Genomic DNA, 57,671 nt, shown 5'->3' with positions numbered 1-57,671 from the left:
CCGTTTGATGGAGCCGGCGGCGTTCACGAACGGCCGCCTTTCCGCCGGCACGCCGGTTTCGAGGGTCTTCCAAAGTGTGTCCCGTATTTCATGGAACCAACCGTTTGCCCAACTGGCCGGAATGGAACGCCGAAACCTGCCTTTCCGACAGGGCCACTTTGGCGAATTCGGATGGGTACAATTTGCCTGCCGGCTGAGACACTTAGCTGCCGATTCCCCCAATCACGGTTCAAAACCAGTCACAGGAACCGTCTTCCCGGCGCAGATGGCTTGGTCGAATAGCGGCGGAGTGGTTCTTTCAAACCGTGCCGACAAGCCTACAGCTGTCCACACCATCAAGCGACCACATTATCAAGTGACCCACACTATCAAGTGACTGGAGGCCTGTCATGTACATCGCCGGCGAAGAGGAAATCGAAGCCATTGCCAGGGTGATCCGCTCGGGCGCGCTGTTTCGTTACGGCAGGGACAGCGAATGCGACCGTTTCGAGGCCCGCTATGCGCAGCATCTTGGCGTCGAGCATTTCGCGCTGGCCGCCAGCGGCACCTATGGGCTCGCCGCCGGCCTGATCGGCCTCGGCATCGGCCCGGGGGACGAAGTGCTGGTGCCCGCGCACACCTATATGGCGACCGCGACCGCGGTGCTGTCGGTCGGGGCCATTCCTGTCATCGTCGACATCGACGAGAGCCTGACCATCGATCCCATCGCCCTGCGCGATGCCATCGGGCCGCGCACCAGGGCGGTCATCCCGGTGCATATGTGGGGCGCGGCCTGCAACATGAATGCGATCATGGACATTGCTGCCAAGCGCGGCTTGCTGGTGCTGGAGGATGTCTGCCAAGGCATCGGCGGCGGCTATGAGGGCCGCAAGCTCGGCTCGATCGGCCATGCCGGCGCCTATTCCTTCAACTACTTCAAGAACATGACCTCGGGCGAGGGCGGCGGTATCGCCACCAGCGACCCGAAAGTGGCGGAACGGGCGCGCTGCGCAATCGACCCTTGCCATTTCTACTGGCAGGGCAGAAGCGACAGCATCAAACCCTTCGCCGGCATCGGCGCGCGTGCTTCCGAACTGATGGGGGCGATGCTCAACGTCCAACTCGACCGGCTGGACGGCATCATCGAGGCGATGCGAGCCGAGAAGAAGACGGTGCTGGCCGGTACCCACCACCTTAGCAATCTTGGGCTGACGCCGTCGCCGATGAACAGCGCGGACGACGATTGTGCCGCACAGGTGATGTACCTGCTGCCGAGCGAGCAGGCGGCGCAGACTTTTTCGAAGACCATTCCGAGCGTCCTTGCCGGCAAGACCGGCCGTCACAATTTCACCCAGTGGGACCAGGTGCTGATGCATGAAGGGGCGCATCACCCGGCGCTCAATCCTTACGCACTGCCCGAGAACCAGGGCCTGCGGCTGGATTATCCCGACGACCTCGGCAAGCGCTCGCTCGACATCCTCAACCGCACCGTGATGGTCGCCATGAACCCGGCGCACAGCGATACCGACATTCAGGACATTATCCACAACATCGACGCGGCGGCGCGGGTGGCGCTGGAGAATGCTTCGCTCGATGATATCGAATTGCGCAAGGCGGCACCGGTTGATCTGCAGAAGTTCGACAGTGTGAACTAGACCAGATCCGGCGCGGTTTGCTACCCTGCGGTCGAGTTCCTTGTCCGGTGGCCGGCCGAGGATTCCGGCCGGCATAACCGGCCGCCAAAAAATCCGCGGGCCCGTGTCGGATAGGCCGGGCTCCGCTCGTCCTAGGGGGCATCGATCACCAACACGGAGGATTAACGATATGCCCGGCACCGTACGGCTGCACCGCGTTCTGACAACCAGCCCGGAGAAAGTCTACCGCGCGTTCCTTGAAGCGGATGCACTTGCGAAATGGCTTCCGCCGAACGGCTTCACCTGCACGGTTCATCACTTCGAGGCGAAAGTCGGCGGTGCGTTCAAAATGTCCTTCCGCAACTTCACCACCGGCGACAGCCACTCGTTCGGCGGCGAATATGTCGAGCTCGTGCCCAATGAGCGACTGCGTTACACCGACCGGTTCGACGACCCCAACCTGGCCGGCGAGATCGAGGTGACCGTGACATTGAAGAAAGTGTCGGTCGGCACCGAAGTGAATATCACGCAGGCAGGTATCCCAGACGCCATCCCGGTTGAGGCCTGCTATCTCGGCTGGCAGGAGTCGCTGCGAAATCTGGCGAAGCTCGTTGAACCCGAGATCAACCAGTAAGGTAAAGCGCTGCGCTGGCGGGTTGGCGTCGCTAACCGGAAACCCAGGGATGACGCCGTTCTTCCCACCCAACATGCGCCGGGGCCGGAAAGGCGGGATCGGCGAAGCAGCCGACCGCGACGGCGATCCATTCAGGCTTTCGCTCGGGCTCCCAGAAGACGCTCGAGCCGCAGCCCGGGCAGAAATGGAAAGTGACGTGGTGGCCGCTCCGAGCTGACCGCCTGTAGGTCCTGGCGTCGCCTCTGGCTTCTACCTTGTCGCGCGCAAAGAAGGAGGCGACGCCGTATGTGCTGCCGGTCCGTTTCTGGCAGTCGAGGCAGTGGCACTGTGCGACCAGCTGTGGCTCTCCGTTACAGGAGATCCTCAGTTGCCCGCAGGCACAGGATGCGGTTCTCATGGCAATCCTCATGGTTCAGATGAATGCGCCGCCAGCCCATACCGGCGGTGGGCATGCTTCTGGTTTTCGGGGAGGTTCGGCCTTGGGAAGCGCGCTTTGCGCGAACGCCGAAAAACAAGGACCGGCGTCCCATATTCCTAATCACTGCGGACGACCGATTCAACCCGCGGTGAACGAGATGGAGAGCCGGCTCTAGCTTCTATCCAATCTTAGGAACGCGGCGCGCAGCGCCAGCACGGCGCGCAGGATCTGACGTTCGTCCATTGCCGCGTAGCCGAGCAGCAGGCCGTGCTCGGGTTCAGTAGAGTGGTAGTTGATGGAGATGCCCTGAACGTCGAGCCCCTCCTTGAGGGCGGCGGCGACCACGTCGCTGTCCTTATAGGGCCTGACGAAGCTCGCCAGCAGCTGCATGCCGGAATCGTTTTCCGCCACGGTCAGCCATTCGGCCAGATGCTCCTGGCACAGCTTGACGAAGTTCGCCTGCCGGCGCGCATAGAGCCGGCGCATGCGCTTGAGATGCGTGGCGAAATAGCCCTGCATGATGAAGTCGTTGACCGTTGCCTGCAGGATCAGCGGCGCGAACTGGCCGGTGATGCTCACCGCCCGGTCGAACGGAACCGACAATTCGCGCGGCACGATCAGATAACCGATGCGCAGCGCCGGAATCAGCGTCTTGCCGAAGCTGCCGATATAGACGACGCGGTCGGCATGGTCGAGCCCGCGCAGGGCCGGCACCGGCCGGCCGCGGAACCGGTATTCACCGTCATAGTCATCCTCGATAATCCAGGCGCCGTTGCGTTCGGCGATGTCGAGCAGTTGCAGGCGCTCCTCGATGCGCATGATGGTGCCGAACGGCCATTGGCAGGATGGCGTCACATAGATCAGCCGCGGCGGCGGCAGCTCCGGATCGGCAAGATGCCAACCGCGCCGGTCGACCTTCAACGGTGCCAGCTTGGCGCCGCTGGCGAGAAAGGCGCTTTTGGCGCCGAGATAGCCGGGTTCCTCCATCCAGACATGGTCGCCTTCGTCCATCAGCACGCGCGAAACGAGATCAAGCGCTGCTTGCGCACCGGTGACGATGATCACCTGGTCGGCGGTGCAGCTGATGCCGCGCGACAGGCCGATGGTCGAGGCAATGGCCTGACGCAGGCCGGGGTGGCCGGCAAAGGAGAGATAACCAAGCAGGCTCTCGTCGCGGCTGCGTGCATTGCGCACCAGAAGGCTTGACCAGATGGTGAACGGAAACGATGCCGTTTCAGGCACGCCGGGATGGAAATTGATGACGCCGGCATTGCGCGGCGGTTGCGGGCCGTTGACGATGGTCTGGCCGCGCCGCGACAGTTTTTGCGGCGCTGCCAGTCCGGCGCGCAGGGATGCCAAGGGGCGGTTCTGCTGGATCGGCGCCACCCAGGTGCCCGATCCGGCACGCGCCTCGATAAAACCTTCGGCAAGGAGCTGGTCATAGGCGGCGATGACCGTGTTGCGCCCGACCTTCAGATCTTCGGCCAGCGAGCGCGTCGACGGCAGCAGCGTGTTCTGCGGGATCTGGCCGTCAAGAATGAAGCGTCGCAAGGCGCCGTAGATCTGACGATGCATCGGTTCTTCCGAGGCGCGGTCGACCGACATGATGTCGAGGGAAAGGCGCATGTGGTCGGCCACGGCACTATCCCCCGACGAACCGGGCGGCGCGGGCGATCTTTTCCTCGTTGAGCCGGCAGACGGTGTCGAGCACCAGTCGCCTGGTTTCGGGGCGGATCTCGCGGCTGTTCTTCAGCGCGCGATGCACGGTGGCGGCGCCAAGTTCCGCCTTCTCGGCAATCTCGCGGATGGTGCAAAGCCGTTCCATGCCAAGCGCAGCTTCGAAAGCCATGTCGCTCCTCCTCGGTTGCATCAAGGCACGGCTTCCGGCCGGCCTCAAGCTTGAAAGTCGGGGTTTGCAATCCAGAGCCGGGATTCTGCGATCCGCGCCGCGCTGGGCGCAAGGCGGCGCGGATCGCCGGGCGCTTTCGCGTCGCTAACCCCATCGAGGCGCGCGCCCATCGTGTTCCCCCGGCTCGCAAATGCGGGCCGGTCAGTTTGCCTGCCGCGTCGCCACTTCGAAGCCGGCCTCGCGGGCGGTGGCGAGCAGCGAGAAATAGCCCTTGCTGGCATAGGTCAGCGGATGCGCCTTGGCCGGATCCTGCTCGGCTTCGACAACGAGCCAGCCTTCATAGCCGCGCGCGGCGAGGGTTTTCAGCAATGACAGGAAATCGATCGAGCCGTCGCCGGGCACGGTAAAAATGCCGTCCATTACCGCCGCCATGAAGCTCATGTCCTCGCGGCGTGCCCGTTCCAACACCGCTCTGCGAACGTCCTTGCAATGGAAATGCACGATACGGTCGAGATGCCGTTGCAGCAGCGATTGCGGGTCGCCGCCCGAAAACAGGCAGTGGCCGGTATCGAACAACAGGCCGACGCTTCGGCCCGTCGCCGCCATCAGCCCGTCGACTTCATCGTCCGTTTCGACGATGGTGCCCATGTGGTGGTGGAAGGCCATGCCGACCCCGAATGCGGCCATGCGGTCGGCGAGGGCGGTCAGTTTCACGCCATAGGACGGCCAGTCGCTGTCGGCGAGGCGCGGACGCTCGGAGATCGGTGCGAAAATGCCGTCATGGCGACCGCGCGAGGTGTCGGCGTAGACGACGATCCTGGCGCCAAGGTCGCGCAACAGCTGAAGATGTGGGGTGATCGCCGCGAACTCCTCGTCGACCGTGCGGTCGAGAATGCGGCCATCATACCAGCCGGAGACGAGTTCTAGGCCATAGGAAGACAGGAGCGGCCCAAGCACTTCGGCCTGGCGCGGAAATTTGCCGCCGAGTTCGGTGCCGCGGTAGCCGGCCAGCGCCGTTTCCGACAGGCAGGTCTCCAAGGACGTATCCCCGCCAAGCGCCGGAACGTCGTCATTGCTCCAGGTGATGGGATTGATGCCGATCTTGACCGTCATGACGCCAGGCTTTTGCGGGCTTGGGAATACAAGCCGAGCCTGCAGACTGGCGACAAAGAGGCCCTGTCACTAGGTCCAGTTCAGCCGAATTTGGCAGAACCAATTAATGGAGACTGACCCTAATCTTCCTTTGGGCGGCCAAAAAGGGCGCGCAGCTCGTCTTTGGCGTCCTCCAGCACTTTCTTCTGCGCCGCCGGCAGGTTCTTGCCGGCGCGGTTGATGTAGAAATTCAGCATCGACATGGCGGATTGAAACGGCCCTGCCTTGCGTCGGTCGCTGTGCTCGGCCGATCGCTTCAAAGAGGCGGCGATCTTCTTGGGATCGTGGGATTCGAAGATGTGTTCCTCGAGGTCCAGCGCGTCGCTGTGCTCGGTGACGTCGGCGGACCATTTCCGTTGCGCGGTCATGGCAAACTCCTTCCACTAGGTCGTTGCCAGAAAACGCCTTATGGCGCACCCCTGTTCCACTTCGGCCCGAATCCCTGGAGCCACGGATTTGCCTATCGTGGCGCTGCTCGGCGATGCGAATGCGCCGATAGTGGTCAGAACCGCCGATTCACGAACTGCGGACAGGAAACGCTCTTGACCCCAATCGTCTCAAGCCAGGCAGGAAGTTCCGGCATCGACAGTGCCTATGCCTGGATACGGCTGGGCATCTCGATGCTGCTGGCAACGATCGGCGGGGTCGGCATGTGGGCGGTGGTCGTGGTGCTGCCTGCCGTGCAGGCAGAATTCGGCGTCGACCGCGCCGCTGCCTCGATGCCCTACACCGCGACCATGGTCGGCTTTGCCGCCGGTAATGTGCTGTTCGGCCGCGCCATCGACCGCATGGGGTATTGGATCCCGGCGCTGATTGCCGCGATTACACTTGGCGCCGGCTTCCTGCTGGCGTCGCTGACCAGTTCGATCCTGCAGTTCACCCTCGTCCAGGGCCTGTTGATCGGCGTTGGCTCGTCGGCGATCTTCGGGCCGCTGATCGCCGACATCTCGCACTGGTTCAACCGGCGCCGCGGCGTCGCGGTGACTGCTGCCGCATCCGGCAACTATCTCGCCGGAGCGATCTGGCCGACGGCGATGCCCTATGTCATGCAGGCGCAAGGCTGGCGCTTCACCTATGCCGCGATCGGCGCCGTCTGCCTGGTCACCATGGTGCCCTTGATCCTGCTGCTCCGGCGCGGCGCACCGCCCCAGGCGGCTCCGGGATCGCCGGGCAGCCGCGTGGTCCAGCCGATCTCCCTGTCGCCGGCGGCCTTGCAGGCGCTGCTCATCGTGGCCGGGCTCGGCTGCTGCGTGGCGATGTCGATGCCGCAAGTCCATATCGTCGCCTACTGCATGGATCTCGGCTACGGCGTGGCGCATGGCGCCGATATGCTGTCGATCATGCTGGCGGCGGGCGTCGTCAGCCGGCTAGGCTCGGGCTTCCTTGCCGATCGCATCGGCGGCGTGAAAACCCTGCTGATCGGTTCGGTGCTGCAATGCCTGTCGCTGTTGTTCTATATCCCGTTCGACGGGCTTGCCTCGCTCTATGTCGTCTCGCTGGTCTTCGGCCTGTCGCAGGGCGGCATCGTGCCCTGTTATGCGATCATCGTGCGCGAATATATGCCAGCCAAGGAGGCTGGCCAGCGCGTCGGCATCGTCATGATGGCGACCATCTTCGGCATGGCGATCGGCGGCTGGATGTCGGGCTGGATCTACGATCTGACCGGCTCCTATGCCGCCGCGTTCCTCAACGGCATTGCCTGGAACCTGCTGAATATTTTGGCCATGGTGCTGCTGCTGTGGAAGGCCCGGCGCAGCGCTGCTGTGGCGGCCTGAAGCACAGCGGTACGGATACAGTCTCTCCGGCCGTCGCTTGACAACAGCCGAAGGCTGCGCGACGCCAGACAAGGTGTGGCAACGGGCCAGTTTGGCATGGCAGCAGTTTCAAAAACGCTGAACATCGTTTCACGGTCGCGTGTGGGCGGTTGCCCGGCGTCCGGACGAGTACGGTGATCAAGCCGCGCTCACGCCGCGGCGGCGGCCGCCCGACCATCGCCGACGTCGCCCGCAAGGCCGGCGTCGGCGCCATTACCGTATCGCGCGCCCTGCGTGAGCCGGGGCGTGTCTCGGAAGATCTGCGCCGCCAGATCGAGTCGGCCGTGAACGAGCTCGGCTATGTGCCCGACCCGAATGCGCGGGCGCTGGCTTCGGCGCGCGCCGAGGTCTTTGGCGTTCTGGTGCCGTCGCTTACCAACAACGTCTTTGCCGAAGTGGTGCGCGGCATCTACGACAGCCTGTCGGACGGCCCTTTCCGGATTCAGCTCGGCAACACCCACTATTCCGGCCTCGAGGAAGAGCGGCTGCTGCAGGTGTTTGGCCCGCAACGCCCGGCGGCGCTGATCGTGGCCGGCATCGACCAGACGCCGGCCTCGCGAAAACTGCTGGAAACGGCAGGCTGTCCGGTGGTGCAGGTGATGGAGACCGGGCCCGATCCGGTCGACATGATGGTCGGTTTCTCACATTTCGAGGGCGGCAAGGCGGCTGCGGAACATCTGATCGAGGCAGGCTATCGCCGGATCGGCTTCATCGGTGCGCGCATGGATCCGCGTTCGCAGCGGCGGCTTGCCGGCTATCGCGCGGCGATGGAGGCGGCCGGCCTGTTCGATCCGAGGCTCACCACCACCACGCCGGTGCCCTCCAGCGTCACCCTCGGCCGCGAATTGTTCCGCGACGCGCTGGCCAAGGTGCCGAGCCTCGACGGCGTGTTCTGCAACAATGACGATATAGCACTCGGGGTGCTGTTCGAATGCCACCGCGCTTCGATCGCCGTACCGAAGACGATCGGCATCGTCGGCTTCAACGATCTCGACATGATGGAGGTGGCTTTTCCGTCGGTCACCAGCGTTCGGACGTATCGCTACGAGATCGGCCGGCGGGCGGTCGCCATGGCGCTTGCGGCGATCGAAGGCAACAGGCCGGAACAGCGGGTCGTCGACCTCGGCTTCGAACTCAAGCGGCGTGAAAGCACGGCGCGCTGAAGCGCGCTTCAACGCAATGGCGCTTTACACTACGTCATGGTAGCGCTACCAGTTATCGCCGGGCAGTACTTCGCTCAGAGGATGGGGGCTGTTTATTATACATAAGCGACAGCTCATGCTTGTTTATTATGTATAATATGATAGTTTTTGCGGGACTAGCCGGGCAGCAAAGGAGGGGATCGGGTCGGCATTCGGCCACCTGAACGCGCGACGGGTACGGCGGCAGGTGCCGGGCCGGAAAAGCGCAAATTCATCGGCGTAACAACAAACAAAACTGCAACTGGGAGGAATATCGATGATCAAGTCACTCGTTGGCGGTATCGTTGCCGCCACTGCTTTCGTCATGCTGAGCTCGTCGGCGATCGCCGATCCTGAAATCGTCAAGGGGCCATCGGCCGAGCCTGACTGCTTCGCGCCCTGGTCGGCCGATACGCAGTTCTTCAAGTTCCCCAAGAAAGACGGCCCGTACCGCATCGCTCTGGCCAACGGCTATATCGCCAACACATGGCGCATCCAGATGGTGCAGACGGCAAAGGCCTATGCAGCGCAGCCGGACGTCGCGGCCAAGCTCAAGGAATTCAAGGTGGTCTCGACCGGCGAAGACGTGCCGGCGCAGATTTCGGCGATCAACAATTTCATCGATTCCGGCTATGACGCGATTGTCGTCAACGCCCAGAACCCGACCTCATTCGGTCCTGTCATCAAACGGGCCAAGGAAGCCGGCGTGGTGCTGGTCGCCTTCGACAACATCCTCGACACCAAGGATGCCATCAACGTCAATGTCGACCAGAAAGGCCTTGGCGAATTGTGGGGCAACTGGCTGGTCAAGCACGTGCCGAACGGCGGCAAGGTGCTGGAAGTGCGCGGCGTCGCCGGCACATCCGTCGATACCGACCGCCATAACGGCATCCACGAGGTTCTCGACGCTTCCGGCAAGAAATGGGATGTCACCGAGGTCGTCGGCAAGTGGGATGACGGCGTTGCGCAAAAGGCTACGGCCGATGCCATTGCCACCAACGGCCCCTTCGACGGCATTACCGGACAGGGCGGCGATACCGGCATCGTGCAGGCGATGATCGATGCCAAGCATCCGTTCGTGCCCTTCGGCGGCGAGACGGAGAACGGCTTCCGCAAATTCTGCGCCAAGTTCGCCGCTGACGGCCTGAAATGCTCGTCGGCCGGCACCGGCCCGGCGCAGGTCGCGGTTGCCATCAAGACGGCGATTGCAGCACTTGAAGGCCAGGTCGTGCCGCAAGCGGTCAAGCTGCCGCTGGCGATCGTCGAGGATCCGAACTTCAAGGCAGGCCAGGACTACTTCCCCGACCAATCCGACAATTTCTTCGTCGGCAATTCCTTCCCGACCTGCGGCATCAATTTCACGGCGCAGGAAATCATGGGCCAGAGCAAGGAAAACCAGTAAACTCCGACAGCCCGACGCCGCGGGAGATCCCGCGGCGTCGGCGCTCGACATCCTGATTGCCAAGCGCCTGGGGAGGGCCGATGGACGGTGCGGTTCCGCTCTTCCGCATGGAAGGCATATCCAAGCGCTATGGCGGCGTGCGGGCGCTGGAGAAGGCCGAACTGTCGGTCACTCCAGGCAGCATCCACGCCATTCTCGGCGAGAACGGCGCCGGCAAATCGACGCTGATCAAGGTCATGGCGGGGGTTGTTGCGCCCGACGAGGGCCGCATGATGCTGGACGGAAGCGAAGTTACCTTCGCTTCGCCGGCCGCCGCCAACCAGGCCGGCATCGTCTGCATCTTCCAGGAGCTGTCGCTCGTCCCCGAACTCAGCGTTGCCGACAACATCGTCATTTCCGATCCGCCGAAGCGTTTCGGCATGATCGACCGCAAGGCGCAGCGCCGCATCGCCGAAGAAGCCCTTGCTCGCGCCGGCGCCTCCGATATCCATCCGCTGGCGCTGGTCAAGGATCTTCCTCTTTCAAGAAGGCAGATGGTCGAGATCGCCAAGGCACTGGCGCGCAAGCCACGCATCCTGATCCTCGACGAGGCGACCTCGGCGCTGACCGCGGCCGACGTCGCCAGAGTTTTCGCCGTGTTGAAGCGGCTGCGTTCGGAAGGGCTGGCGCTGCTCTATATATCGCACCGCATGAACGAGATCGCCGAGTTGGCCGACCAGTGCACGGTGTTCCGCAACGGCCGCAATGTCGCCAGCTACGCGGCCGGTACAAAAAGCGACAACGAGGTCGTCGAACTGATGATCGGGCGCGAATACAGCCACATCTTTCCGCCCAAGCCCGCGCGGGCGGCTGCCGCAGCCACGCCGGTTCTGGAGGCGCGCAGCCTGTCCTGGACGGATCGGCTGCACGATGTCTCGCTATCGGTCGGGGCGGGCGAGGTGGTCGGGCTTGGCGGCCTCGACGGCCAGGGCCAGCGCGAATTGCTGCTCGCCTTCTTCGGTGTGCTGCGTGGCCTGTCGGGCCAGATCCTGATCGACGGCAGGCCGGTGGCGATCGCCAGCCCGGCCGCGGCGCGCGATGACCGGATCGGCATGGCGCTGATCCCGGAGGACCGCAAGACCGAGGGGCTGATGCTGCCGATGACGGTGCGCGAAAACCTCTCCTTTGCCGCCCTCGATCGGCTGTCCAGGGCCGGCATCATCGATCGCGCCGCCGAGCAGCGGCTGATCGACGACATGGTCGGTCTTCTGGCGATCAAAACCGCCGGCCTCGACATTTCGGTCGGCGCGCTGTCCGGCGGCAACCAGCAGAAGGTCGTCATCGCCAAATGGCTGATGCGGCAGCCGCGCATCATCCTGCTCAACGATCCGACGCGCGGCATCGATGTCGGCACCAAGCAGGAGCTTTACCAGTTGATGCGCAAGCTTGCCGACCAGGGTGCGGCGATCCTCTTCTATTCGACCGACTATGACGAGCTGATCGGCTGCTGCGACCGCGTGCTGGTGCTCTATGACGGCGCGGTCAAGCGCGAACTGGTCGGCGCCGAAATCACCGAGCGGGTGCTGATCGCCAGCGCGCTCAACATTCACGAAGAGATGCCAAAGCAAGGAGCGGACGCGTGAAGGATTGGCGCTACTGGCTTGCCGAACAGCGCGGAACGTTGCTGGCGTTCGGCATCTTCATTGTCATGTTCGTCATCTACACCTCGAACCATCCGGCGGGCTTCACCGCCAATGTCGTACAGACGGCCTCGAACAAGGGCGTGCTGCTCGCCTTCGTCGCGATGGCGCAGACGCTGGTGGTCATCACCGCCGGCATCGATCTCTCGGTCGGGATGATCTTCACGCTGACCAACTGCCTGGCGTCGTGGCTGGTCGTCGGCACCGGCATCGAGACCGCCTTCGGCGTCCTCGCCGTGCTCGGCACCGGGCTGCTGTGCGGGGCAATCAACGGTGCGATCGTTATCTATGGACGCCTGCAGCCGATCGTCGCCACCATCGCCACCGGCGCGGTCTATTTCGGCATCGCGCTGCTGCTTCGGCCGTTTCCCGGCGGCTCGGTCAATGAAGGGCTCGCCGATGCGCTGACCGGGCGCCTGTTTGGTTTTGTGCCAGCGAGTCTGGTGACGCTGCTGGCGGTCGTGCTCGTGGTCTGGGTGCCGTTCAGCCGGTCGGTGCTAGGCCGCGCCGCTTATGCAGCCGGCTCCTCGGAGATGGCGGCCTACATGTCCGGCGTGCCGATCCGGCGTGGAAAGTTCGCCGCCTATGCGCTTGCCGGTCTGCTTGCCGCGATCGGCGGGCTGTTCCTGACGTTCTTCACCTATACCGGTGATGCGGCCTATGCCAGCGGCAACGCCTATACGCTGTTTTCGATTGCCGCGGTCGTGCTTGGCGGCGTGTCGCTGTTCGGCGGCAAGGGCAGCGCCATCGGCGCGATCTTCGGCGCGCTTGCCTTCCGCACCATCGGCGACCTGCTGTTCGTCTTCGATTTCGATCCGCTCTGGCAGCCCCTGTTCCAGGGCGTCATTCTGCTGATCGCGGTCAGCCTCGGCGCCTTCGCCCTGTTTCGGGTCCGCAATCGGCTGGAGTGGTTCCTGTGAGCGAAACGACTGTGAGTGGTCTCGCCGGCCGCATGCCGAAATTCCTCCGCCGCGCCGACCCGGCGGTGCTGACGGCGTTCGCCTGTATCGTGCTGCTGCTGTTCCTCGGCAGCCTCTATTCGCGCAGCTTCCTGTCGCCTGAATACCTTTTGCAGCAGCTCAAGGTGGCGTCGTTTCTTGGCGTCATCGCGACCGGCATGATGCTGGTCATCCTGCTCGGCCAGATCGACCTGTCGGTGCCCTGGTCGGTGGCGGCCGGCGCGATGATGGCCTGTGCCGCGGCCGCATACGGCCCGGTCGGCGTGGCGCTTGCCATTCCGTTCGGCATCTTCTGCGGTGTTCTGATCGGCATCGTCAACGGCATCGGCGTCGCCTATCTGCGCATTCCCTCGATGATCATCACGCTTGCCACCAACGCCGTCGCGCAGGGGCTGATGGTGGTCTACACGGGCGGTTTCTCGCCGCAGGATTCGGCGACCGGTGCGATGCGCTATCTGGCGACCGGCTTTGCCGTTCCTGCCGTGCCCAACGCCGTCCTCATCTGGGCGCTGATCGGCGCCGCAATGGTGTTCGTGCTGACCCGCACCGGCTTCGGCCGCACCGTCTATGGCATCGGCAATCGCGAGCGCGCAGCCTATCTTTCCGGCATCGATACAAGGCGCGTGGTGATGATCGCCTTTGCGGTTTCGGGCGGGCTCTCCGCCTTCGGCGGCGTGCTGTTGGCCGGCTATGCCTCCAAGGCGGCACAGTCGATGGGCGACGCCTATCTGCTGCCGTCGATCGCCGCGGTGGTGCTCGGCGGCACGTCGATCCTCGGTGGGCGCGGCTCCTATCTCGGCACAGTCGCCGGGGTAATCCTGATCACGCTTCTGCAGTCCATTCTCTCTGTCATGCAGATGCCGGAGGCGGGACGGCAGATCATCTACGGCGTCGTCATCGTCGCCATGCTGCTGCTCTATGGCCGCGCGCCGGCAAGCCGCTGACCTGCATGACCGGTAAAGACGTGGCATATAAGCCGGCGAGCACTGTTCGAACGGTACCCGCCATCGTGGTGATGGGCGTTGCCGGCTGCGGCAAGTCGGTTGTCGGCGAAGCGCTTGCAGCGGCATTGGGCGCCGTCTTTATCGAAGGCGACAGGCTGCATCCGCCCGAAAACGTCGCGCGCATGGCGAGCGGCCAGCCGCTCACCGACGCGCTGCGCGAAGGCTGGCTCGACGCGATCGGCCAGCGGATGGCCGCGTCGGTCGCAAGCCGGCAAGGTGTGGTCGCCGCCTGCTCGGCGCTGAAGCGCAGCTACCGCGATCGCCTGCGCGGCTTTTGCCCGGATATCGTTTTCGTTTACCTGGAGATCGACCCGGCAACAGCAAAACAGCGCGTCGGCAATCGCAAGGGTCATTTCATGCCGGCAAGCCTGGTCGACAGCCAGTTCGCCACGCTCAAGGCGCCAGCGGCGGACGAGGCGGCAATGGCCCTGGATGGCACGCGTCCGGGCGCCGACACCGTCGCGACTGCCTTGAGCCTGCTCGCGCGCTAGATTTGCGACGTCAGTTCGACTGGGAAATCGTCATTGTCGGCGTCGCGCATGGCCGCGAGGCTGCGGTTGTCCAGCACCTCGGCGATCGCCTGCCGGACCTCCAGCATCATGTGCCGAACCTGGCAGGTCGCCTCGTCGCAATCCTCGCAGCGCTGGTATTGGGTGCGGCTGGCGCAAGGGATCGGCGCCAGCGGCCCGTCGAGGACACGCACGACATGGCCGATCTTGATCTCGGAAGCCGGCCGGGCAAGGCGGTAACCGCCTTCCTTGCCCTTGCGGCTCTGGACGAAGCCGGCGTTACGCAACTCGCCCAGGATGGCATCCAGGAATTTCTTGGGGATGTTATTGGCGACCGCAATGTCGTTGACGAATGCGAGCTGGCCGACCGGCAGGCCCGACAGATGCACGAGGGCCTTGAGGCCGTATTTGCCTTTTTTGGTAAGCATGCCCCGAGTCAACCCATGAAGCCCCAACCACCTGCGTCTGGCGGCTGTTTGTGTGCAAATCATGACGGTTTGATCACGCGAAGCCGTTCGCGAAAACAAGCCGTCCGTTCTCACGGTAGGCACAAACGCGTTGATTCTTTGTAACCTTTTGGACGGAATGCGCCTGGAAAGTGCCAGAATCACCTTTCGCAGCGCGAAAGCAAAGAAGCCGGCAAAGCCGGCTTCTGTCAACGTTGGAATTTCGCCTCAGCGGCTGCCATAAGTCTGGTCGAGCAGGCCGCCCGCTGCAAAGTGCTCGGCCTGGACCTTGGCCCAGCCGCCGAAGACCTCCTCCACCGTCAGCAGGCGGACATCGGGAAACTCAGCCTTATATTTGGCAGCGACCGCCGCGTCCCGGGCCCGCAGGCCGTTGCGGGCGGCGATGTCCTGGCCCTCCGGTGTATAGAGGAAGTCGAGATAGGTCTTGGCGAGATCGCGCGTGCCATGCTCGTCTGCAACCGTGTCGACGATCGCCACCGGAAATTCCGCCAACAGGCTGACCGAAGGCGTTACCTGCTCGAACTTGTCCTCGCCATACTCCTTGCGGACGCCGCGCGTTTCCGACTCGAAGGTGATGAGTACGTCGCCGATTTCGCGCTGCACGAAAGTGGTGGTCGCGGCGCGCCCGCCGCTGTCGAACACCGGCACGTTGTTGAAAAGCTTTGTCACGAACTCCTTCACCTTCGCATCGTCGCCCTTGAAGGCTTCCTTGGCGTAGGCGGTGGCCGCGAGATAGGTGTAGCGCGCATTGCCCGATGTTTTCGGATTAGGCAAGATCACCTGGACGTCGTCGCGCACGAGATCATTCCAATCCTTGATATGCTTTGGATTGCCGGCGCGCACCAGGAAGGAGGGCAGCGAATAGAAAGGCGAGGCGTTGTCCGGAAAGTCCTTCTGCCAGTCGGCGGAGATGAGGCCCTTCTTGACCAGGAAGTCGATGTCGATGACCTGGTTGAACGTGACCACGTCGGCGCCGAGGCCTTCGGCGATGGCGCGTGCTTGTGCCGAGGTTCCGGCATGCGACTGATCGATGGTGACGCCGGGGTGGCCGGCGACGAACGCCTTGTTGACCTGCGCAAACAGTTCGCGCCCGACATCATAGGAAGCATTGAGCAATTTGTCGGCCGACCAGGCTTGGGAGGATGCGAGGAAGAGGCCGGCCAACGTGGCGATGCCAAGCAAAAATCGCTTCATGAAAACAGGCTCCAATGCCATGAGCTTAATGCCGGACCATAGCGGCAAGGCATCGTGCGCGACGAGGCACGCAGAGCGGCCGCTCCACGTTGTCGATAGAAGAAATATTCCCGCTGTGGGCGATTTCTGGTTTTTTCTTTCAAGCAGAGTCTCAGGACAGCTTGGCAGCGGCGCCGATGCCGTCGGCGTGCACGATGGTTCCCGGCCGGCCAACGCGGTGCAAGGCGATTGCATCGCCGCCCCGTCTGGCATATACAAATAGTATATACAAGGGAGCTGTTGTCATGTCTCAACACCGCCATTCAACAACCCCGCCGAAGGAGGCGAAGCTGTTTCGTAACAATCGCAGCCAGGCGGTGCGCATTCCCGTCGAGTTCGAACTTCCCGGCGAAAAGGTCTTGATCAGCCGTGAAGGCGACCGCCTGATCATCGAGCCGGTCCGCAAACCTGGCCTCACCGCACTGCTCGCGCAATGGGCGAAAGAGCCGCCGCCCGGTGCCGAGGAAGACTTTCCCGAAGTCGAGGATATGCCTGTCAAATCCGAGGAATTTTTTTGATGCGGTTCATGCTGGACACGAACATTGTCAGCGACATGATCCGAAATCCGGCCGGGAAAGCCGCAAGCGCTGTCCTGCGCGTGGGAGACGCCGCCGTGTGTACCAGCATCGTGGTCGCGTCGGAACTGCGATATGGCTGCGTCAAGAAAAGATCAGCCAAGTTGCACAAGAAGGTCGAGGAATTGCTAACTGAGATTCCCGTCTTGCCGCTCGATGTGCCGGTGGATGCCGAGTACGGCGCGATTCGCGCAGAACTGGAAGGCAGGGGCCAGACCATCGCCCAAAATGACCTTTTTATTGCTGCCCACGCCCGTGCGCTTGGAACTACCCTGGTGACCGCCAACACCGGGGAGTTCAACCGGATCAAAGGCCTGAAGGTCGAGAACTGGCTGGTGTAGCGCCTGATAGAGGATCAAGCAGCCGGAAAAAGCTTCCAGCGCCGCGGCCTGAAAGCCACGCGACTTTTCTGCGCCGCCGGATGATCGACGGGCAATTCGATCTCGACCCGCTGACGTTCGCCGCCGATTTCGAGCTCGACCCGCCTGGTGCCGGCGACGCGGCGGCTGGCGGCGACCGTGCCGGCGATGCAGCCGTTGCATTCTTCCACCAGATCGACGTCGTGCGGGCGAAAGAACAGCGTCGCTTCGCCTTGCGGTGCGTGCGGCGCGGAAAGCCCGATCGGCCGGTCGGCGATCCAGACCTGGCCGTCCTCGACCTTGACCGGAAGCGAACTCGATTCGCCGATGAAGCCGTAGACGAAGGGAGAGTTCGGCGTGTCGTAGATCTCGTCGGCGGTGCCGACCTGCTCGATGCGGCCCTGGCTCATCACCACGACACGGTCGGCAAGCTCCAGTGCCTCTTCCTGGTCATGGGTGACGAAGACCGTGGTGTGACCGGTGGCGTCGTGGATGTCGCGCAGCCAGCGGCGCAGTTCGCGGCGCACCTGCGCATCGAGCGCGCCGAACGGCTCGTCGAGCAAAAGCACGGCCGGTTCGATCGCCATGGCGCGGGCCAGCGCCACGCGCTGGCGCTGGCCGCCCGAAAGCTGTGCCGGATAGCGTTTTTCCAGACCGGAAAGCTGAACGAGGTTGAGGAGTTCCGAGGCGCGGCGGCGGATTTCCTTCGCCGACGGGCGTGACGGCCCGTGCCGGACCTTGAGTCCGAAGCCGATATTGTCGGCAACCGTCATATGGCGAAACAGCGCGTAGTGCTGGAAGACGAAGCCGACATTGCGCTCTTGAATCGACTTTTGGGAGGCATCCTCTTCGCCGAAGAAGATCTTTCCGCGGGTCGGCCGCTCCAATCCGGCAATCAGCCTGAGCAGCGTCGTCTTGCCGGAACCGGAGGGTCCCAGCAGGGCGATCAGTTCTCCCGACTTGATGTCGAGCGAAACGTCGTGGAGGGCCGGAAACCGCTCAAACTCCTTGCGCACGTTGGCAACGCGAACTTCCATGCAAATCCCTTTTGTAGTTGATGCATGCCGTTATCCCAAAACCGGTTCCCACTTTTGGGCGACATCAAATCTTTGTTTTATGCATGTCGTTGTCCAAAAACCGCTACACACTTTTGGGCGACATGCATTTGTCAGTGTCCGCGCGTCGCGGCGATCTCGGCGCCGTAGCGCATCTCGAGAAGTGTTTTCAAGACCAGCGTGACGAGCGCCAGGCCGGCAAGCAGCGAAGCGACGGCAAAGGCGGCGGCGGCATTGTACTCGTTATAAAGGATTTCGACATGCAGCGGCATGGTGTTGGTCAGCCCGCGTATGTGGCCCGACACGACCGAGACGGCGCCGAACTCACCCATCGCGCGGGCATTGCACAACAGCACGCCGTAGAGCAATCCCCATTTGACGTTGGGCAACGTCACGTACCAGAACGCCTGCCAGCCATTGGCTCCAAGCGACAGGGCAGCCTCCTCGTCGCCATTGCCCTGTTCCTGCATCAGCGGGATCAATTCGCGGGCGACGAAGGGGAAGGTGACGAAGACGGTGGCCAGCACGATGCCCGGCACGGCAAACAGAATGACGATGCCATGTGCTTTCAGCCAGGCGCCGAGCAGGCCTTGCGCGCCGAACAAGAGCACGTAGACAAGCCCCGAAATGACCGGCGAGACGGAAAAGGGCAGGTCGATGAGTGTGGTCAGGAACGCCTTGCCCTTGAACTCGAACTTGGCGATCGCCCAGGCGGCGGAAATGCCGAAGACGATGTTGAGCGGCACCGAGATCGCCGCGACCAGAAGCGTCAGGCGGATCGCCGAGCGCGTATCCGGTTCGCCTAGCGCCTGTGTGTAGGCCTCGATTCCCTTGGCGAAAGCTTCCTTGAAGACGATGATCAGCGGCAAGAGCAGGAAGATGGCGAGGAACGCAAACGTTACCGCCATCAGCACGGCTTGCGCAGGACGGCTTTCGGTTACCGCCGCCGAGCGGCTTTCGTGGTGCGGCGCGTAGGATTTGATCTCCGGGTCAGCCATAGCGCTTGCGGCTCCAGGTCTGCACCAGGTTGATGACCAGCAGCATCACGAAGGACAGTGCCAGCATGATCGCCGCGATCGCGGTCGCCGCGGCATAATTATATTCCTCGAGCCGGATGACGATCAGAAGCGGTGCGATCTCGGATTTGTAGGGCAGGTTGCCGGCGATGAAGATAACCGAGCCGTACTCGCCGACGCCGCGCGCGAAGGCCAGCGCGAAACCGGTGACGATGGCCGGTGCCAGTCCGGGAAGCAGAACACGGCTGATGATCTGGAAGCGATTGGCGCCGAGCGTGGCGGCCACTTCCTCTACCTCTTTGTCGATTTCCTCCATGATCGGCTGCACAGTGCGCACGACGAAGGGCAGCCCGATAAAGATCAGCGCGATGACGATGCCGAGCGGCGTATACGCGACCTTGATGCCGAGCGGCGTCAGCAGGCTTCCGATCCAGCCATTCGGTGCGTAAAGCGTGGTCAAAGCGATGCCGGCAACCGCCGTCGGCAGCGCGAAGGGCAGGTCGACCATGGCATCGGCGATGCGGCGGCCTGGAAAGCTGTAGCGCACCAGCACCCACGCGACGATCGTGCCGAAGACGACGTTGACCGCAGCGGCAATGAAGGCGGTGCCGAAGCTGATTTCAAGCGCGTTGATGGTGCGGCGGTCGGTGACGATCGCCCAGAAGTCGGTCCAGCCGAGCGCCGCCGAGCGCCAGACCAGCCCGGACAGGGGAATGAGGATGATGAGGGTGAGGTAGGCAAGCGAGAAGCCGAGCGTCAATCCGAAACCCGGAATGACGCTCGGCTGCCTGAATCGCCACCCCGCCTTGGCGGGTGCTGTGGTCATGTCGTCCTGATCTAAATGCTACTGGGCCGGCTTGTAGATCTGGTCGAATATACCACCATCGCCGAAATGATAAGGCTGTGCTTTCTTCCAGCCGCCAAAAAGCGGGTCGTCGATGGTGACCAGCTTGATCTCGGGCAGCTTGGCCAAGTCCTCCGCCGGCACCAGTTCGGGCTTCGAAGGGCGATAATGGTTTTTGGCGATGAGCGTCTGGCCTTCCTTGGAATAGAGGTAGCTCAGATAGGCTTCGGCAACTTTGCGCGTGCCTTTGGCGTCGACATTGGCGTCGACCACGGCGACCGGCGGCTCTGCCAGGATCGAGGTCGGCGGGTAGACGATATCGAAATTGTCGGCGCCGAACTCGTCGAGCGCCAGATAGGCCTCGTTTTCCCAGGCGAGCAGCACGTCGCCCAGTCCTTTTTGCGCGAAGGTCACGGTGGCGCCGCGCGCACCGGTGTCGAGAACCGGGACATGCGCATAGAGATTGCCGACGAATTCCTTGGTCTTGGCCTCGTCGCCGCCATCCTTGGCGCTGGCATAGGCCCAGGCGGCAAGATAGTTCCAGCGCGCGCCGCCGGAGGTCTTCGGATTGGGCGTGATCACCTGGACATCGTCCTTGACCAGATCGCCCCAATCATGAATGCCCTTGGGGTTTCCCTTGCGGACGAGGAAGATGATCGTCGAGGTGTAGGGCGCCGAATTGTTTTCGAATTTCGTCCGCCAGTCGGGATTGATCTTCTTCGTTTTCGAGACAATGGCGTTGATGTCGCCTTCGAGCGCCAGCGTCACCACGTCGGCGTCGAGCCCGTCGATCACGGCGCGCGCCTGGGCGCCGGATCCGCCATGCGACTGCTGGACGGTGACGGTCTCGCCTGTCTCGGCCTTCCAGTGGGCGACAAAGGCCTCATCGAATTGCTTGTAGAGCTCACGCGTCGGGTCATAGGACACGTTGAGAATGGTGGTGTCGGCAAACGCGAAACCGAGCGTGCCGAACTGGACAGATGTGGCGACCAGTGCGCCGAGCAGTTTCCTGAAATGAGGTTTGGTCATTTCCGCCTCCGTTGAACTCGCGCCAATCTACCGAATTGATAGAATTTAGATGCATTCAATGTTGCCTTTTTTGGCCTATTGAAGCAATTTTTCGCCCAGTTTCGGCGATGCGAGAAACTATTTTCCCCGCATGGACCATGATTGCGATCCCGACGCGATTATCTAGAGACGGCTAGCTCTTCGGCAATGGCTGCGTCGCGCCCGAAGGTTGCGGCCGGCTATTCGGCGGTAACGGGAAAGTTGAAGCGCTCTTTTGGAAACGGCTCGTTCTCCAGCGTGAAGTGCCACCATTCGCGGGCGTAATTCTTGAAGCCGCGGGCACGCATCGCCTCGACAAGTCTTTTGCGGTTAGCCGCCGCTTCACTGGCTATCGGTCGGTGAGCCGTTTCGCTCGCTGGATCGAAACAGTCGAAACCCGTGCCAAAATCGAGTGTGTCGGCATCGGTCGCGCCGCAGGCCGGTTTCGGAGCGCTCTTGCGGTCGGCTCGCGCGATCGCGACATCGACCGTCGATCCGCGCGAATGGGTGGACAGTTCGCCGATATAGCCCTTGGCGATGAGATCCTTGCGCTTGACCTTTGGGTACCATTGCGGGTCCGGTGGTCCACTCTTTTTTGTCCAGTCACGCATGTCGGAGACAGCCCGCGCAGGGCGATAGCAGTCGAACACGACCAGCGTCAGTCCTTCGGCGGCAATCGCTTTCTGCACTGCCGAAAGCGCTTGCGCCGCTTGCCTGGTGAGGACGCACACCGGCGCATCGTAGCCGCTTACCTTGCGATGCAGGAAATTTTCGAGGCCGGCATAGCGGATATCCTGCCGGATTTTGGGATCGATGTCGGCTAGCCGAACAAAGCTGGCGGGGAGGGTGTCAGCAAAGGCCGAGGAAATACCGGCGGCCGAAAGCAAGACGTAAAACCCAATCCCCTGAATCACCTGCCGGAAATTATTCAAGGGAAACTTCACTCGACGAAAACCTTCACACTGGCCGCGCGTCCCGCCGCGTCGATCACGGTCAGGGTCGAATAGCCGGCGCCGTCCGGCTGCCAGGTCGCGGTGCGCCGCCGGTCGAGGCCGACCAGCGGCTTGCCGTTGGCCAGCCAGCGGAATGGTGCGCGGCCGCCTTGCAGCTTGAGCACCAGCGGCGAGGCGTCGGCCGAGGAAGTGCCGAGATCGACGCGAGCGCCGTCGGGCGGAAAGATGATGGTTGGCGCAGGTTCGCTCGGCGTCGCCTGCACCAGCCCATCGGTGCCGGCGCCGAAGCGCGTCAGCGTCACCGGCAGTTCCTCGCGTTTCGGACGCCGGACGCCGGACGGCTGGCTCGGCAGTGGTACGGCGGCCAGGCCGGAACGGACAAAGCCTTCGAACAGGATGGGCGCAGCCGAGACATAGCCGGACAGGCCGGGCACCGCACCGGCGTCGGGGCGGCCGACCCAGACGCCGAGCACGTAGCGGCCGTCGAAGCCGACCGACCAGGCGTCGCGATAGCCGTAGGAGGTGCCGGTCTTGTAGGCGATGCCGCGTTGGGCGGCACCCTGGGGAGGCTTGACGCCTGACAGGATGTCGGTGATCTGCCAGGTCGCCTGCCCGTCGAGGATGGTGGTGGTCGAGCGTTCGGCATTCGCCGGCTCGGTGCCGTCATGCAGCGTGTGTGCCTTGCCGCCATTGGCAAGGCCGGCATAGAGTTGGACCAGGTCGCGCAGGGTCACCCCGACGCCGCCGAGGCCGATCGCCAGGCCGGGCGCTTCGTTGACGGGCAGGATAGGGGTCACATCGGCCTGGCGAAAGCGTGCCATCAGCCGGGCCGGGCCGACCGCGTCGAGCACGCGGATCGCCGGCACGTTGAGCGACAATTGCAGCGCCTGCCTGATGCTGACATCGCCCTGATAGCCCATGTCGAAGTTCTTCGGCCGATACCCGGAGAAATCGGCTGGGCTGTCCTCGATCAGCATCTCCTGCGCCACCAGGCCTTGTTCGAAGGCGAGGCCGTAGATGAACGGCTTCAGCGTCGAGCCAGGCGAGCGAACGACCTTGGTCATGTCGATCCAGCCCGAACGGCTGGCATCGAAGAAATCGGCAGAGCCGACCTCACCAAGAATATCGCCGGTACGGGCATCGGCCAGTACCATGGCCACCGAGAGGCGAGGGCCGAGCCTGGCGGCCGCATCCTTGGCCACCTGCTCCAGCCCTTCCTGGACACTCTTGCGGATCGTCAGTTGCAGCTTCTGGCCGGGAATGGCCTTGGACAGCATCGTATAGGCCGCATGGGCAGCGAGCGCCGGCAAGGTCCGCCGCAGCCCCGACACATCGTCGAGCGCGGCACGCGCGGCCTCACGTTCGCCGAGCAGGCCTGCCGAGACCATGCGGGTCAGCACGCGGTCGCGGGCGGCATGGGCGACGTCGAGGTTGCGGTCAGGGCGCCGCTTTTCCGGCAATTGCGGCAAAGCGACGAGCAGGGCCGCCTCCGAGACCGTCAGCCGTTTCGGCTCCTTGCCGAAATAGGCAAGCGAAGCGGCGCGCACACCTTCGAGATTGCCGCCATAGGGCGCCAGCGTCAGATAGCGTTCGAGGATCTCGCGCTTGGAAAGCCGCCGTTCGATCTGGAGGGCGCGCAGCATCTGCTTGATCTTCGAGCCGAGGCTGCGGCTGTCGCGCGGTTCGATCAGCCGGGCGAGTTGCATCGGCAGCGTCGAACCACCGGAGACGATATGGCCGCTGGTCGCGAACTGGCCGGCGGCACGCGCCAGTGCCAGCACGTCGACGCCTTGATGATCCCAGAAACGCTTGTCCTCATAGGTGACCAGCATGTCGACGAACTGCTTGTCGACCTGGTCCAGGCTGGTAGCGAGCCGCCAGTAGCCATCCGGCGTAGCGAAGGCGCGCAGCAGCTGGCCGTCTCGGTCCTGCACCTCGGTCGAGACCGTCAAAGCAGCCGGCAGCGGCGGCGGAAATGCGCGGTCGAGCTGCCAGAGGGCGACGGCGGTGATTGCCGCGAGACCGGCCAAGGAAATGCCCGTGATGGCCGCTCGGCGCAGGAATTTTCTGGAGAGCATGGCGCCGCCCCTCATCCGCCTGCCGGCACCTTCTCCCCGTTTAGTGACGGGGAGAAGGGGGCTGTCGCGACCCTTGGCGCCTTTTCTGCGACGTTAAAGTTCGGCGAAAACTTCGGCGCATGGCTCTTTCTCCCCGTCTCTATACGGGGAGAAATGCCCGGCAGGGCAATGAGGGGCAGCGCCACCGCCATATTCCTATCCTTACGGCGCCTTGACCTCCATCATGCCGGTGGCGGTGCGGGCCGAATATTGCGGCCGGTACATGTCCTCGATCGTTGCCGCCGGGTGGGCATAGGTGCCCGGCGTCACCGCGCGCACGACGTAGGCGAGCGTGATGTTGCGGTCGCCGTCGCCGTCGTTGGGATTGAAAGCCGCGACGAAACGGTCGTCGCGGAATTCGAGATGAGCGGCATCGGTCTGCGCCAGCCAGGAGAAGTTCGTCAATTGGGCGCTGGAGACCAGGCCCGGATTGTCGATCTCGAAGCCGGCCGGCAACAGGTCGGTGATCAGCAGTCGCGAAGGCCAGGTGTTCTGCTCGTAAACCTTGAGCACGACGACATAGCGTTCGTTCTGCTTGACCTCCGTCACGTTGGCCTCTGTGCCGTCTAGCTTGTAGTAGGTACGGCTGATGGTAAAGCCGTTGCCGCCGGCCGGCAGAGGCTGGATCGGCGAGGCCACGGTGGTGACGACCGCCTGCAGCGGATTTCTGCCGGTGTTGACGATGGTCAGCGGACTGTCGGCCAGGTCGCCACCAGCGATCTGGTCCGAATAGCCGCCGGCATGCGGTGCGCCGTTGACGGTCAGCGCGATCGAATCATTGCCGGCCTTCAGCGCGCGGGCCGCCAGCAGCATCCAGGACTCGTCCTGTGTGCTGGTCCACCTGGCGTCGGCGCGTTCCCTGGTCACTAGTTGGATCAGCGCCGGCACGATGGTCGGCACCGGCTTGCTTTCCGCGGCAAGCGCCAGGATCGCCGCGCCGTCGCGCAGCGGCGAGCCATAGTCGGACCGGTAATAGTCATATTCGGGCGTCGACTTGGCCAGTTGCAGCGCGGCCTGGAAGGTTGCCTCCGAGCGCTGGGTGTCACCGTAGAGCGCGAGAGACGCCGCCAACTGGGCGACGGCCATCGGGCTGGTAAAGGCTTCGAGCTGGGTGTCGGCATAATAACGCAGATCGCCGACCGAGGCCTTCTTGTTGCGGGCAAGCACATAGAGCGCATAGGCGATCTCGCTGCCGCGATCCTGGACGTCCTGATCGTAGCCGATCGCGTTCTGCAGATTGCTCAGCGCCTGGTTCATCGCCAAAGCCGGCACGTCGTATTTCTGCTCGCGCGCCCGGGTCAGGAAATCGGTGACATAGGCGTCGAGCCACAGATCGCCGGAACCCGGACCCCACAGGCCGAAGCTGCCGGCCGATGCCTGGTAGCTCAGCACCTTGTAGATAGCGTCCTGGACGCGGCCATGCAGATCGGGGTCGCTGGCCATGCCGATGCCGGAAGCCATCTCGTTGACGTAGAGAAGCGGCATGGCGCGGCTGGTGGTCTGTTCGGCGCAACCATAGGGATAGCGGTCGAGCGTCATCAGCAGCGACGGTACATCGAAGGCAGCCGCCTGCGAAACGCCGACGCTGATCGAAGCGCCATCGAGCAGGCTTGCCGCCAGCAGTTCCTTGTCGACGCGCAGCGCGCCGCCATTGCCCTTGAGGTCGACGACCATGCGGGTGGTCACCGGCAGTTGCGCTGGGCGCACCGGCACATAGAGCGTCTGCTCGACAGCGGTGCCGTCGGCATGCGCAAGCTTGATGGTGATCGAGGCGTTGCCCGCGGTCCGCGCAATCAACGGCACGGTCAGCGTCTGCCGCTTGCCTTTGGCCAGCGTCAGCTTTTCAGGCAAGGCGGCACTGCCGGTAGACAGGTCGCCCGTCGTGTCGATGGTCAGCTTGTAGTCGCCAGCAGGGCCGTCGGTGTCGGCGACATCGAGCCGCATGACGGCGGAATCGCCGGGCGCCAGGAATCGCGGCAGGCCGGCGGTGATCACCACCGGATCGCGAACGATGACGTCGGACTGGGCATGGCCGACTGCTTCCTTTGTCCAGGCGACGGCCATGACGCGCACGGTGCCGTTGAACTGCGGTATGTCGAAGTCGATCCGCGCCTTGCCGTCGGAGTCGAGCTGGACCGGGCCGGAGAAGAAGGCGACCAGCTTTTCGGTCGGCGGACTGCCTTGCGATTGCATGTTGGCGCCGTCGCCGCCGGTGCGCAGCTTACCGGTTGTGCCCAGCGAGCCGTCGATCAGCCGGCCATAGATGTCGCGAACCTCGAGACCGAGCATGCGCTGGCCAAAGAACCAGTTCTCCGGATCCGGTACCTTGTAGTTGGTCAGGTTGAGGATGCCGACGTCGACGGCCGCGACCATGACATAGGCGTTGGTGCCGGGCTGCACGCCGGCTACGGCCACCGGGATCGACAGCTGCTGGCGCGGCATGGTCTTGTCCGGCGGCGCCAAGCTGACGGCAAGCTTCCGCGAGCCGGGATCGAGCTTCAGCCATTTGACGCCGATGGCGCGCGCCGGCATACGCGTCTCTTGCGCATCGCCCGGCCTGAACAGCGTTGCCGTGACGTAGGCGCCGGCACCCCAGTCGTCGCCGACCGGGATGTCGACGGTGCTGCCGCCGGCCGGCACGCTGGCGGTGACGGTCTTCAGGAGCTTGTCGGCGCCGATGGTGACGAGCAGCTCGCCGGCAAAGTGCGGTGACACTTTGAGCTTGGCCACTTCACCCGCCGCATAGGTATCCTTGTCGAGGGCGATCTCTAGGCCGTCGGGCGTTTCGGTGGTGGTGGAACTGACATACCAGCCGGCGTCGAACTCGTAGCTGGTGGCCGGGCCTTCCGGATCCGCTGTCTCGATCTCGAGCCGGTAGCGGCCCCAGTCGACCGGCAGCGACACCGTCGCCTCGCCATCGGCGCTCAGGTCGACCTGGCCGTTGGCCACCGCCTTGGTGAAGGTGACCGGCTCATAGTTCCAGGAGTTGCTCGAGCGGTACCACTGGTAGCTGCGCTCGACCTTGACCAGCGACCACTGCGCGCCCTTCAGCGCCTCACGCTTGCCGTCTGGGTCGACAGCGATCAGGCTGAACTTGGCCGTGCCGCCTTGCGGCACCTCGTCGTCGTCGAAATCCGGGCGGATGCCGATCATGTGGCCCTGCGGGCGGATGCCGATATTCAGCGAGCGCTCGACGGCACGGCCGCCGGTTTCACGCATCCTGACAGTGACCTTTGCATCGACCAGCTTGGTGGTGGATGGCAATTGATCGACGGAGACCGGGAAAGTCGCCTTGCCGTCCTCGCCGACCACCGGCAGGCCGGTGAAGGGCGTCACCGTCGGTTCAGCCGACTGTTCGTCGGCCAGACCGAAAGAATAGCCTTTGAAGCGGTCCCAATCGCGGGCGGTCGACAGCGTCAATTCGCCTTCGAGCGCGAGGCCCGCGGCCGGCGCGCCGTAGAGAAAGCGGCCGTCGACGGTAATGTTGGCGGTCTCGCCCTGGGCGATCTCCTGCTTGTCGGAGGACAGGTCGAACTCGATGCGGTCCGGCACGAAGTCCTCGACCAGGAACATCTGGCTGGCGACCGCCGCCTGCTTGGGATCGGTATGGATCGCCACCGTCCAGGTGCCGCGCATGGCGTTGGGTTCCAGCGGCAGGTCGACAGCGTGACCGCCGGCCGATGCGCCGTCGCTGACGATGCGGCGGTCCTCGACGCCGTCGGGCCGCGAGAAGATGAAGGTCAGCGGCAGGTTCTCGACCGCCTTGGCGGCACTGTCGCGGGCAAGGGCCGCGACATGGACATCTTCGCCGGCGCGGTAGATGCCGCGCTCGGTCCAGGCATAGACGTCGAGCGCGCCAGGTGCCGGCCGTCCGGCGACGCCACGGTCGGACAGGTCGAAGCCGGCGCGGCCCATATCGAGGAAGACGAAATCGTCGTCGCCCTGTTTGGCCATCAGCACGGCCGGGGCCATGCCGCTGTCGCCGCGCGTCAGGCCGGGATTGAACACCGCCCGCCCTTCCGCGTCGGTGGTCGCGGTGCCGAGGATTTCATTGTTCCTGGCCAGCAGCGTCAGCTCGGCGCCGGCGATCGGCTTGGCGGTTGCGAGCGAACGGGCAAAGACGTTCAGCCCATCCTGTCCGGTATAGGTCGACAGGCCTATATCGGAGACGACGAACCATTGCGTGGCGTGCGAATCATAGTCGTCGCTGCGATCGTCGACGGCTTGTGCGGTCAGCACATAGACGCCGGGCTTGCGCTTCGGCAAAGCCTCGTCGATTGGGAAGGAGGTGGTGACTTCCTTGTTGAGGTCGTTGGCGATGTCGAGCTGGCCTTGCCAGACCGGCTCGCCCATCTGTTCGGAGATGTTCGAAATGTCGTAGCCGTCAAGCTGGCGCAGGAACTGATATCCCGACAGAAGCTGGGCCAGCGAGCGGTCGCCGATGCGGAAGAGCTTCATTTGGGCGGCATTCATGTTGACGGTGACGACCGGTATACCTCGGCGTGCGCCGGCGGGCAGCACGAAGCTATCGCCGGTGAAGCGGGCCGAAGGCGCGCGGTCCTGCACGTAGATCGACAGAACCACCGGTGCCGCGGTGACCTCGCCAATGGCGGCCGGCAAGCCGGCGCGGAAGGTCACGTCATAATGTTGGCCGTGCTCGAGTCCTTCGACGCAGATCTGCTTGTCCTTGGCTTCGACGCCCTTGGGAGCGGCGTTGTCGACAGTAACGAACTGCGAGTAGTCGACGCCGGTCTTGACCAGTTCCTCGGAGAACTGCGCGCAGATGCGTGGCGCGCTGGTGTCGGCATCGACGGTATGATCGATGACGCGGAAGCCCTTGCGGGCCTTGAGATCCTGATAGGCGGCCCTGACTGCCGGCGAATTGACGAGAGCGAGGCTCGCCTCGTAGGCCTGCAGAGCCGGCCTGTAGAGATCGCGGCGATCAAGGCCGTCCCCGAGCAGCGCCAGCACGTCGGCGCGCGTCTTGGTGGTGCGCAGCAATTTGTAGGCGTTGAAGGCGGCGGAAGTGGCGTTCGCCGGCAGGGTCGACGGCTCCGAGCTGTTGGCGGTCGGATGGACGGCAAGCGTTTCGCGCGCCAGCTCGAGCCAGAGCTGGCCATCATCCGGCAGCACCGAAACCGCCGCTTCGTATTTGTGCATGGCCGAGCGATGGTCGCCCGTCAGCGCCGACCGTTCGGCGGCGGCCCTCAGCGCCGTCAGCCCCTCGGTCGGCTTGGTGTAGGTCGGGCCAGTGAGGTTGTTGCGGTATTGCTGGGCCTGGTCGGCCATCCAGTTGGGGAAGAAGGCGAGTTCGGGTGGCGCGCCGATGTCGGGATCGCCATCGATGTTGACAACCTTGCCGGCGACGGCGCCACCGAAGGGTTTCAACGAATTGTAATCGGATTTAAGGAAGCACCATTTGGCCTTGAGGTTGTAGGTGAAGGCGCGGCAGGCCGGGTCGCCGAGGCAGGTGGTCTTGCACTGGTCGAGGCTGACATTCTGGTCGGATCTGAGATCGAAACCGAAATAGTCGGAATTGTGCGATGTCACCACGCGCCGGGCTTCGGCCGCTTGCGCGACACCGCTCCAGGCAAAAAAGAGAAGGAAAAGAATCGATAGACCACGAGCCGCGCGCATTGCCATAAACCCCTCCAGACAAGTGCTTACGTCCAGAAATCTTCAAGCTTCAGTCGCGCTTGTCAACATCGGGACGCGGCAGGATCCGCCTGCCAACGGTTTGCTTTCCGGCCGGTGACCGGTAGTAGCTCCATAGGACAGGGGATCACGCTTTCTTGCGGCGACGCAGAAGGTGTGAGTTCCAAGCCCTGTCTATTTCAGCAATTGGATTGTGGCCCCTTTACGAGTGCTTCAGAACTTCATTCCAATTTTAGGTTTGCGAGCTAGGCTAGGAGCGTAATGCCGGCGTATGAAAGGCAGATGTCGGGAGGAACCGCGCCACGGCGCGCGCTTTCGCGCGCCCTGCTTTTCGCATTGTTGTGCTCTACGGCACTTGTTGCCGAAACCGGAAGTGCGGCAGCCTTCGAGATTTTCGGCATCAAGCTGTGGGGATCCAAAGACGAAGATGCCGATATCGTCGACCCGCTGCGCTATGCGGTGACGATCGAGGCGCCGGACGCCGACAAGGATCTCGCCGAGAAGCTCGAAAACGCCTCGGCGCTGAAGGCCGACGAGGAACACCCGGTATCCGGTTCTCTCGGCCTGCTGGCCAAGGCGCGCAGTGACCGTGAGCAACTTGTTGCCGCACTCTACACTGACGCCCGCTACGAGGGTGTCGTCACCATCACTATTCAGGGCAAGCCGCTCGACGATCTGCCGCCCGATGCCGAGTTTTCGGGTCCGCAGCCGATACCGGTGGTGATACGCATAGCAGCCGGGCCGAAATTCACGCTTGGCAACATCAGACTGGAAGGCGATGCGGCGGGGCTGGCAAGTGCCGATTTCGGTCTGATCGCCGGCGGTGACGCCAGTTCGGGCGCCGTGCTCAAGGCCGAGGCGGCGATCGTGCGGGCACTCAAGCAAGAAGGCAGGCCGCTGGCCAAGGTGACGGGCCGCGAGATCGTCGCCGAGCACGCCGGTTCGACGCTCGACGTGACGCTTGCCGTCGCGGCCGGCCCGGTCGCCAGCTATGGCGACACCACTGTCGAGGGCACGGAAAAGGTCGACCGCGACTTCACCGAATATATGACCGGCCTTAAGCGCGGGCGCCAATATTCGCCCGATGAGATCGACGATGCGCGCGACCGGCTGCTCGGGCTCGAGGTCTTCAACAGCGTGACGGTGAAGGAAGCCGACGCACTGGACGCCGAGGGCAACATCCCGATCGGTGTCCAGGTAAGCGAACGCAAGCCGCGCTATTTCGGCATTGGCGGCAGCTTCTCAAACACCGAAGGGCTGGGCCTCGAAGGCTATTGGGGGCATCGCAATCTGTTTGGCCGCGCCGAAAAGCTGCGCATCGACGGCAAGATCAGCGGCATCGGCAGCAACGACTTGACCCAGCTCAATTACAATGCCGGCGTCATGTTCGAAAAGCCGGGCGTGGTCGGGCCGGCGTCGAAATTCATTGCCAGCGTCAATACCGTGCTGGAACACCCCGACGCCTACGACCATTTCTCGGTCAAGGGCAGCACCGGCCTGTCCTACGAACTCGACAAGAAGCAGACGGTTTCCGCGCAGGTCGCGCTGGATTATTCGAGGATCCACGACGCTTTCGGCAAGCACACCTATCTGATCGCCAGCATTCCACTGCAATATGTCTACGACAATCGCGACAGCAAGCTCAATCCGACCCGGGGCTTCAGGGTGCTGGCCTATGGCGAGCCGAGCTACGACATTTTGAGCGGGGCTGCGTTTGTCAAGCTGAAGGGCGAGGGGTCGGCCTACCAGTCACTCGATTCGGCCTCGAAATTCGTTTTCGCCGAACGTGTCGCCATCGGCTCCATCATCGGCGCCAGTCTTCAAGATGTTCCGGCAGATCGACGCTTCTACTCAGGCGGCGGCGGTTCGGTGCGCGGCTATGCCTATCAAGGCATCGGCCCGAAGGACAGCAATGGAGAACCGATCGGCGGGCTTTCCTTCTTCGAGACCTCGGTCGAGATGCGCATCGCCGTCACCGACAAGATCGGCGTCGTGCCGTTCGTCGATGCCGGCACGGTGTCGACCAGGCAGGTCCCCGATTTTTCGGACATGAAGGTCGGCGCGGGTGTAGGCTTGCGCTATCTGACGGCGTTCGGGCCGCTGCGCGTCGACGCGGCGGTGCCTCTCAACCGCGGTCCTGACGATCCTCATTTCGGCATTTATGCCGGCATCGGCCAGGCATTCTGATGGCAATATTCAGGCGCATCCTCCGTATTCTTTTCTACACGCTGCTCATCGTCGTGGCAGCGGCGGTGGGGGCGGTCGTCGTGCTGACCAAAACCGAGCGCGGCCGCGAAAACCTTGCCGGCATCATCTCGACCATGGCCTCGACCGGCGACCGCAAGGTGACTGTCGTCGGCATCGACGGCATCTGGTCGGGCGCGCTGAGGGTCGATCATGTCGTTCTGGAGGATCGCGAAGGCGCCTGGATGGTGGCGCGCAACGTGGCCGTCGATTGGTCGCCGCTGGCACTCCTGTCGAAGAGCTTCAGCGCCGATCGCATTGGGGCCGAGCGTATCGAGTTGGCAAGGCTGCCGGTGGCCAATACACAGCCGAGCCAAAGCGGAGCGACGACGCTGCCGGTTTCCATCGACGTCAGGCAACTCGACCTTCCCGAAATCGCGCTCGGGCAGGCTCTGGCCGGCAGCGGTGTGGCCGAACTTGCAGCCAAGGGAGCGCTCAAGGCGGACGCCTCTCCATTGGCGATCGAGACCAACCTCAACATCGTTCGCCACGACGGCAAGCAAGGCACGGTCGACGCCAAAGCCCATTTCGCGCCGGCCGACAACAAGCTCGACCTCGACCTTAAGGCATCCGAGCCGGCCGGCGGCATCATCGCCAACCTGCTCAACCTGCCGGGCGCGCCGCCGGTCAACATTGTCGTTTCCGGCACCGGACCGCTCGCCAACTGGAATGGCATCGGGACCTTCGTTGTCGACGGCCGGATCGTCACCCAGCTTACCGGTCGCCATCAGCTCACCGACAAGGGTCATTATGTCGAGGCCAACGGCGATGGCGAATTCGAGCGCTTCCTGCCCGAAACCCTGAAACCGCTGTTTGCCGGCAAGACCACCTTCGACCTCGCCGGCACGGCGACCGCGGCCGGCGGCGTCGATGTCGAGCGCGCCAATATCGACAGCGGCGCCTTGCACGCGACCGCTGCCGGCATTGTCGATCCGAACGGCGCCAGCGACCTTTCGGTGAAGCTCGCCGCAAAGGGGCCGCCGATCGTGCTCAGCCTCGGCAGCGAGGCGCAACCGATAACCGTGGCAATCAAGGATGCCACGGCCCGCGCTTTCGGCGATGGCAAGGCGCCGATGATGGATATCGGCGCGTCGCTGGTCTCGGTGGTGGCGGGCGGCACGCGGGTGGACGACCTGATCGGGCAAGTGCATTCCGATGGTTTCGACATCCAGAACCGTAGCGGGGCGGTCACCATCAAGCTGACGGCGGCCGGCCTGAACACCGACGTCGCGACTTTGGCGCCGCTGATAACGGGCAGGGTCAGCGCCGGTCTCGCCGGCTCCGTCAGCAAAGAACAGATTGTCGTCGACGAAGGCACGCTACGCAGCGACGCGCTCAATGCGTCCGTAACAGCCACAGTGGCGCTTGCCGATCTGTCGATGACGCTCAAGATGAATGCCGACGCGGCTTCGACGGCGCTGCCGCCGCAAATCAGCTCGGTTCTCGGCGAGCGCGTGCAGTTTTCCGCAACCGCGACACGCGACCCGGACGGTGCGTTCGCCGCCAACGCATTGCAACTCACCTCCGGCACACTTAGCGCCAGCGGCACCGCTAGTGCGCAAGGCACCGATATCCGGGCCGATATCAAGGGTACGCTGGGCGACGTGTCGGTGCTGTCGCCGCTGGTCGGCGCCAACGTCGGCGGCGCCGTCGGTTTCGGGCTTACCGCAAGCGGCGCGCGCAGCGCACCGGATTTCTCGATTTCGGCCAACAGCGACAGCCTGACGGCGTCCGGCCATGCGGTGAAGCAGATCAAGCTGAGCGCGAGCGGCAAGGCCGATATCGCCAGTCCCGCCGCCGATGTCTCGCTGACCGGCTCGGTCGACGACCAGCCGCTCGACCTCAAGGCATCGCTGGTCACAACCGACGGCAAGCGCTCCATCAATGGACTTGCCGTCTCGTTAGCCGACAACAAGGTCTCCGGCGACCTCGGGCTCGACGACAACCTGCTGCCGCTCGGCACGTTGACCCTCGATGCCGCCGATATTGCTCCGCTGGCCGCACTCGCAGGCCAGTCGGTAGCCGGCGACGTGCGCGGCACCATCCGCTTTGCGAACGACAACGGAGCGCCGACGGTCGCGATCGATGCGACGAGCGCCGTGATTTCGCGCGGCGAACTGGCGGCGAAGACAATCGCCGTCAACGCGCTGGTCGCCAATTATCTCAAAGCACCGGCAATCGCCGGCAAGATCAAGGCCGACACGATCACCTCCGGAACCACGGTGATCAGCGGCATCGATGTCGACCTGAAGCGCGATGGCGACTGGACCGGCTTTAGCGGCGACGCCACGGTCGCCGGCATTCCGGCCAGCGCTTCCGGGCGGGTCAGGGTTGCGAACGGCACCACCAGCATCGAGCTTGCCTCGGGCGAGGCGACCATCCGCGGCATCAAGGCCGCTGTTGCGCAGCCATCAGCGCTGACAATCGCCAATGGCAGGGTGAGCATAGAGAAATTGGCGCTCGGTGTCGGTGGTGGTTCGGTTGCCGTGTCGGGTACGGCTGGCCAGACGCTCGATCTCACTGCCACCTTGTCGGCGGTGCCGGCAGCGCTTGCCAATGATTTTTCACCGGGTCTCGATGCCGTGGGCGCGCTCAGCGGCACCGCGCAGGTCACCGGATCGTCGGCTGCCCCAGATATTCGCTTCACCGCCCGGCTCAGCGGCGCCGACACCACCCAGCCCCGGCAGGCTGGGCTCGGGCCGCTGGATCTCGATGCGGCAGGCCGTTTCTCGTCGGCCAGCGGCCTGGCCATCGAGCAGGCGACGCTTGCCGGCGAGAAAATCTCCGGCAAGGCAGCCGGCACCCTCAATCCGAACGGTGCCAGCGATTTTTCGCTCGACCTGGCCTCTACCGGTCCGAGCCTGCCGTTGTCGCTTGGCAGCAAGGAGAGCCCGATCAAGCTCGAGCTGCAGGCGATATCGCTAACGGCGGCCGGGCAGGGCGCCCAGCCGAAGCTCGACATTTCCGCGACGCTGCCATCGGCCGCCACCAATCTAGCTATGATCGAGGGCATCACGCTTGCGCTGCACTCCGATCGCTTTGACGTGAAAGCCCGGAGCGGGCCGATCTCCGGCACCGTGATTGCCGAAAAAATCGGCCTCGACAATCCGACTATCGCGCCGCTGATCGCCGGCAAGGTCACCGCCAAACTCGCCGGCAGCCTTGCCGCCGATGCCATCGTCATCGATAGCGGCACGGTGACCAGCGACGCGTTGAACAGCGGCTTCAACGGGCGGGTCTCGCTGGCCGACCGCGCCATCGACCTCAATGTCAAGGCGGACGCCGCCTCGGCGGCACTGCCGGGGGCGGTACGTGGCGTGCTCGCCGAGCGAACGCAATTCAGTGCCGCGCTGAAGCGGGACGCCAATGGCAATGTCACCGCCAATACTGTCAGGCTGTCGTCCGGTTCGCTGACGGCAGACGGCCAGGCGAGCCTTGCCGACAACAACAAGCTCAGCGCCGACGTCAAAGGCGCGCTAGGCGACGTCTCGCTGCTATCCAAGGACGCCAAAGGCGCCATCTCTTTCGCGCTGAATGCGCAAGGCGCCAGCACCGCGCCGGATCTGTCGCTGAGTGTCAACAGCGACAGGCTTTCGGTCGCGGCGCGCGAGATCACCGGTCTGAAGCTCACTGCCACCGGCAAGGCTGATGCCGCCAACCCGGCTGCGAATGTGCGACTCACCGGAAATGTCGGCGGCCAACCGCTGCAGGGCAGCGCCGTGCTGGCGACATCGGACGGCAAACGCGCCATCAACGGGCTTTTGCTGTCGCTCGGCAAGAACCGTATCTCCGGCGACCTGGCGCTCGACGATGCCTTCGTTCCGGCCGGCACCGTGGCGCTCGACCTGCCCGATATCGGTCCGCTTGCGGCCCTGGCACTGGAAAAGGCCGATGGCGATGTGCGCGGCACGATCGCCTTCTCCAAGGCGGGTACCGTGCCGCAAGTCGCCGTCAAGGCGACGACGGCCTCGATCTCGCGCGGCGATGTCTCGGCCAAGGCCGTGAGCATCGATGCGCTGATCGCCAACTATCTGGCGGCACCGGTGATCTCGGGCAAAATCCGTGCCGACAGCGTAACTTCCGGCGGAACGGCTATTCGGGGCGTCAACGTCGATCTCAAGCGCGACGGCGAATGGACCGGCTTTTCCGGTGGCGCCACCGTCAAGGATATTCCGCTGAGGGCGGCCGGCCGGGTCAAGGCGGTCAAGGGCACGACGACGGTCGAACTTGCCTCCGGCGAGGCGACCATCCGCGGCATCAAGGCGGCCATCGCCCAGGCCTCGACCATCAACATCGCCAATGGAGTGACCAGCCTCGACAGGCTGGTGCTCAACCTCGGCGGCGGCACGGCGACGGTCACGGGCAAGGCTGGGCAGGCGTTCGACCTCAACGCGACGCTGGCCCGCGTCCCGATCTCGATAGCCAACAGTTTTTCGCCGGGCCTCGATGCCGCCGGTTCCATCTCGGGCACGGTGAAGGTGACGGGCGCGCCGGCCAATCCGGCCGTTGCCTTCAAGATCGACGCCGCAGGCGTTCAGACGTCGCAGACCCGTGGTGCAGGTTTCGGCGGCATTGGCGTTTCATCCTCAGGTACGTATTCGGGCAACAGACTGACCTTCGACGCCAACATGAGCGATGCCGCCGGCCTCGCCCTCAAGGGCGGCGGCACGATGACGACATCAGGCGCGCCCACCCTTGATCTCAACTTTTCCGGCAAGGTGCCGTTCGCCTTCCTCACCAGGACACTCGCCGCGCAAGGCCTGTCCCTGAGCGGCACGGCCGACGTCGATGTGCAGGTGCGCGGCCCGGCGACGTCGCCGGTGATCTCAGGCACGGTCCGCACGTCGGGCGCCCGTCTGGTCGATGCGCGATCGGGGCTTGCGATCAACGACATCACTGCCGATGTCGCTATCGGCAATGGCGTGGCCAGGATCAACCGCCTGACCGGCACGCTGTCGACACGCGGCAGCCTTTCGGCCAGCGGCACCGTCGGCATCGATCCGGCAAAAGGTTTTCCGGCCGACCTGTCGGTCAAGCTCGTCGATGGCCGCTATACCGACGGCAAGGTGGTCACCGCCAATCTCGGCGGCGACCTGACCGTCAAGGGACCGCTCACCTCCGCGCCGGTGATTTCCGGTACCGTCAACCTGGCCAAGACCGTCATCACCGTACCCGAAAAGCTGCCCGGCTCGCTGGCCGAGCTCAACGTCAAGCACAAGAATGCCCCGGCAGCCGTGCGTGCGCAGGACAAGGCGTTGCGCCCGGCTGCAGCAAGCAGCGGCGGTGGAGGTAGCGGCCTCAACCTCGACGTCACGGTCAACGCGCCGAGCCAGATCTTCATCCAGGGCAGGGGCGTCGACGCCGAGCTCGGTGGTTCGCTGCGGCTGACCGGCCCGGCATCGTCACCCCAGGCGGTCGGCACCTTCACCTTGCGGCGCGGACGGTTGACGATCCTTGCCAAGCGGCTGACCTTCACGGAAGGCACCGTCGGCTTTTCCGGCTCTCTGGTGCCCTACCTCAATCTCACGGCGCAATCGAAGACGACCAGCGCCACTGTGACTATCGTGGTGTCAGGCGAGGCGAACAACCCGAAATTCACCTTCTCCTCGGTACCCGCGTTGCCGGAGGATGAGGTGCTGGCGCAGCTGATCTTCGGCCGTTCGATGTCGAACCTGTCGCCGCTGCAGATCGCGCAGCTTGCTGAGGCTGCCGGACAACTGGCCGGCGTCGGCGGCTCGACCTCCCTGCTGCAGAACCTGCGCAGCGCAATCGGCGTCGACGATCTCGACGTAATCACCGATGAACAGGGTGGCACCGCCGTCTCGGCGGGCAAGTATCTCAACGACCGTACCTATGTGACGATCCAGAAGGGCGACAGGCCGGGCTCGGGCAAGGCAACCGTCGATCTCGACGTTGGGCGCGGCGTCAAGCTGCGTGGCGAGGCAACCGACGCCGGCGAAGCCAAAGGAGGTGTTTTCTACGAACGGGAATATTGAAACCGGCCGTTCGCGCAGAACAGGTGGTTGTCCGAAGAACGAGCGGCGCAGCGGCGAATGTCCCAGTTTAATTGCCTGTGGGGATTTCGGACGAAATCCCTGGCGCAGTAGCAAATTTGCGCCAAGACTGTCGTTATCGCGCGAACCGCCCTGCTTTCAAAGTTGCACATTCCTTGGCATGTTCCCAATCCCTGCCGTCTTTGACATCATGGCGAGGATGCGGAATGTTAAAAGGCAGAAAGCCAACAATGGGAGTAAGTCATGACGATCTACAAGAGTAACGGCGACCGCGTTCCCGATCACATCCTAGCCATGGCCGAAGACGCCAAGGCAGGCAAGATGGATCGTCGCGAATTTCTGGCTCTCGCCAGCGTCTTCGGCGCGTCGACGGCGATGGCCTATGGCATGCTTGGCCTTGCAGACCCGACGCCGGCCAAGGCGGAAGAGGTCCAGGGCAAGAAAGGCGGCGTATTGAAGGTCGCGCAATGGATCAAGGATCCGAAGGATCCGCGCAAGGCCGACTGGTCGGAAATCGCCAATGCCGAGCGCCAGGCGCTCGAGCCGCTGGTCAAATATACCACCGAATACACGTTCCGCCCCTATCTGCTGGAGAGCTGGGACGTGAATGACGACGCCACCGAATACACGCTGCATGTGCGCAAGGGCGTCACCTGGAACAACGGCGATCCGTTCTCCGCAGACGACGTCATCTTCAACCTCAAGCGTTGGGCCGACAAGAAAGCCGAAGGCAATTCCATGCCCGGTCGCCTCGGTTCGCTGGTCAAGGATGACAAGCTGGATGAGAGCGCGGTTACCAAGGTCGACGATCACACGGTCAAGCTGACGCTCAGCAAGCCGGATATCGCCCTCATTCCCAACGTGTGCGACTATCCCGGCCTTATCGTCCACAAGACCTTCGACGAGAAGGGCGGCGACTTCAAGTCCTGCCCGATCGGAACCGGCCCGTTCGAGTTGGTCTCCTACGATGTCGGCCAGAAAGTGGTCTACAAGCGCCGCGAAGACAACAAATGGTGGGATGGTGACGTCTTCCTCGACGGCATCGAGTTCATCGACTACGGCACCGATCCGGCGGCGATGGTCAGCGCTTTCGAGGCAGGCGAGGTGCACACCAACTTCGAGACGTCGGCCGACTATGTGTCGATCCTCGACGGCATGGATTTGGTGAAGTCGGAGATCGTCACCGCCTCGACGATCGTCTGCCGTACCAATGTGACCAACAAGCCTTACGGCGACCAGAAGGTTCGCAACGCCCTGCAGCTCGCGGTCGACAACAATGTCGTCCTGCAACTCGGCTACGGCAATGCCGGCACGGTTGCCGAAAACCACCATGTCGCCCCGATCCATCCGGAATACTATGAATTGCCGAAGATTGCTCGCGACCCGGCCAAGGCAAAGGCGCTGATGGCCGAAGCCGGCCAGGCCGATTTCGAGCACGAACTGATCACGGTCGACGAAGACTGGCACAAGAACACAGGCGATGCGATCGCCGCGCAGATGCGCGACGCCGGCATCAAGGTCAAGCGTACGGTGCTGCCGGGTTCAACCTTCTGGAACGACTGGACGAAGTATCCGCTGTCGATGACCAACTGGAACATGCGGCCGCTCGGCGTCCAGGTTCTGGCGATCGGCTATCGCACAGGTGAGGCCTGGAACGAGACGGCCTGGTCGAATCCGGAGTGGGATGCCAAGCTCAACGCTGCGCTGGCAGTTGCCGACGCCGCCAAGCGCAAGGAAATGATGAAGGACATCGAGCAGATCCTGCAGGATTCCGGCATTATCATCCAGCCTTATTGGCGCAAGCTCTACAGCCATTCGGTCAAGGCGGTGCAGAACTACAAGATGCACCCGACCTTCGAGCGCGACTACGGCAAGGTCTGGCTCGACCAGGCCTGACCGGACGATCCGGAAAGGGGCGTCTCGCCCCTTTCCCTCGCTCTTTGCATGGTCCTTGGACCGGAAGTCGGCGCAGCAAAAAGTTGCGGACTCTTCGGCCTGGGTCTGCAATAAAAAGGGTATTGCATCTGGGACTGGTCTGAAGGCTTGTTCTGCCGCTGGCGGCAGCGCACGGCTTGCAAACCGGTTCCACCCCCAACCCGACCGGCAGGGGACCGCCATGCTTTCTTTCGTTATCAGGCGTCTCGGCACCATGGCAGTGACGATGCTGTGCCTGACGATGATCGTCTTCTTCCTGGTCAATCTCGGGCCTAATCTGAAGAAGCTCGCGATCAGCCAGACCGAAATGCACACATCCGCCGAGCAGCTTGAGGCTTGGCTGGTCAACCATGGCTATCGGCAGAATTTTTTTATCCGCTACGGCCAATGGCTTGGCATCATGCCCAAGCAGCCGGTGACCGACCCGGCGACCGGCAAGCCCGCACAGCGTTTCTCCTTCTGCAACGATCCGGTCGTGCCGACATTCTCCGGCATCCTGCAAGGCGATTTCGGTTGCTCGACCAAGTTCAAGACGACGGTCGCCTCGAAACTCTTTCCGGCGCTCAGCGCCACCGGCATCCTGATGCTCTGCGTGCTGGCCGTAATGGTGCCGATCTCGCTTTTGATCGGTATTCTCGCCGGCATGCGCGAGGGTTCACGCACCGACCGCACATTGTCGGTGGCTTCGATCGCCTCGACGGCGACGCCCGAATATGTTTCGGGCGTCATCTTCACCGTGATCTTTGCCTCCTGGCTCGGCGTGCTGAACGGTTCGGCGGCCTCGGCCAGCCAGGGCATCACCTTCTATAATTTCACCTTGCCGGTGATGACGCTGGCGATATACGGCATCGGCTACATCGCTCGCATGACCCGCGCCTCGATGGTCGAGGTAATGACACAGCAATATATCCGCACCGCCCGGCTGAAGGGCCTCTCCTTCGGCAGCGTGGTGGTAAAGCACGCTCTGCGCAACGCCCTGATCGCACCGTTCACGGTCATCATGCTGCAGTTTCCCTGGCTGCTCACCGGCGTCGTCATCGTCGAGGTGATGTTCCGCTACCAGGGGTTCGGCTACACCCTGGTCGAGGCCGCCGGCAACAACGACATCGATCTTCTGCTCGGCTGCTCGCTGGTCTCGGTGTTTATCGTCCTGATCACACAGCTCATCTCCGATGTCGGCTACGCGTTCCTCAATCCGCGCATCAGAGTTCAATAGGAGACCGGGCGGATGCAGGTCGAATATCTCAGCGCCTTCAACGTCGTACTCGGCGTGCTTGCCCGCTTCTGGCCGGTCTGGATCGCTCTCGCCCTGGTGATGGGGGCGAGCTTCGGCTACAAGAAGAAGCTAGGGCTTTACGGCCAGCTTTTCGACAGCGGCGTCGGCATCGTCGGCGTCGGCATCTGCCTGTTCTGGCTGTTTACGGCGATCTTCGCGTCGACCATCTCGCCCTTCGATCCGCTCGCCCAAGTGCCGATCATGAAGGACGCGCTGCCGGGCGCAATCGAGCCGGCGTCGAAACTTGTATACTATTTCGGCGGCGACAAGCTCGCCCGGGACGTGTTCTCCCGCATGGTCTATGGCAGCCAGATCGTGCTGATCATCGCGCCGGCGGCGACCGGTTTTGCGCTGATGGTCGGCATTACGCTCGGCCTGCCGGCCGGCTATTATGGCGGCAAGATCGATACGGTGCTGTCCTTCCTCGCCAACCTTGTGCTGGCCTTCCCGGTGATCCTCCTGTTTTACCTGCTGGTGACGCCGGGTATCATGGACACGCCGATCCCCTACGCGATGGCAGGGCTGTTCTTCCTGTTTCCGATCATCTTCTTCAGTGTGCTGTTCTGGACGCGCTACAAGAACCGCCCCGACCGCCTCTATATCCTGCTTGGCCTGACGTTGGTACTTGGCGGCTGGATCTATGCAGGCCTTGTCTTCGATGCCGATCCGTTCAAGATCATCCACATCGATCCCAACCAGCTCAACATCTTCGTGGCGGTGGTGTTCGCCTCCAGCCCCGGCGTGTTCCGCATCGTGCGCGGCCTGGTCATGGATATCAAAACGCGCGACTATGTTGCGGCGGCACAAACGCGCGGTGAATCGCCCTGGTACATCATGCTGTGGGAGATATTGCCCAATGCGCGCGGGCCGCTTATCGTCGACGCCTGCCTGCGCATCGGCTACACCACGATCCTGCTCGGTACGCTCGGCTATTTCGGGCTGGGACTGGCGCCGGAAAGCCCGGACTGGGGCACGGCGATCAAGGATGCAAGCCGGCTGCTGCGCTCCTTCATCCACCCGGCGCTGCCGCCGACGATCGCATTGATGTCGTTCGTGCTCGGCCTCAACCTCCTGGCGGATTCGTTGCGTGAACAGTCTATGAAAGATTGATGCCGGGAAGATCGATGCCGGGTTCGGCCCGACATGCCTGAAGAACAAGGATTGGAGCGACCCATGAACGAGGCAGTTCGAAATCCCGCCAAGCCGACCAATGGGCCGATCATCGAGATCGAGAACCTGTCGATCTCCTTCTTCACCCGCAAGGGCGAAATCCCGGCGGTCATGGATTTTTCCTGCACGGTCATGCCTGGCGAGGCGATGGGTATTGTCGGCGAATCCGGCTGCGGCAAGTCGACCGTGTCGCTGGGCATCATGCGCGACCTCTCCAACATCGGAAAGATCGTCGGCGGAAAGATCAAATTCCAGGGCAAGGACATGGGAGAACTGTCCGACGAGGAACTGCGAGCTATCCGCGGCAACAAGATCGCGATGATCTACCAGGAGCCGATGGCCAGTCTTAACCCGGCGATGAAGGTCGGCCAGCAGCTGATGGAAGTGCCACTGATCCACGACAAGCTGTCGAAGGACGAAGCTTACAAACGCGCCTTGGAAATGGTGCGCGCGGTGAAGCTGCCGGATCCCGAGCGCATGATGCGTTCCTACCCGCACCAGCTTTCCGGCGGTCAGCAGCAGCGCATCGTCATTGCCATGGCGCTGCTGTCGAAGCCGGCGCTGCTTCTGCTCGACGAGCCGACGACAGCGCTCGACGTGACGGTTGAGGCCGGCATCGTCGACTTGGTCAAGGGGCTGGGCGAGAAGTTCGGCACCTCGATGATCTTCGTGTCGCACAACCTCGGCCTGATCCTGGAGACCTGCGACCGCATCACGGTGATGTATTCGGGCGAAGCGGTGGAGACCGGCAAGATCAAGGACGTCTTCGACCGGATGCGCCATCCCTACACGCAAGGCCTGTTCCGCTCGATCCCGTTGCCGGGCGCCGACAAGAATTCGCGGCCGCTGATATCCATCCCGGGGCAGTTGCCGCTACCGCACGAGCGGCCGAAGGGCTGCAATTTCGGCCCGCGCTGCCACCATTTCGTCGAGGGCGTCTGCAACGCCGCCGAAATTCCGATGATCGCGGTCGAAGGCCATGACGGGCATTTCTCGCGCTGTGTGCGCTTCAACGAGATCGACTGGGAGGCGCTGCCACCCGGCGCCAAGAAGGTCAACGAGCGGGTGGTGCCCGGTGCGCCGGTGCTCCAGATCGAAGACCTCCGGAAGTACTACAAGGTCGGCGGCAGCGAAGTGTTCGGCTCGAGCGAGGGCCGTGTCGTCAAGGCCAACGAGACGATCTCGTTCATGGCGCGCGAATCCGAGACCGTCGCTATCGTCGGCGAATCCGGCTGCGGAAAATCGACCCTGGCCAAGGTGCTGCTCGGCCTCGAAACGGCAAGCTCCGGCCGCGTCAAGCTCGGCAACAAGGAGATTCAGTCGACCGGGATCGAGAAGCGCAGCGTCGACACGGTGTCATCGATCCAGATGGTGTTCCAAAATCCGTTCGACACGCTCAATCCCAGCCATTCGGTCGGTTCGCAGATCATCCGTACGCTGGAAAAGTTCAACGTCGGCGACACAGTGGCCGACCGCCGCAAGCGAATGCTGGAATTGCTCGACCTGGTGAAGCTGCCGAGGGCGTTCGAGTCGCGCAAGCCGCGCCAGCTTTCAGGCGGCCAGAAACAGCGCATCGGCGTTGCGCGTGCCTTTGCCGGCGACGCCAAGGTGGTGGTGGCCGACGAGCCGGTCTCGGCACTGGATGTGTCGGTCCAAGCCGCGGTGACCGAGCTCTTGATGGACATCCAGCGCAAGAACAAGACGACGATGCTGTTCATCAGCCACGATCTGTCGGTGGTGCGCTACATCGCCGACCGCGTCGTCGTCATGTATCTCGGCTATATCGTTGAGCAAGGCACGACCGACCAGATATTCGCGCCGCCCTATCACCCCTATACCGAGGCATTGCTGTCGGCGATCCCGATCGCCGACACAAGCGTGGTCAAGAAGCACATCGTGCTGGAGGGCGACATCCCTTCGGCGATGAACCCGCCGTCCGGCTGTCCGTTCCAGACGCGCTGCGGCTACAAGAAACTGGTGCCGGACAACCTTTGCGAAACCATGGTGCCGCCAGTCAAAAATCTCGGCGACGGCCATATGAGCCTGTGCTGGCTGTCCGACGACGTGCTGGCGAAAATGGAGCCGGTGATCAAATTCGACAAGGAGCACGCCGCAAATGAGGGCGTGCCGGATGATGCAAACCACGGTGTTGGCCCGGGCTTTGCCGGAGATCCGCCCAAGCGCCCGCATGGAAAGACTGGCAGCGTTGAAGCCGATGCCGAGGGCCAGGCAGTGGAGAATGCCGAAGCGGTCGCCAAAGCCCGCCGTCACGAGGTTCGCGACGAGGTTTCAGAGACCGGCACCTCAAGCTCTGCCGACAGCGCGGTGGCACCAATCATGCCGCCGACTGTCGGCGACGGCCGACAGGCCGAGGACGCCACGCGCAAGCCGCGCAAACCCAAGGGCGGCTGAGAGCCGTTAATAGGCTAGGGCGCGCATTGCCGTAGCTGCGCGGCGTAGTCCTGCGCCATCTGTTCGGTGGCATGCGCATAGCGCTGCACGTCGGCGTCGCCGCGACTGCCGCGCTTGTAGGCATTCCAGCCGAGATAGTAGGCGAGATACAGATTGTAGGTGTCGTTGCGGGCGACGCCGAGCGTGTCGGCGGTCTTGGAATGATACCAGCCGACGAAATCGACGGCATCGGCAAACCTGGTGCGGCGCGCCGCCCAGCTTCCGGTCTCGTTCTGGTATTGCGCCCAGGTGCCGTCGAGCGCCTGCGAGAAGCCGGTGGCGCTGGAGATATGTTTCCAGGGAATGAAGCCCAGCAGCTTGGTGCGCGGCGGCCTTGCGTTGCTCTTGAAGCCGGATTCCTTGCGCACCGTCGCCATCAGCACGGGAACCGGCACACCGTATTTCTGCTCGGTGCGTTGTGCCGCCGCCTGCCAATTGTCGAACCAGCCGTCATTCTGGTCGAAAACGGCGCACACATCGTTGATATGGTTCGGTGGCGTCGCGCAGGCCGAAAGCGCCAGCGGCGCGGCAATCGCTATAATTTTACTAAAACTCGACCTACGCATCGGAAGAGCATTAGGCCGAAAACATAAAAGGAATCTTGCTGTCTTCCTTAACGGCTCATCGGCGCTTTGCCTGACGCGGAACAAGTATAACCATTCCGACGTTTGTTGTCGCTTTTGCCGATGTGAAATTCCCGGAATGCCGCCTTGGCTAAAATCACGCCCGCAGGTGGCGGATTCTTGACAGCTCGATCCTCGTGCCGGCGCTTTGATGCGCGGCATGAGCGAACCAAGACGCAAGCGCGGCGCCGAGCGAACCAGCAACAGGGGACCGACCGCCATCCCGCAACTGCCGTTGCGCCGCGTCACCAATCCCTATCCGCCAATGGCGATGCTCTCGGCCGACCAGATCGAGGCGATCCACCAGGCGTCGATGCATATCTTGGAGAATTTCGGCATCGAGGTGATGAGCCCGCGGGCGCTGTCGCTGTTCGAGAAGGCCGGGGCCAAGGTCGATCATGCCACGATGAACGTCCGCATCGATCGCGGCATGATCGAGGAAGCGCTGAAGACGACGCAGTCCAGCTATACGCTGACGCCGCGCAATCCCGCCCATGCCGTCCACCTCGGCGGCAATACCATCAACTTCACGCTCGTCGCCGGGCCGCCGAATGTGCACGACATGGAGCGCGGCCGCCGTGCCGGCAATTTGCGCGATTATTCCGATCTCGTCCGGCTGGCGCAGCATTTCAACTGCATCCACATGCTAGGCAACCAGGTCTGCGCGCCGGTAGAATTGCCGGCGAATTCCCGTCATCTCGACACTTATTTCGCCAATCTGACACTGACCGACAAAAGCTTTCACGTCTCGGCCATCGGCCGCGGCAGGGCGCTCGACGGCATCGAAATGATGGCAATCGCGCGCGGACTGACGCTTGACGAGATGCGCCACGATCCCGGCGTCACCACGATCATTTCGGTCAATTCGCCGCGCCGCTTCGACGAGATGATGGCCGAGGGGCTGATGACGATGGCCGAGTTCGGCCAGTCGGTGGCGGTAACGCCATTCACGCTGATGGGAGCGATGAGCCCGGTGACGCTTGCCGGCGCGCTCGCCCAGCAGAATGCCGAGGCGCTGTTCGGCGTGGTGCTGACGCAGCTCGTCCGCCCCGGCGCGCCGGTGATGTATGGCGCCTTCACCTCCAATGTCGATATGAAATCGGGAGCGCCGGCGTTCGGCACGCCTGAAAACACCAAGGCGAATATCGCGTCCGGACAGTTGGCGCGGCGTTACAACCTGCCTTATCGCACAACGCCGGGCTCGGCTTCCAATGCCGCCGACGCGCAAGGCGCCTATGAGACGCTGATGGCGCTGTGGGGCGCGGTGCTCGGCCATGGCAACCTCGTCTACCATGCCGCCGGCTGGCAAGAGGGCGGACTGACAGCGTCGTTCGAAAAGTTCATCATCGACGTCGAGATGATCCAGCACATGATGGAGTTTTTGCGCCCGATCGAGGTCAACGAGGCCGAGCTTGCCGTCGAGGCTCTGGGTGCGGTTCCGACCGGCGGCCACTTCTTCGGCGAGCCGCACACGCTGGAGCGCTACGCCACGGCCTTCTACCAGCCGATGCTGTCCAACTGGCAGAATTTCGAGGCCTGGCAGGAGGCTGGCGGGCTCGATGCCACGGCGCGGGCGACGAGGCTTTGGAAGAAGGCGCTGGAGGACTATGTCGAGCCGGTGATGGAAGTCTCCAGGCGCGAGGCGCTTGAGGCGTACGTGGCCAAGCGCAAGGAAGCGATCGGGGCGGGCGAGCCTTAAGCGCCGCTCGTCTTGTTCGGCTTCATTCTCTTCTCCTCCAGAATCATGAAACCCATCCAACTCTTTGAAACGACGAGAATCCCATGAAATCGCATGCAAAGGTCGTGGTTATCGGCGGTGGCGTTGTCGGGTGCTCCGTGCTGTTCCATCTGGCCCGGCACGGCTGGACAGACATCGTGCTTCTGGAGCGCGATGAATTGACCTCCGGCTCGACCTGGCATGCCGCCGGCGGCATGCACACGATCAATGGCGATCCCAATGTCGCCAAGCTGCAGAAATACACAATCTCGCTCTACAAGGAGATCGAGGAACTGTCCGGCCAGGCGACCGGCGTGCATTTGACTGGCGGCGTCTTGCTGGCAGCGACGGAGGCGCGGCTCGACTGGCTGCGCGGCGTCGTCGCCAAGGGCCGCTATCTCGGCATCGAGCTCGAGGAGATATCGCCTGATGAGGCGGCCGAGCTGATGCCGTTGCTCGATCCCAAGCAGTTCGTCGGTGCCGTGCGCAACAAGGAGGACGGTCATCTCGACCCGTCCGGCGTTACCCACGCCTACGCCAAGGCGGCGAGGAAGCTTGGTGCCGAGGTCGAGCGTTTCACCAAGGTCGAGGACATTGTGCGGCGCGCCGACGGGTTGTGGCGCGTCATCACCAACAAGGGCGAGGTTGTGGCCGAACATGTCGTCAATGCCGGCGGCCTGTGGGCGCGTGAGGTCGGCCGCATGGTCGGGCTGGAGCTGCCGGTGCTGGCGATGGAGCACATGTACCTGATCACCGAGGACATGCCGGAGGTCGCCGCCTGGAACCAGAAGACCGGCACGGAGATCATCCATGCGGTCGACTTCGACGGCGAACTCTATCTGCGCCAGGAACGCGGCGGCATGCTGATGGGCACTTATGAAAAGGCCAACAAGCCATGGTCCGAATTCCAGACGCCATGGAATTTCGGCCACGAACTGCTGGAGCCCGATATCGACCGCATCGCACCGTCGCTGGAGGTTGGCTTCCGGCATTTCCCGGCGTTCCAGAACACCGGCATCAAGCAGATCATCAACGGACCCTTCACCTTCGCGCCGGACGGCAATCCGCTGGTCGGGCCGGTGCGCAGCCTGCCGGGGTTCTGGGTGGCCTGTGGTATCATGGCGGGGTTCTCGCAGGGCGGCGGCGTCGGCCTGGCGCTGTCGAACTGGATGATCGAGGGCGATCCCGGCGCCGACATCTGGGCGATGGATGTGTCACGCTACGGTGACTGGGCCACGATGGCCTATACCAACGCCAAGGTGCGCGAGAATTATTCGCGGCGGTTTTCGATCCGCTTCCCGAACGAGGAACTGCCGGCTGGGCGACCGCTCAAGACGACGCCGGTCTATGGCCTGTTGTCGGCCGAGGGCGCGCAATGGGGCGTCGCCTATGGGCTGGAAGTGCCGCTGTGGTATGCGCCCGAAGGGGTCAAGGACGAATTCTCCTGGCGCCGCTCGAGCGACTTCGAGCATGTCGCGAAAGAAGTGGAGACGGTTCGGCAACGCGTTGGTCTGTCTGAAATCTCGTCATTCGCCAAATACAGAGTGACCGGTGAGGGCGCAGCAAGCTGGCTCGACAGTATGCTCGCGTGCAAATTGCCAAGGCCCGGCCGCATGACGCTGGCGCCGATGCTGAAGGAAGACGGCAGGTTGATCGGCGATTTCACGCTGGCCAATCTCGGCGGTCCAAATTCTGCAAGCAAGGATTGGTTCCTGGCCGGCAGCGGTGTCGCCGAGCAGTACCACATGCGCTGGTTCGAAGCGCATCTGCCGAAGGACGGCTCTGTTAGCATCGAGGCGCTGGGAGCAAAACTCACCGGCCTGTCGATCGCCGGGCCGAGCGCGCGGAACCTTCTTGAAAAGGTCACACGATCTGATGTGTCGAATACGGCCTTTCCGTTCATGGCCATCAGCAGGATGGATATCGGCATGGCGCCGTGCCTGGTCGGGCGCGTCAGCTACACCGGCGACCTCGGCTACGAAATCTGGGTGGCGCCGGAATATCAGCGTGCAGCCTATCAGGCGCTGATGGCGGCGGGCGAGGAATTCGGCATCGGCCTGTTCGGCTCGCGCGCGCTCAATGCGCTGCGGCTCGAGAAGAATTACGGCTCATGGGCGCGCGAATACCGGCCGATCTATGGGCCGCTGGAGGCCGGCCTCGACCGCTTCGTCGCGTATGGCAAAGAGGCCGATTTCATCGGCAAGCAGGCAGCGCTGGCGGAGCGCAAGCAAGGCGGCAGACTGCGGTTGCGGGCCTTTGTCGTCGATGCTGCCGATGCCGACGTCATCGGCGACGAGCCAATCTGGTATGGCGGTGCCGTGCGCGGCTGGGTCACGTCAGGCGGCTACGCACATCATTCAAAAAAATCCGTCGCCATCGGTTACGTGCCGAAAGAGATCGCCGATGAGGCCAACGGTTTCGAGATCGAGCTATTGGGCAAGCGTTACGCCGCACGTATGCAGCAGACACCGCTGTTTGACGCCAATTTCGAGCGGATGCGCGGTTGAGGAACCGAGTGGCATGGCGAAGTCGCCGTGCCGGTGGCACGATGAAAGGGGGAGGACGATTTCGCGATAGTGAAAATTCTTTCGCGCGGTGACCTTTGGTTTTATTGTCGAGCTGCGGCGGAAGGCTGGGCAATTGCTTCGGAGGTCCACCATGCCCGATGTGTATGCGCAGATCACAACCGCTGATCCGGCTGTTGTCGCGGTTCTTATCAACGCGATGGAGTTGCGGGCCGCAGACCCGCGCCAGAAGGCAATCCGCCACTCGTTTTTCTCCTCGATCGATTTTCCGGAAAGGGCACGCGTCCTCGAAGGCGGCTGCGGCTCGGGACCGATCAGTCGCGAGCTTGCGCGCTGGCCGGGGGTGAACGAGGTTGTTGGGCTCGATCCGTCGCCGATATTTCTGGCGAAGGCGCGCGAGCTTGCCGCGGATATCCCCAACCTGAACTTCGTCGAAGGGGATGCCAGGTCGCTGCCGCACGAGGACAACTCGTTCGATGTGGTCATCTTCCATACCTGCCTGACCCATGTGCCCGGTCCCGAAAAGGCCCTGACGGAATCGTTGCGCGTGCTTCGCCCAGGCGGCTGCCTGGCGATCTTCGACGGCGATTACGCGACGACGACGGTCGCCATCGGCGATCATGATCCGCTGCAGGATTGCGTGGATGCCGCAATGGCGGCGCTGGTGAATGACCGCTGGCTGACGCGCCGGCTGCCGCTGCTGGCGAAATCGGCGGGCTTTGTCGTCGAAAAATTCGACAGCTACGGCTACGCCCAAATTGCCGCGCCCGACTACATGCTGACTCTGGTCGATCGCGGCGCCGATGTTCTGGCCGGCTGGAAGCGACTCGACAAGGCGCTTGGCGACGGGCTGAAGCACGAGGCGCGCCGGCGTGTCGAAGCCGGAGAGTTCTTCGGGTTCATCGCCTTCGCGGGCCTGATTGCGCGCAAGTCGGGCTGAGCGCGCGCTGATCCGCCCGGCTACGATGTTTTGCGGTTGTCCAGTGCCAGGGCGCCGGGGCCGGCGAATATCAGATAGAAGAAGATGAAGCAGAAGGAGATGGCGGCATCGCCGCCATTGTTGACCGGGAAGAAGCTCTGCGGCATGTGCGCCATGAAATAGGCGATCGCCATCTCGCCGCTGAGAAGGAATGCCACCGGCCTGGTGAAAAGCCCCAATACCAGCAGGATGCCGCCTCCGAATTCCAGGATGGCCGCGGTCAGCGATAGCCCGCTCATGGTGCCGGCATGGTCGCCGACGGGGAAATTGAACAGTTTCTGGGTGCCGTGCTCAATGAACTGCAGCGCCGTCATGATGCGCAAGGCGGCAAGGGCGAACGGTTGATATTCGGCGAGGCCTTCGAAAAGCTTCATCTACGACTCCATTTTTCACCTAGCCCGGCCATAGGTCATCGCCAAAGGCCGGACCATTCACATAGTCCGGCCTGCATTCAACTGTCGGTGAGTGAGTCGTGAGGCGTGCTGCAGCCTTGGGGCCGCACGATGGCGGCCCCGCAATTGGCGCGGCCTGTTACCGCGTCGGTGCCATTAGCGCGAAATGGGCGCCTTGCGGATCCGTGCACTGTACGATCCAGCTGCCGCCGGGGACCTCCATCGGACCCATCAGGATCTTGCCGCCATTGTCGGTGACGCGCTTGGCTGCCGCGTCGATGCCGGGCACGTTGAAATAGAACTGCCAGACCGGCGTCGGGATCTGCTCGGGCTTGTTCATCATGCCGCCAACGGGCTCGCCGCCGAAGGCGAAAAGCTGGTAGACGCCCATCGGACCCATATCCATGGCGTCGCCCTTCTCCCAGCCGAACTGGCTGGAATAGAAATCGAACGCCGCCTTCCAGTCTGACGTGTAGAGCTCATGCCAGCCGATGTTGCCGGGGGTCGCCAACGGTAGCGGCGGCTGGTCGGGGCCGCTGGGCTGCAGGAAGTTGAACATCGCGCCTTGCGGGTCTGCAACGACGGCGAAGCGGCCGACGCCAGGAATGTCGTCGGGCTCGCGGTGAACCGCGCCACCAGCCTTCTTGAGGGAGGCCGTTGCGGCATCGATGTCCCTGGTGAGGATATAACCGACCCAGGCCGGCGGCATGCCCATCTTGCGCGCGTCATCGGGCAGCGTCATCATCCCGCCGACGCCGCGCTCGCCGACATTCATGACGATATAGCGCGGCATGCCCTGGGCCCCTTCGAAAGGCTGCCCCCTCCAGCCCACCACAGAGGTGTAAAACGCCTCGGCGGCGTCGAGATCGGTGGTCATCAGCTCGTACCAGAAGAAGGGCATGGGGGACTGTGGCATTGTCGTGCTCCTTGCGGTTTGTACATCGATCATGCGCGATCCATTCTAGGACGATCTTCACGACGAAAATCCGACAGCCAACCAAAAAAGATGACGGCAAATTGGAAATGTTACCGGGTTGCGCGCCCTGCGGTTTTCGACTTTGCTCGCAGTCAACGAGGGGTTGTTGATCCATGCGCCGGATGTCGCTCACTTCCGAACTTGTCGCGCTGTGCCATCGGGAGGAGGCGAGTTGTTCGAGCCTGAGCCTGATGGACGAAGGGGGCTTGGGGGAGGGCGAAGCATTCCTGCGGAGAACCACAACCGGCACTCCAGACCCATCGACGCCGTAGATACCCGGCACTCCAACGATGACAGACTATCCGCTGGAGGCCGCCGCCCGTCGCGTATCTCAGAAATACGTCGACGGCACCCTCATCGTTGCCACCGACAACCAGATCACGTTCGCAGTGCCGGCGGTCGTGCCCGCGATGACCGATACGCTCATCGTGGACGGCGCCGAACTGGTCATGAAGGATCTGCGGCCGATCCCGCCGGCTGGAATGCCGGTGGCGTATATCGCTTTCGTCGCTGGTTAGTAGCAGCCGACGCTCGACTCTTGTCATTTTTGAAGGTTTGATCTGACCTCACTGCGGGAGGGGTCAATGTCAGGTCATGATGCCGTTAAGGGATGGTTGGAAACAGTCGTTGTAGGCGGCTTGCCGCAATTGATTGCAGGTCCCGCCGGTAAAGCCATAAGTCGCCTCGTTGGTGCAGGTATTGAAATCCCAGCCGCCTGGCTCGAACAAAAAGCTCAGGCCATTCGCGATGAAACTGACGCCAAGAGCGCTGTCATGAGGGCATTAGCACAAAAATCTGCTGACTTAGGGGCGTCCGACCCATCACTTTTGGATCGAGGCCTGGATAACCTACTTGGCCGGGCATACCGCGAGCAGCAAAATAGGGAAGCTGTGGCAACCAAGACAATCGAATTCCTGGAAGATGAGCCCGCTTCTTCGGGAGAAGGTCCATCCGACGATTGGATGAACGTTTTCGAAACTCAGGCAGCTCGGGCGACATCCGAAGAGCTAAGAAACCTATACGCGAAAATTTTGGCTGGTGAGATAAGGAAGCGCAGCAGTTTCTCTCTATCCACCATGCATCTTATCTCTATTCTTGATGCAGAGTTAGCAGCATTAATAGAGACAATCGCGCCATACACTGTCAACGGCAAATATTTGTGGTCCACTGTCTCGAATGAGTTAATCAGTTTTGACAAAGCTCGTCACCTAGAAGACATCGGATTTCTCGCGATGGGCGGCGGGATGCTAACCATGCAAATTAAACTGCCGAATAAGAAAGTCCGGTACAATTTTGGCCCTGCCGGTGTGATCGCGTCCTATGAGCAAGAAGAAATCAGCATTCCGTCGTACCCAGTCTCTCGATCTGGCACAGAATTGTTGAGTATTCTGGATGTAAAGCCGGACGTTGGTCTAATAACAAAGTTCGTTTGGCAGACTGGACCGTCGGATGTCCAACTGTTGCTGACGCGGAATGAAGGCGGCAAAGAGGTAGTGGCCGGAATTTTGCCGCTCAAGAACCCATCTGCCTGAACAGAGCCGATTCAGATGTCAAAAGGTTCTACATGCTCAAACGCCTATCACCTCGCGAGCGGTTCGAACAGCTTGTCTCGACCTATGAGCCGATGCTTCCCGTCGCGTTTATCGAGGCTGTCGACGGGCATCCGGTCCAACATCGTTCTGCGGCGCATAGTCGAGCGTCTGGAGCGCGGCGACATTAACGACACCATTCCTGCAATGCACCGGGACGACGCGGCGTTGCGGTCTTTCGACAAAGCCATCGCGCAAGGTTGAAACATGACTATCAGCATCATGTTTGTTGAAGCAATCCAGCAGTTTGCGCCGAAAATTGACCAATTGATAAAAAAACAAAACGTGCTAGCCTTCTCCAAAACAAGAACATGGGGAACTGACGATGCCAGAAGGCCAGTTCAAGCAAGGCATTGCCGGCGGGCGGCTTTCGCCGGGACAATATGCCGATAATTTTGCCGACCTGCACCCGCCGCTCGATCATCACGAGGCGCTGGTCGAGTCCGACCGCTGCTATTTCTGCTATGACGCGCCGTGCATGAATGCATGCCCGACCTCGATCGACATCCCGCTGTTCATCCGCCAGATTTCGACGGGCAATCCGATCGGCTCAGCCAAGACTATTTTTGACCAGAACATTTTGGGCGGCATGTGCGCCCGCGTCTGCCCGACCGAGACGCTATGCGAAGAAGTCTGCGTGCGGGAGGTGGCCGAAGGCAAGCCGGTGCAGATTGGTCGCCTTCAGCGCTACGCCACCGATGTCGCCATGGCCGAAAACAAGCAGTTCTACGAGCGCCCCGAACCGACCGGCAAGACGGTCGCCGTGGTCGGCGCCGGACCGGCCGGGCTTGCCGCCGCGCATCGGCTCTCCCGCTACGGCCACGACGTGACCATCCTGGAAGCCCGCCCGAAGCCCGGCGGCCTCAATGAGTACGGTATCGCCGCCTATAAGAGCGTCGACAATTTCGCCCAGGCTGAAGTCGACTATGTCACGTCGATCGGCGGCATTGACATCCAGAACGGCAAGGCGCTCGGCCGTGATTACCAGCTGTCGGACCTGACCAGGAATTACGATGCGGTGTTCCTCGGCATGGGGCTTGCCGGCGTCAATGCCTTGCGAGCGGAAGGCGAGGAGGCGCAAGGCGTCACCAATGCCGTCGAGTTCATTGCCGAGCTTCGTCAGGCCAGTGATCTGGCCAGCCTGCCGGTCGGCCGGCGTGTTGTCGTCATCGGCGGCGGCATGACGGCGATCGACGCGGCGGTGCAATCGAAGCTGCTCGGAGCCGAAGAGGTGACGATCTGCTATCGGCGCGGCCCGGAGCACATGAATGCCTCCGAATTCGAGCAGGATCTGGCTGCCGCCAACGGCGTCATCATCCGGCACTGGTTGCAGCCGAAGCGGGTCATTGCCGATGCCGGCAAGGTGTCGGCGATCGAGCTCGAATACACCGCGATGGACGGCGACAGGCTCGTCGGCACCGGCGAGCGGCTGACGCTCGTCTCCGATCAGGTGTTCAAGGCGATCGGCCAGAGTTTTGTCCCGGCTGCGCTCAACGGCAGCGGGGCTTTGCTTGACCTGGAAGCCGGCCGCATCAAGGTCGACGCCGAAGGCCGCACCTCGCTGCCAAACGTCTGGGCCGGCGGCGACTGCATCTTTGGCGGCGACGACCTGACAGTCTCGGCCGTCGCACAAGGCCGCGACGCGGCGGAAAGCATTCATCGGGCACTGACCTCGAACGGGAGGGCATGAGCATGGCAGACATCCGCAACAATTTCGTCGGCATCAAATCGCCGAACCCGTTCTGGCTGGCTTCGGCGCCGCCGACCGACAAGGCCTATAACGTCATCCGCGCCTTCAAGGCTGGCTGGGGCGGCGTTGTCTGGAAGACGCTCGGCGAAGAAGGGCCGCCGGTGGTCAACGTCAACGGGCCGCGCTACGGCGCCATCTGGGGCGCCGATCGTCGCCTGCTTGGCCTCAACAATATCGAGCTGATCACCGACCGTGACCTGCAGGTCAATCTGCGCGAGATCAAGCAGGTCAAGATGGACTGGCCCGACCGGGCGATCGTCGTCTCGCTGATGGTGCCGTGCGAGGAGCATGCCTGGAAGGCGATCCTGCCGGTAGTCGAGGAGACCGGCGCTGACGGCATCGAGCTCAATTTCGGCTGCCCGCACGGCATGTCGGAACGCGGCATGGGTGCGGCAGTCGGCCAGGTGCCGGAATACATCGAAATGGTGGTGCGTTGGTGCAAGGCCAATACCCGCATGCCGGTCATCACCAAGCTGACGCCCAACATCACCGACATACGCAAGCCGGCACGCGCTGCCCTTGCCGGCGGCACCGACGCGGTGTCGCTGATCAACACCATCAATTCGATCACCGGCGTCAATCTCGACAATTTCGCACCGGAGCCGACGATCGACGGCAAAGGTTCGCATGGCGGCTATTGCGGTCCGGCGGTGAAGCCGATCGCCATGAACATGGTGGCCGAGATCGCGCGCGACCCGGAAACGCATGGCCTGCCGATCTCCGGTATCGGCGGCATCACCACCTGGCGCGACGCCGCCGAATTCATGGCGCTCGGCGCCGGCAATGTGCAGGTGTGCACGGCGGCGATGACCTACGGCTTCAAGATCCTGCAGGAGATGATCGCCGGCCTGGAAAACTGGATGGACGAGAAGGGCCATGCCACGCTCGACGACATCATTGGCCGTGCCACGCCCAACGTCACCGACTGGCAGTATCTCAACCTCAACTACGTCGCCAAGGCGCATATCGACCAGGAGGCCTGCATCAAATGCGGCCGCTGCCACATCGCCTGCGAGGACACTTCGCACCAGGCCATCACCAGCATGGTCGACGGCGTCAGGCATTTCGAGGTGATCGAGGCCGAATGCGTCGGCTGCAATCTCTGCGTCAATGTCTGTCCGGTCGAGAACTGCATCACCATGGAGGCGCTGGCGGTCGGCGTGATGGACCAGCGCACCGGCAGGCCGGTGTCGCCGATCTATGCCAACTGGACGACGCATCCGAACAATCCGATGGCCAAGGTGGCGGCGGAATAGCATTGCGAAAAAAGCGGCGTCCATGGGCGCCGCTTTTTGACTTTCCTATTGCGGATAAAAGATATCCAAGATAATCTATATCCATGAACAGGAGAGCGAAATGAAGCTGGGCGAAGGCGTCGAAGCGGCCATCCACTGCGCCGCGATGCTCGCCGGCGTTGATGGCGCCGCGACCTTGCCAGGTGCGGCCATGGCCGAAGCGTTCGGGCTGTCGCCGAGCTATCTGCTTAAGCATCTCAACGCGCTGACTGCGTCCGGCATTCTGGAATCAGTGCCGGGGCCGTCCGGCGGCTACCGGCTGGCGCGGCCGGCGGAACGCATAACGCTGCTCGATATCGTGCTGGCCGTCGAGGGGCGTGAACCGGCGTTCCGCTGCGCCGAAATCCGCCAGCGCGGCCCAGCGAAGCTCGATGCCTCGGTATACGTCAAACCCTGCGGCATCAACGTAGCCATGCTGAAGGCCGAGCGTGCCTATCGCGCCGCGCTCGCCGACGCCCGGCTGTCCGACATCGTTGCAGAATACACCGCCGATGCCGATCCCCGTTCGGTCGCCGCGAACTGCGCCTTCGTCGAGCGCCATCGGCGGCCGCAGAAATCAAGTTCAACCAAGCAAGCATGAAAGGCTACAGACGATGAAACAGAGGCTGCAATTTTTCGGCGCGGCGCCGGAGATCATGAAGGCGGTGTCGGCGCTCAACAAGGCAGTCGACGAATGCGGGCTCGAAAAAAGCCTGTTGCATCTGATCAAGCTCAGGGCGTCGCAGATCAACGGCTGCTCGTATTGCGTCGAGATGCATAGCCGCGAAGCGCGCCGCGACGGCGAAAGCGAGCAGCGGCTCTATCTCGTCTCCGCCTGGAAGGAATCGCCGCTGTTTTCAGAGCGCGAACGCGCGGCCTTGGCCTGGACCGACGCGCTGACCAGGATTGCCGACAACGGTGTGTCGGACGAACTCTATGCAAGGACGCTCGAGTATTTCTCGGAAGAGGAGCTGGTCAAGCTCTCGGTTGCGCTCGGCATGATCAACACCTGGAACCGGCTTTGCGTTCCGTTTCATGCAATCCATCCGATGCCAGCAGTCTTGGCCGCTTGAGCATGGACCAGGGGGGGGGGGGGGGGGGGCGGCCGCGGGGGGGGGGGGGGGGGGGGGCGGCGGCCGGCGCGCCCCCCCCCCACACCCCCCCCCCCCCCCGCCGCCCCCCCCCCCCCCCCCCCCCCCCCCCCCGCACCCAGTTGTGGAA

General features: G+C 63.1%; 44 protein-coding genes (1 of these 44 running past the window's edge). 26 read left to right on the top strand and 18 right to left on the bottom strand.

The features are described 5' to 3' along the window. Window positions 1-27, bottom strand: the start of a protein-coding gene (locus tag NKI72_RS18120; protein ID WP_352850452.1) for a polysaccharide deacetylase family protein. 948 nt of this gene lie to the left of the window's left edge; 27 of the gene's 975 nt are visible here — the first part of the coding sequence; it begins with the start codon at window positions 25-27; its stop codon lies beyond the left edge, outside the window. 362 nt (window positions 28-389) lie between these two features. Between NKI72_RS18120 and NKI72_RS18115 the strand changes: the two genes are divergently transcribed. Beyond that, the gene (locus NKI72_RS18115; protein ID WP_352850451.1) at window positions 390-1,634 is read left to right on the top strand and encodes a DegT/DnrJ/EryC1/StrS family aminotransferase; all 1,245 of its coding nucleotides are present in this window, start codon (window positions 390-392) and stop codon (window positions 1,632-1,634) included. A gap of 169 nt (window positions 1,635-1,803) precedes the next feature. Then, entirely contained in the window at window positions 1,804-2,247 is a 444-nt protein-coding gene (locus NKI72_RS18110; RefSeq protein ID WP_352542451.1) for an SRPBCC family protein, read from the top strand. Window positions 2,248-2,278: 31 nt separating this feature from the next. Here the strand turns inward: NKI72_RS18110 and NKI72_RS18105 are convergent, their stop codons facing one another. The 5 genes from NKI72_RS18105 to NKI72_RS18085 form a co-directional block, all read right to left on the bottom strand. Then, complete coding sequence (locus tag NKI72_RS18105) at window positions 2,279-2,644, bottom strand: GFA family protein (protein WP_352850449.1); 366 nt, start codon at window positions 2,642-2,644, stop codon at window positions 2,279-2,281. Between the two features lie 192 nt (window positions 2,645-2,836). After that, the gene (gene mocR, locus NKI72_RS18100) at window positions 2,837-4,303 is read right to left on the bottom strand and encodes a rhizopine catabolism transcriptional regulator MocR (RefSeq protein WP_352542449.1); all 1,467 of its coding nucleotides are present in this window, start codon (window positions 4,301-4,303) and stop codon (window positions 2,837-2,839) included. 4 nt (window positions 4,304-4,307) lie between these two features. Beyond that, window positions 4,308-4,514, bottom strand: coding sequence for a LacI family DNA-binding transcriptional regulator (locus NKI72_RS18095; RefSeq protein ID WP_352453276.1), 207 nt, complete (start codon window positions 4,512-4,514; stop codon window positions 4,308-4,310). Window positions 4,515-4,715: 201 nt separating this feature from the next. Then, the gene (gene iolE / locus NKI72_RS18090; RefSeq protein ID WP_352850447.1) at window positions 4,716-5,627 is read right to left on the bottom strand and encodes a myo-inosose-2 dehydratase; all 912 of its coding nucleotides are present in this window, start codon (window positions 5,625-5,627) and stop codon (window positions 4,716-4,718) included. 119 nt (window positions 5,628-5,746) lie between these two features. Then, on the bottom strand, window positions 5,747-6,034 hold the full coding sequence (locus NKI72_RS18085) for a DUF3175 domain-containing protein (RefSeq protein ID WP_023675825.1): 288 nt from the start codon (window positions 6,032-6,034) through the stop codon (window positions 5,747-5,749). A gap of 252 nt (window positions 6,035-6,286) precedes the next feature. Between NKI72_RS18085 and NKI72_RS18080 the strand changes: the two genes are divergently transcribed. The 7 genes from NKI72_RS18080 (at window position 6,287) to NKI72_RS18050 (ending at window position 14,196) form a co-directional block, all read left to right on the top strand. Then, entirely contained in the window at window positions 6,287-7,441 is a 1,155-nt protein-coding gene (locus NKI72_RS18080; RefSeq protein ID WP_502908960.1) for an MFS transporter, read from the top strand. Between the two features lie 173 nt (window positions 7,442-7,614). Beyond that, window positions 7,615-8,643, top strand: coding sequence for an HTH-type transcriptional regulator GntR (gntR, locus tag NKI72_RS18075; RefSeq protein ID WP_352571764.1), 1,029 nt, complete (start codon window positions 7,615-7,617; stop codon window positions 8,641-8,643). A 295-nt stretch (window positions 8,644-8,938) separates the two neighbouring features. Further along, window positions 8,939-10,063: a sugar ABC transporter substrate-binding protein gene (locus tag NKI72_RS18070; protein ID WP_352850445.1), complete on the top strand. Its 1,125-nt coding sequence runs from the start codon at window positions 8,939-8,941 to the stop codon at window positions 10,061-10,063. 80 nt (window positions 10,064-10,143) lie between these two features. Then, a complete protein-coding gene (locus NKI72_RS18065; protein ID WP_352850443.1) occupies window positions 10,144-11,685 on the top strand; it encodes a sugar ABC transporter ATP-binding protein in 1,542 nt (513 codons plus the stop codon). Then, window positions 11,682-12,662, top strand: a complete 981-nt coding sequence (locus NKI72_RS18060; protein ID WP_352850440.1) for an ABC transporter permease — start codon at window positions 11,682-11,684, stop codon at window positions 12,660-12,662. The genes NKI72_RS18065 and NKI72_RS18060 overlap by 4 nt, the downstream gene beginning before the upstream one ends. Then, the gene (locus tag NKI72_RS18055; RefSeq protein ID WP_352465244.1) at window positions 12,659-13,645 is read left to right on the top strand and encodes an ABC transporter permease; all 987 of its coding nucleotides are present in this window, start codon (window positions 12,659-12,661) and stop codon (window positions 13,643-13,645) included. Before NKI72_RS18060 ends, NKI72_RS18055 begins: the two co-directional genes overlap by 4 nt. Window positions 13,646-13,650: 5 nt before the next feature. Further along, window positions 13,651-14,196 carry a gluconokinase gene (locus tag NKI72_RS18050; RefSeq protein WP_352850439.1) on the top strand — a complete coding sequence of 182 codons (546 nt, stop codon included), beginning with the start codon at window positions 13,651-13,653 and terminating at the stop codon, window positions 14,194-14,196. On the opposite strand, the gene NKI72_RS18045 is transcribed toward NKI72_RS18050, so the two are convergent. Both NKI72_RS18045 and NKI72_RS18040 read right to left on the bottom strand, forming a co-directional pair. Then, window positions 14,193-14,642 carry an RrF2 family transcriptional regulator gene (locus NKI72_RS18045; protein WP_006202816.1) on the bottom strand — a complete coding sequence of 150 codons (450 nt, stop codon included), beginning with the start codon at window positions 14,640-14,642 and terminating at the stop codon, window positions 14,193-14,195. The two genes, NKI72_RS18050 and NKI72_RS18045, sit on opposite strands and share 4 nt — an antisense overlap. Before the next feature lie 246 nt (window positions 14,643-14,888). After that, window positions 14,889-15,875 carry a sulfate ABC transporter substrate-binding protein gene (locus NKI72_RS18040; RefSeq protein WP_352850437.1) on the bottom strand — a complete coding sequence of 329 codons (987 nt, stop codon included), beginning with the start codon at window positions 15,873-15,875 and terminating at the stop codon, window positions 14,889-14,891. A gap of 284 nt (window positions 15,876-16,159) precedes the next feature. Here NKI72_RS18040 and NKI72_RS18035 point away from each other — a divergent pair, with 284 nt between their 5' ends. Continuing rightward, window positions 16,160-16,432, top strand: coding sequence for an antitoxin (locus NKI72_RS18035; RefSeq protein ID WP_352473543.1), 273 nt, complete (start codon window positions 16,160-16,162; stop codon window positions 16,430-16,432). Further along, window positions 16,432-16,830, top strand: a complete 399-nt coding sequence (locus tag NKI72_RS18030; protein WP_502901225.1) for a type II toxin-antitoxin system VapC family toxin — start codon at window positions 16,432-16,434, stop codon at window positions 16,828-16,830. The genes NKI72_RS18035 and NKI72_RS18030 overlap by 1 nt, the downstream gene beginning before the upstream one ends. Before the next feature lie 14 nt (window positions 16,831-16,844). Here the strand turns inward: NKI72_RS18030 and NKI72_RS18025 are convergent, their stop codons facing one another. From NKI72_RS18025 to NKI72_RS17995, 7 genes are all read right to left on the bottom strand, one after another. Next, entirely contained in the window at window positions 16,845-17,885 is a 1,041-nt protein-coding gene (locus NKI72_RS18025) for a sulfate/molybdate ABC transporter ATP-binding protein (RefSeq protein ID WP_352465240.1), read from the bottom strand. 131 nt (window positions 17,886-18,016) lie between these two features. Then, entirely contained in the window at window positions 18,017-18,901 is an 885-nt protein-coding gene (gene cysW / locus NKI72_RS18020; RefSeq protein WP_352473513.1) for a sulfate ABC transporter permease subunit CysW, read from the bottom strand. Then, entirely contained in the window at window positions 18,894-19,745 is an 852-nt protein-coding gene (gene cysT, locus NKI72_RS18015) for a sulfate ABC transporter permease subunit CysT (protein ID WP_352473514.1), read from the bottom strand. The genes cysW and cysT overlap by 8 nt, the downstream gene beginning before the upstream one ends. An 18-nt stretch (window positions 19,746-19,763) precedes the next feature. Then, a complete protein-coding gene (locus tag NKI72_RS18010; protein WP_352473515.1) occupies window positions 19,764-20,792 on the bottom strand; it encodes a sulfate ABC transporter substrate-binding protein in 1,029 nt (342 codons plus the stop codon). Window positions 20,793-21,010: 218 nt separating this feature from the next. Continuing rightward, window positions 21,011-21,697, bottom strand: a complete 687-nt coding sequence (locus NKI72_RS18005; RefSeq protein ID WP_352850435.1) for a M15 family metallopeptidase — start codon at window positions 21,695-21,697, stop codon at window positions 21,011-21,013. Between the two features lie 53 nt (window positions 21,698-21,750). Beyond that, the gene (pbpC, locus tag NKI72_RS18000) at window positions 21,751-23,841 is read right to left on the bottom strand and encodes a penicillin-binding protein 1C (RefSeq protein WP_352850434.1); all 2,091 of its coding nucleotides are present in this window, start codon (window positions 23,839-23,841) and stop codon (window positions 21,751-21,753) included. A gap of 201 nt (window positions 23,842-24,042) precedes the next feature. Then, window positions 24,043-29,523: an alpha-2-macroglobulin family protein gene (locus NKI72_RS17995; protein ID WP_352850432.1), complete on the bottom strand. Its 5,481-nt coding sequence runs from the start codon at window positions 29,521-29,523 to the stop codon at window positions 24,043-24,045. Between the two features lie 273 nt (window positions 29,524-29,796). Between NKI72_RS17995 and NKI72_RS17990 the strand changes: the two genes are divergently transcribed. From NKI72_RS17990 to NKI72_RS17965, 6 genes are all read left to right on the top strand, one after another. Further along, window positions 29,797-31,722, top strand: a complete 1,926-nt coding sequence (locus NKI72_RS17990) for an autotransporter assembly complex protein TamA (RefSeq protein WP_352771326.1) — start codon at window positions 29,797-29,799, stop codon at window positions 31,720-31,722. Next, the gene (locus NKI72_RS17985) at window positions 31,722-37,775 is read left to right on the top strand and encodes a translocation/assembly module TamB domain-containing protein (RefSeq protein ID WP_352850430.1); all 6,054 of its coding nucleotides are present in this window, start codon (window positions 31,722-31,724) and stop codon (window positions 37,773-37,775) included. Before NKI72_RS17990 ends, NKI72_RS17985 begins: the two co-directional genes overlap by 1 nt. A 261-nt stretch (window positions 37,776-38,036) precedes the next feature. Next, a complete protein-coding gene (locus NKI72_RS17980) occupies window positions 38,037-39,689 on the top strand; it encodes an ABC transporter substrate-binding protein (RefSeq protein ID WP_352473524.1) in 1,653 nt (550 codons plus the stop codon). 220 nt (window positions 39,690-39,909) lie between these two features. Beyond that, window positions 39,910-40,944, top strand: a complete 1,035-nt coding sequence (locus NKI72_RS17975) for an ABC transporter permease (RefSeq protein WP_352473525.1) — start codon at window positions 39,910-39,912, stop codon at window positions 40,942-40,944. A gap of 12 nt (window positions 40,945-40,956) precedes the next feature. Beyond that, window positions 40,957-42,114 (top strand): ABC transporter permease, encoded by a 1,158-nt coding sequence (locus tag NKI72_RS17970; protein ID WP_352473527.1) that lies wholly within the window; start codon window positions 40,957-40,959, stop codon window positions 42,112-42,114. Window positions 42,115-42,177: 63 nt separating this feature from the next. Next, on the top strand, window positions 42,178-44,586 hold the full coding sequence (locus NKI72_RS17965) for a dipeptide ABC transporter ATP-binding protein (RefSeq protein ID WP_352850427.1): 2,409 nt from the start codon (window positions 42,178-42,180) through the stop codon (window positions 44,584-44,586). Window positions 44,587-44,600: 14 nt separating this feature from the next. Here the strand turns inward: NKI72_RS17965 and NKI72_RS17960 are convergent, their stop codons facing one another. Beyond that, window positions 44,601-45,191: a transglycosylase SLT domain-containing protein gene (locus tag NKI72_RS17960; RefSeq protein ID WP_352453201.1), complete on the bottom strand. Its 591-nt coding sequence runs from the start codon at window positions 45,189-45,191 to the stop codon at window positions 44,601-44,603. Window positions 45,192-45,408: 217 nt separating this feature from the next. Between NKI72_RS17960 and NKI72_RS17955 the strand changes: the two genes are divergently transcribed. The 3 genes from NKI72_RS17955 to NKI72_RS17945 all read left to right on the top strand — a co-directional run bounded on the left by NKI72_RS17955 (window position 45,409) and on the right by NKI72_RS17945 (window position 50,430). Further along, complete coding sequence (locus NKI72_RS17955; protein ID WP_352684725.1) at window positions 45,409-46,947, top strand: trimethylamine methyltransferase family protein; 1,539 nt, start codon at window positions 45,409-45,411, stop codon at window positions 46,945-46,947. 83 nt (window positions 46,948-47,030) lie between these two features. After that, the gene (locus NKI72_RS17950) at window positions 47,031-49,472 is read left to right on the top strand and encodes a GcvT family protein (RefSeq protein WP_352850425.1); all 2,442 of its coding nucleotides are present in this window, start codon (window positions 47,031-47,033) and stop codon (window positions 49,470-49,472) included. A gap of 151 nt (window positions 49,473-49,623) precedes the next feature. Continuing rightward, entirely contained in the window at window positions 49,624-50,430 is an 807-nt protein-coding gene (locus NKI72_RS17945) for a class I SAM-dependent methyltransferase (protein ID WP_352684722.1), read from the top strand. Window positions 50,431-50,450: 20 nt separating this feature from the next. Here the strand turns inward: NKI72_RS17945 and NKI72_RS17940 are convergent, their stop codons facing one another. Next, window positions 50,451-50,843: a DoxX family protein gene (locus NKI72_RS17940; RefSeq protein WP_352850423.1), complete on the bottom strand. Its 393-nt coding sequence runs from the start codon at window positions 50,841-50,843 to the stop codon at window positions 50,451-50,453. Window positions 50,844-51,000: 157 nt separating this feature from the next. After that, entirely contained in the window at window positions 51,001-51,777 is a 777-nt protein-coding gene (locus NKI72_RS17935) for a VOC family protein (protein ID WP_352542430.1), read from the bottom strand. Window positions 51,778-52,127: 350 nt separating this feature from the next. On the opposite strand from NKI72_RS17935, the gene NKI72_RS17930 reads away from it, so the two are divergent. From NKI72_RS17930 to NKI72_RS17905, 6 genes are all read left to right on the top strand, one after another. Then, on the top strand, window positions 52,128-52,355 hold the full coding sequence (locus NKI72_RS17930) for a hypothetical protein (RefSeq protein ID WP_352850421.1): 228 nt from the start codon (window positions 52,128-52,130) through the stop codon (window positions 52,353-52,355). Window positions 52,356-52,421: 66 nt separating this feature from the next. Next, window positions 52,422-53,369, top strand: coding sequence for a DUF2806 domain-containing protein (locus NKI72_RS17925; RefSeq protein ID WP_352850418.1), 948 nt, complete (start codon window positions 52,422-52,424; stop codon window positions 53,367-53,369). Window positions 53,370-53,751: 382 nt separating this feature from the next. Then, window positions 53,752-55,116: an NAD(P)-dependent oxidoreductase gene (locus tag NKI72_RS17920; protein ID WP_352769151.1), complete on the top strand. Its 1,365-nt coding sequence runs from the start codon at window positions 53,752-53,754 to the stop codon at window positions 55,114-55,116. A 2-nt stretch (window positions 55,117-55,118) separates the two neighbouring features. Further along, window positions 55,119-56,432 carry an NAD-dependent dihydropyrimidine dehydrogenase subunit PreA gene (gene preA, locus NKI72_RS17915; protein ID WP_352850416.1) on the top strand — a complete coding sequence of 438 codons (1,314 nt, stop codon included), beginning with the start codon at window positions 55,119-55,121 and terminating at the stop codon, window positions 56,430-56,432. Between the two features lie 100 nt (window positions 56,433-56,532). Further along, the gene (locus NKI72_RS17910; protein WP_352453193.1) at window positions 56,533-57,051 is read left to right on the top strand and encodes an RrF2 family transcriptional regulator; all 519 of its coding nucleotides are present in this window, start codon (window positions 56,533-56,535) and stop codon (window positions 57,049-57,051) included. 13 nt (window positions 57,052-57,064) lie between these two features. Next, entirely contained in the window at window positions 57,065-57,523 is a 459-nt protein-coding gene (locus NKI72_RS17905; protein WP_352505556.1) for a carboxymuconolactone decarboxylase family protein, read from the top strand. Window positions 57,524-57,671: the final 148 nt, after the last annotated feature.

Origin of the sequence: Mesorhizobium sp. M0437 (genome assembly GCF_040321335.1) — a bacterium.
GTDB lineage: Bacteria > Pseudomonadota > Alphaproteobacteria > Rhizobiales > Rhizobiaceae > Mesorhizobium.
Note: the sequence above shows the minus strand (reverse complement) of the source record. Positions and strands in the feature narration are given on the sequence as shown.

Excerpts from the sequence above, each read along its gene's own strand:
- NKI72_RS18115 (WP_352850451.1), top strand. The coding sequence starts at position 390 with ATGTACATCGCCGGCGAAGAGGAAATCGAAGCCATTGCCAGGGTGATC.
- NKI72_RS18110 (WP_352542451.1), top strand. The coding sequence starts at position 1,804 with ATGCCCGGCACCGTACGGCTGCACCGCGTTCTGACAACCAGCCCGGAG.
- NKI72_RS18105 (WP_352850449.1), bottom strand. The coding sequence starts at position 2,644 with ATGAGAACCGCATCCTGTGCCTGCGGGCAACTGAGGATCTCCTGTAAC.
- NKI72_RS18095 (WP_352453276.1), bottom strand. The coding sequence starts at position 4,514 with ATGGCTTTCGAAGCTGCGCTTGGCATGGAACGGCTTTGCACCATCCGC.
- iolE (WP_352850447.1), bottom strand. The coding sequence starts at position 5,627 with ATGACGGTCAAGATCGGCATCAATCCCATCACCTGGAGCAATGACGAC.
- NKI72_RS18085 (WP_023675825.1), bottom strand. The coding sequence starts at position 6,034 with ATGACCGCGCAACGGAAATGGTCCGCCGACGTCACCGAGCACAGCGAC.
- NKI72_RS18080 (WP_502908960.1), top strand. The coding sequence starts at position 6,287 with ATGCTGCTGGCAACGATCGGCGGGGTCGGCATGTGGGCGGTGGTCGTG.
- NKI72_RS18070 (WP_352850445.1), top strand. The coding sequence starts at position 8,939 with ATGATCAAGTCACTCGTTGGCGGTATCGTTGCCGCCACTGCTTTCGTC.
- NKI72_RS18065 (WP_352850443.1), top strand. The coding sequence starts at position 10,144 with ATGGACGGTGCGGTTCCGCTCTTCCGCATGGAAGGCATATCCAAGCGC.
- NKI72_RS18050 (WP_352850439.1), top strand. The coding sequence starts at position 13,651 with ATGACCGGTAAAGACGTGGCATATAAGCCGGCGAGCACTGTTCGAACG.
- NKI72_RS18045 (WP_006202816.1), bottom strand. The coding sequence starts at position 14,642 with ATGCTTACCAAAAAAGGCAAATACGGCCTCAAGGCCCTCGTGCATCTG.
- NKI72_RS18040 (WP_352850437.1), bottom strand. The coding sequence starts at position 15,875 with ATGAAGCGATTTTTGCTTGGCATCGCCACGTTGGCCGGCCTCTTCCTC.
- NKI72_RS18035 (WP_352473543.1), top strand. The coding sequence starts at position 16,160 with ATGTCTCAACACCGCCATTCAACAACCCCGCCGAAGGAGGCGAAGCTG.
- NKI72_RS18030 (WP_502901225.1), top strand. The coding sequence starts at position 16,432 with ATGCGGTTCATGCTGGACACGAACATTGTCAGCGACATGATCCGAAAT.
- NKI72_RS18025 (WP_352465240.1), bottom strand. The coding sequence starts at position 17,885 with ATGGAAGTTCGCGTTGCCAACGTGCGCAAGGAGTTTGAGCGGTTTCCG.
- cysW (WP_352473513.1), bottom strand. The coding sequence starts at position 18,901 with ATGGCTGACCCGGAGATCAAATCCTACGCGCCGCACCACGAAAGCCGC.
- cysT (WP_352473514.1), bottom strand. The coding sequence starts at position 19,745 with ATGACCACAGCACCCGCCAAGGCGGGGTGGCGATTCAGGCAGCCGAGC.
- NKI72_RS18010 (WP_352473515.1), bottom strand. The coding sequence starts at position 20,792 with ATGACCAAACCTCATTTCAGGAAACTGCTCGGCGCACTGGTCGCCACA.
- pbpC (WP_352850434.1), bottom strand. The coding sequence starts at position 23,841 with ATGCTCTCCAGAAAATTCCTGCGCCGAGCGGCCATCACGGGCATTTCC.
- NKI72_RS17995 (WP_352850432.1), bottom strand. The coding sequence starts at position 29,523 with ATGGCAATGCGCGCGGCTCGTGGTCTATCGATTCTTTTCCTTCTCTTT.
- NKI72_RS17990 (WP_352771326.1), top strand. The coding sequence starts at position 29,797 with ATGCCGGCGTATGAAAGGCAGATGTCGGGAGGAACCGCGCCACGGCGC.
- NKI72_RS17985 (WP_352850430.1), top strand. The coding sequence starts at position 31,722 with ATGGCAATATTCAGGCGCATCCTCCGTATTCTTTTCTACACGCTGCTC.
- NKI72_RS17980 (WP_352473524.1), top strand. The coding sequence starts at position 38,037 with ATGACGATCTACAAGAGTAACGGCGACCGCGTTCCCGATCACATCCTA.
- NKI72_RS17975 (WP_352473525.1), top strand. The coding sequence starts at position 39,910 with ATGCTTTCTTTCGTTATCAGGCGTCTCGGCACCATGGCAGTGACGATG.
- NKI72_RS17970 (WP_352473527.1), top strand. The coding sequence starts at position 40,957 with ATGCAGGTCGAATATCTCAGCGCCTTCAACGTCGTACTCGGCGTGCTT.
- NKI72_RS17965 (WP_352850427.1), top strand. The coding sequence starts at position 42,178 with ATGAACGAGGCAGTTCGAAATCCCGCCAAGCCGACCAATGGGCCGATC.
- NKI72_RS17960 (WP_352453201.1), bottom strand. The coding sequence starts at position 45,191 with ATGCGTAGGTCGAGTTTTAGTAAAATTATAGCGATTGCCGCGCCGCTG.
- NKI72_RS17955 (WP_352684725.1), top strand. The coding sequence starts at position 45,409 with ATGAGCGAACCAAGACGCAAGCGCGGCGCCGAGCGAACCAGCAACAGG.
- NKI72_RS17950 (WP_352850425.1), top strand. The coding sequence starts at position 47,031 with ATGAAATCGCATGCAAAGGTCGTGGTTATCGGCGGTGGCGTTGTCGGG.
- NKI72_RS17945 (WP_352684722.1), top strand. The coding sequence starts at position 49,624 with ATGCCCGATGTGTATGCGCAGATCACAACCGCTGATCCGGCTGTTGTC.
- NKI72_RS17940 (WP_352850423.1), bottom strand. The coding sequence starts at position 50,843 with ATGAAGCTTTTCGAAGGCCTCGCCGAATATCAACCGTTCGCCCTTGCC.
- NKI72_RS17935 (WP_352542430.1), bottom strand. The coding sequence starts at position 51,777 with ATGCCACAGTCCCCCATGCCCTTCTTCTGGTACGAGCTGATGACCACC.
- NKI72_RS17930 (WP_352850421.1), top strand. The coding sequence starts at position 52,128 with ATGACAGACTATCCGCTGGAGGCCGCCGCCCGTCGCGTATCTCAGAAA.
- NKI72_RS17925 (WP_352850418.1), top strand. The coding sequence starts at position 52,422 with ATGTCAGGTCATGATGCCGTTAAGGGATGGTTGGAAACAGTCGTTGTA.
- NKI72_RS17920 (WP_352769151.1), top strand. The coding sequence starts at position 53,752 with ATGCCAGAAGGCCAGTTCAAGCAAGGCATTGCCGGCGGGCGGCTTTCG.
- preA (WP_352850416.1), top strand. The coding sequence starts at position 55,119 with ATGGCAGACATCCGCAACAATTTCGTCGGCATCAAATCGCCGAACCCG.
- NKI72_RS17910 (WP_352453193.1), top strand. The coding sequence starts at position 56,533 with ATGAAGCTGGGCGAAGGCGTCGAAGCGGCCATCCACTGCGCCGCGATG.
- NKI72_RS17905 (WP_352505556.1), top strand. The coding sequence starts at position 57,065 with ATGAAACAGAGGCTGCAATTTTTCGGCGCGGCGCCGGAGATCATGAAG.